Source organism: Paraburkholderia sejongensis, from assembly GCF_020880815.1.
Classification (GTDB): Bacteria; Pseudomonadota; Gammaproteobacteria; order Burkholderiales; family Burkholderiaceae; genus Paraburkholderia; species Paraburkholderia sejongensis.
This window is the reverse complement of sequence record NZ_JAJITD010000027.1, coordinates 1-56868: the sequence shown is the minus strand read 5'-3', so window position 1 is coordinate 56868 and position 56868 is coordinate 1. Positions and strand designations below refer to the sequence as shown.

Sequence of the window (56868 nt, the reverse complement as noted above, 5' to 3'; positions counted from 1 at the left end):
CGCCGAATGCAGCGGACATTCGATCGTCCCGTCGTCCTCGACATATCCTTCTGACATCGAAGCATTTCCATGACTACATCGATCGCCGACCGCATACAGACTGCCGCCGGAGTTCACAACGGCAATCGGCGCCTTCTCGAGCTTGATCGTTTCGCCTTCGCCCAGCGAACCCTTTTTACACACGAAAATACGGACCATGATTAGAAAAGAACACTGAGGTTATGGGAAGCCAGTACCACCTGATCAAGTGCGATCTCGCGGCGGCACACCTGCCAGCCGTCGGCATTAGCACACCTGCGCAAACGGTCGTGGCGCATACCCGCATAGAAGGTTTCGTCGCGTTCCTTCTGCGCCCGGTACAGGAGGTAGTTCAGACGAACGTCGAATTCGTCCTCGTGCTCGCCTTGCTTCACTTGAATATTGGTTACCAGATGGCGAGTTCGCGAGGGCGGCTCTTCGGCCCACGCCATGCCCGTTTCAAGGCGGGCAATGCGGCGCTCGAGTTGATGCCAGGTGTCGTTGAAGATCCATGTGCTCGGCGGCTGGACACTACGGCGGCGGTCCCGGGTCTGTGCATTGGTCACGGTCCGCATCGTATAGCTGATGTCTTCCGAGAGCAGTGCCAGCCAGTCGCGAAAGCGCCAGTCGTCAAGCAGGGCCGCCTCGTGGTACAGGAACTGCGAGATCTCGTGATGCAGCGCGAGGGACACGCATTCATGGCGAATACCGGCGTCGACACTCACTTCATGACCTCCTGCTCGAACTGGCGCGTCCGCTGTTGTACTTCTTCCCATGTGTCCGACATCATCAGATCCGCCCAGCGCCGGTACATGCCTCGGGCCGCGGTTTCGGAAAAGATGTAATTGGTGATGCCAGGAATTCCGTCGTCACGGATGCGTTCGTTGTTCAATCCCATTTCCACGCACAAGCGGGTTTTCTTCGCGCGTTGACCACGCAGCACCTTCTGGATCTCCACCCAGTTCTCCGAATCGTCCTGTTCGAGAAACCCTGCCGGACCGAAGGCGCGGGTTGCGCTTCGCTCGAATGCCGCCTTGACGTCGTCGGACGCATCCTTGTCGGCAATGCAGAAAGCCCACACTTCGACCTGGTTCGGCCCACGCGGATGCCAAACGCGCAGCGTCGCGGTGCCGTTCAGCCAGGACATTGTCGGGAACATATTGTTGTGCCCCGCAAGTCGCAACGCGCGAACTTTGCCCAGACGCTGCTCGGCTTCCGAATAGGTATCCCGGAAGTATTGCGAAACGTCGCCGTCGACCCACACGTTCGCGTCAGGCTGATCAGTGAAGAAGAAGCCGCTGCCATGGCCGTTCTGACCGAACTGGATCGCATCTTTCGCGGTTTCCCAAACGGGCCGGGCGGTCTGACCGCCACCAAGTGCCCTGTCGATACTGTCCGGCTTCGCGCCCAGTACCTGTACAGCGGACGCATGTGAAAAGAGTGCGTGATACTGGTCGCTCGTGAACTGTTCCGCTGGGAACTTCCAGTTGCAGTCGATCACCCACTTATGCACCCCGCCGATGATCTCCGTGCCGCCCTCACGGCGATCAAGCACGCCGTCCAAGTACCACGCGATATCGCCCATGTACTCTTCCAGACCCGGCGCCGTGATATCCCAGTTGCCGAATATCAGCCCCTTGTAGATAGCCATGCGGGGGACTTCCTGCAGACCCAGCTTATGTTTGCACAGGCCGTGCGGATAGGCGCGCTCCTCAAGCGGCACTTCGACGAGCGCTCCATCGACGCCGTACGACCAGCCGTGATAAGGACAGGTAAAAGCGCGGGTATTGCCCGAGTCGGCGAAGCTGACTCTCATAGAGCGATGGCGACACTGATTGAGGAATGCCTTGACCGCCCCGTCTTTCTGACGCACAACGACAACCGGGTCTTCACCCATGTACGTGTTGAAGAAGTCGCCAGCTTTGGGAATCTGGCTTACATGTGCGAGGAACAGCCAACAGCGGCCAAAGACGCGTGCCAGCTCCAGTTCATAGATGGCGGGGTCGGTATAAATCGACGGGCTGATAGTGCCATTGCGCGCATCGATCAGGGCGTCAAAATCCACTGTTACAGCCATTTGTCTTATCTCCTCCTGCTGATTTATCGACTCAATAGCAAAGCCGTTGAGAAATAATCGCAGGAGCCGATCGGCATGTACAATACCGAAATAGTCTCATGTGAGACCATATTGGAAGGGTATCTGCGCATGGAACTCCGACATTTGCGCTACTTCGTCACAGTAGCCGACGAGTTGAATTTCACCCGTGCCGCTTTGCTGTTGCATACCGCGCAACCAGCACTAAGTCAGCGAATTCGAGATCTTGAAAACGAGCTCGGTGTGCAGTTGCTCGAACGCACGAACAGAAAAGTCGAGTTGACCGAAGCCGGCAAGGTCTTTCTCGCCGAGGCGCGAGTCACGTTGGCACAAGCGGGCAGAACCGTCTCGAGAACGCTCGATGCCGCCCGGCGCCGAGACCGTGGGGTAACGATAGGTTTTGTGCCTGCGGCAGAAGCCAGGATCTTCCCGACCATTCTGCACCAGCTAGCTACCGACCTCCCACAATTGAACGTCACGCTGCGCAGCCTGCCGACCGCCGAGCAGGAAGAGGCATTGCTTGCTGACGAAATTGACGTGGCGTTCATGCGCAGACCCGTGCATTCCGCGGAATTGGCTAGCGAAGTGGTATTGACCGAGCCTTTGGTCGTCCTATTGCCGACTGCGCACCCGTTGGCGAAACTCGAACGTATTGCGCCTGAAATGCTCGATGGCGAAGCATTCATCAGCAGCGACCCGCAATTTTCCGGTCAACTCTATTCGGTAGTAGAGGAATACTGCACAAAGCACGCGCTTCATCGCCGGGTCATCCAGGTCGCGTCAAATGTTCTGCTTAATTTGAACCTGGTGCGCATGAATCTCGGCTATGCCTTGCTTCCGGCCTATGTGTCGGCGTTGGCGGGAGAGTCGATCTGTTGCCGGCCGCTGGACCGCGAGCCGCCCTATCTCGATCTCCTGATGGTGCGCCGCGCCAACAATCGGTCAGCGGCCCTAAGCAGATTGCTCGAACTGGTGCGTAACGCCGCGATCGACCGCGATACGGTTGCTTGAGGCACATCGAAATTGGCCCCTATGAATTGCAGCGAATGGCTCTGAAGTCCGGAACCGAATCTGCGTATAGTTCCTGCATCGGCCGCTTGACGGCTTGGCCACTTTATCCAGAAGCCAACAGGCAGGAGATTACGTCGTGAAAAGCACTGAGCTGGTCAGCCGCAAGGACGCCGCCACTCCGCGCGGAGTGGGCGTGATGTGCGAGTTCTACGCGGAGCGCGCCGAGAATGCGGAGTTGTGGGATGTCGAAGGCTGCCGCTTCATCGGCTTCGCCGCGGGCATCGCCGTGTACAACACGGGCCACCGCCATCCGAAGGTCATCGCCGCAGTGCGCGCTCAGCTCGACCGCTGCACGCACACCTGCTACTAGGTGGTGCCGTATGAGTCGTATGTCTCGCTAGCGGAAAAGCTCGCTCAACGCGCGCCGGGTAACTTCGCCAAAAAGGCCACGTTCTTCACAACAGGGGTCGAAGCCGTCGAAAGCGTCGTCAAGATCGCGCGCGCCGCGACGGGCCGCCCTGCCGTTATCGCGTTCGGAGGCGGTTTCCACGGCCGCACGCCGATGAGCATGGCGCTGACCGGCAAGGTCGCGCCATACAAGGGTGGCTTCGGGCCCTTTACGTCGGACGTCTACCACGCGCCGTATCTGAACTCACTGCACCGCGTCACGACCGCCGACGCGCTGAAGGCCGTCGAAACGCTGTTCAAGGCCGACGTCGATCCGAAGCGCGTCGTCGCGATCATTTTTGAACCCGTCGAAGGTGAAAGCGGCTTCTGCGCAGCGCCGACGGACATCGTGTACGGCCTGCGGCAGATCTGCGATCGCCTCGGCATCCTCCTGATTGCCGACGAAGTGCAGACCGGCTTTGCACGTACTGGTAAGCGGTTCGCGATGGAACACCACGGCATTGCGCCAAACCTGCTGACGGTCGCCAAGAGCCTCGCGGGCGGCATGCCGCTGCCGGGCGTGGTGGGCCGCGCGGAGATGATGGACGCGGCGGCTCCCGGCGGCGCTGGGCGGGACGTATGCGGGAAACCCACTGGATGTCGCGGCGGCGCACGCGGTGCTCGACGTAATCGACCATGAAAAGCTTTGCGAGCGCGCCATGAGGCTTGGCGACAAGCTCAAGGACAAACTGAATGCGATGAAGACGGAAGTCCCACAGATTGCAGAAGTCAGCGGTCCCGGCGCGATGAACGCCGTCGTTTTCTGCCTTCCGGGCACGACCGAACCGGACGCCGACTTCACGAAGCGCGTGAAGGCGGCAGCACCGCAACGCCGCTTGATCCTGTTCGTGGGCGGCGTGCACTCGAACGTGGTGCGCTTCCTGTTTCCACTGACCGTGTGGGACAACGTGTTCGACGAAGCGCTTGCGATCATCGAAGAGTCGCTGATGGAGCAGTCGGCGTCGCCGCCTGATCGTCACCCTCCGAAGCCTCACGGGCACCGAAGTGGTGCCCCGCGCGGCGATCTCCCGCTAAACCGGAACAGCCTGCGAAGCATCACCAGTGATGTGGGGGATTACGACCTTACCGCTCTCGCTGCATGCCTGCCGCGCAGCCAATCGAGCGCGAGGAGCAGACAGGTCGAGAACACCACGAGAATTGTTGTGAGCGTCGCAATCGGTGGACTGATGTTCTCGCGAAGGCCCGTGAACATCTGACGCGGCAACGTCGTCTGTCCGGGGCTCGCGAGATACAGCGGAACCACGATTTCACCGAACGACTTCGCGAACGCGAACAACGCACCGGAGATCACGCCCGGTGCGATCACCGACAGCGTGCGGCGGAAGAACGTTGTGACCGGATTCGCACGGAGCGAGAGGCTCGCGCGCACGAGGTTGCAATTGAATCCCTGCAGTGTCGTCGACACCGTCATCACGACGACCGGCACGCCGAGCGCCGCGTGCGCAAGGATCAGCCCGCTGTACGTCTTGGCGAGCCCGGGCGGCGCAAAGAACAGACATATCGCGACGCCCACCACGACGACCGACGCAATCATCGGCAAAATCAGGACCGCCATGAGGATCGCGTTGCCGCGAAAGCTGGCTTTCGTGATGCCGATAGCGGCCAGCGTACCGAGCACCGTCGCGACGAGAGTGGCGGCCAGCCCGATGATGAAGCTGTTCTTCGCGGCCACGCACCAGCTTTCGGACATCACGAGGTGCTGATGCCAGCGCAGCGACCAGCCCGGAATCGGATACAGGAGGAACGTGCTCGACGAGAACGACAGCGGCACGATCGCGGGCACCGGCAGCACGAGGGAGAGCAGCTTGAAGAATCGCGAGGCCACACAGCACGAAGTACCAGACGCGCTCGATGCTCGAGGTATGCGGCGTAAAAAGGGGGGTTGGCGAGTTTTATTGCCGTTTGGCGTTGTCCGTGCGGCTTTTAGCCGAGGCTCAGTTGCGTATGTGTGAAGCGCCCATAGGTGAAGTACAGCACCGTCGTCGCCGTGAGCAACCGCGCGCCGAGCGCGCAAGCCATGCCCCACTTGATCGAGACGTTCGTGCAGTACGCCACGTAGTGGCTGACCATCTGGTCGGCGGAGTCACCCAGCATATCGTCAGTTGCTGCACCTGATGCAGCAGCCATTCTCACTAGCCGGCTCGGGCCGGGCACGAAGCTCCCGAGTTCACGCACACTCGCGAGCGACCTCGGTGTAGCGCGTAGTACGGTGCTGCACGTCTACGATCCGTTGGGCGCGGAGCTACGTCATTCCAAGTACGGGCAGCGGCATCTATGTGGCCGATACGCGGCCCAATTCGTCGGCCGTGGACGTGCGCCCGGACGACATGCGCCGCGCGCCGAACAATCGGGCGGTGCAAACGTTTGTGCGGCGCGACGTGTCGGTGCGCGGCCAGCGACTTATCGACGAGGCCGGGGTGTCGGCCAAACAGCTCGGCGCATTCATGCCGCGCGTGCCCGTGTGATCGAAAGGCCCACATTCGCGCGTGCGGCATGAGGCATGCGTTGCCTCATGCGGGCGAGGCGCCGCACGCATTGCCGACCGGCTGGCCACTTCGTTCCGCAATGCAGGCGTCAACGATGGCCCGCCTGCGTAAGGGAACGCAGAGGGCTGCATTTCGAATAAAAGCGGTCGTTTTCGAACCGATCTGCGACGGCCGTCCAACAGTAAATGCCTGTCGGCGGATTGCCGATCCTCAGTTCGCTACCCATCAGATCCGTTCGATCGACGAGCGGATCACGTAGATCGGCTGATGCGGCAAGAATGAACCGGAACCGCGTCGAGACATCGCGGCGGCTCACGAACCAGCGGAATTTATAGGTGCCAGTGGCGGCACAGTTCACGGCGGACACAGCCAGCCCGAACTGACGACGCTCGAAAGCGTACACACTGGGGAGGCCGTCGAGGCCGTTCCCGTCTATAGACGCGATCCGTACGAAATACGTATCATCCGGCAGATCGTCGAAAACAGCGTGCGCGCTACTCACACGCAGGTCGCGGACCATCTCGAGTTGCCTGGCGTCATGCGAAATCAGGAGGTGGTAACCAACCGCATGCTCATCCGGCTCGACGTCGAAAGTGACCGACTGGCCCTCCTGCAAGCGAGCAGGCCTCACGAGCGACGGCGCCGGCAACAGGTTCACCGGGCTGCCGATCGCGTCATCGGCACGGGTGACGTTGCCGAAGTTCGCGGTCACGAGTTGCGCGGCCGCGTCTAGCGGCATACCGGGCACCGGCGGGACGCTCCGGCCGCGAGGCGTCAGCGGATCGATTCCCACCGCGCCCTCGAACACGGCGACCTTGGTGGTCTGCGCCGCGACATCGTAGCCAACGCTGAAGTGCGTGCCGCGCACACCGGCGATCACCGACGGCGAGTGGATCTGGAACAGATCGCTGCGCCGCGTCGCGTGTGTAACACGGCCCTCCACCTCGCCGTGGCGCAGCCCGAAGATCCAACTCGTCGCGCCGGTAAGCGTGATGTGTCGTAATTTTTCGATGCTGAGTTCGCTCTCCTGCGAGACCACCACGTGCGAACCATCCGGCAGATGAAGCGTTGCGAATCCATTCCGGCCTGTCAATACCCGATCGCCCTCAATGAGCATTTCACCGGTATGCAACGGTAGATTGAAGCCCGTGCGGAACTCACGCTCGACAGGACCGCTCGTCGCGAGCACTCGAGTCGCATCCCAGTCCTGCCGTAAACGGCTGGCGGGCAGATGCAGCACGATGCCTGCCGGCATCCGGCGCGGCGCGGGCACGTGATTGAAATGACCCAGCAACACCCAATCGGCCGGACCGGTCAGGTATCGAGCTGCAATGTCGTACAGCGTGTCGCCGTCCTGCGTGGTGTAGATCGCGTACGCCGGTGTCGTCTTTTCACCGGCCTCGCCCTTCGGGTTCTGCGGCTGTGCGGCCACGCCCCCGCTAGCTGCACAGGCTGCAAGCAGGCAGACAATCGCAAGCCATCCGGCGCCACGGCGACCTCTAATGGTTGCGTCGCCGGGTATGACCTTGTATGCGAGAACCGTCATGGCTCCTCCGCTTCACACGGGCGTCGACTATCAGGTTGTAGAAACTCGCTTCTTCAGTGCGGTTTCCCTCACCTTTGTGAAAGTATTTATTCAGCTATCCACAGCATTATTTCCGGACATCTATAAGCAAGCCATCCTCTCTATCCGAAGACTAGCAACAGATGATTCCGGCGAAAGTTAATTTTTTAAAAATTAACAATCCTCAATAAATTCTGAGTCAAAGTTTCGTTATGCAAATCTCGTCAAACAAAACGGTTTGAGATCGACGGGAGGCTCGTTGCCGCAAATCAGCGCCGCGACGCATTCGCCGACCGCCGGTCCGATGCCGAACCCATGTCCGGAAAAGCCCGATGCGAGATAAAGGCCGGGCACATCGTGGAGCGCTCCGATAACCGGCATCGCGTCGGGCGTGACGTCGATATAGCCGCCCCACGAATGCGCGATTCGTGCGCCATTGAACACCGGAAAGGCTTCTCGCAAACGTGTCCACGCTTGCTCGACGCCCTTCGCATACGGCGGCGGATCGAGCATGCGACAGTGCTCGAACGGCGTCTCGCGATCGGTTGAGAAGCGTCGCGGGATCCTCAATTCATCAAAGAAACGTTCGCTCACGCGTACGCGCACGATCGACCGGTTCTCGATCCATGGCCGAATGAATTTGGTCATCAAGCGGAAGCTGTCCGGCACGAGTTCGGCGAGTGACGCGGAGAACTGTGAGACCGTGTAGCCGCCGTCCGCGCGCTTACGGCACGTGAAATCCTTGCCGTTAATGGACACCCACATGTTCGCGTCGAACGGCGCCGTGCGCAGCACTGATCCGCGCACCTTGAGCTGCGGAAACTCGATGCCGAGGTTGCCACAGAACAGACGCGACCACGCGCCCGCCGCCACCAGAACGCTCCGCGCCTGCACAGGCCCCCTTTCGGTGACGACGGCACTGACGCGGCCCGCACTGCGCTCGATACCGCGCACTGCGCAGTTCTCGACGATGATCGCGCCGGCCTGCCGCGCGAGCGCGGCGATGCCGGCCGTCGCCTTTGTTGGTTCGGCGACACCGCAGCTCGCGCTGTACATCGCGCCTGTCCATGCACGAGCGCTGGCAGGCAGCAGCTTCTGCGCGCCGCGCTTCGTCAGGAACGAGGCCTGCGCGCCATAGACTTTCGCATTTTCGTACCAGCGCGCGTGATCATCCGCATCGCGATCGTTTTCCTGCAGATAGAGCAAGCCGTTCTGGCAATAGCCAACATCGACTTGCTGCTGAAACTCGCTCCAGCGGCGATTCGCAAGTAGTGCGAGCGGCACTTCCGGCAAGTCGCGCGATAGCGTGCGTACCCATCCCCAATTGCGGGACGACTGCTCGCACGCGAGGATGCCTTTCTCGAATAGCGCGGTCGGCACGCCCGCTTTGGCGAGCCAGTAAGCGGTGCTGGCGCCAATGATGCCACCGCCGACGATGGCCACATCCACCGGATCAAATCCCTCTGCCATGTTGTTCCTATCCTGTTATGAGTGCGATAGCGCCGGCATCATGCCGGTTGACCGAGCGCGTCGCGCAGTCGGTACCAACTGATCGCGAGGGCGGCGGCGAACTGGCGCGCGGGATAGAGAGGAAGGCGGCTCACCGGAGTAACCGGAAAATCCAACTGGTCGGCTGGCACGCCATTGATCGCATCGGCAAGCACGCGGCCGAGCGCGGTTGCCATCGCGACACCGCGGCCGCAATAACCGTATGCCGTCCAGATGCTCGGAGCGAGTTGATGGATACGCGGCAAATCGTCGATCGTCATGCCGACGCGACACGCCCACCGATGCTCCCAGCGCACGCCTGCAAGCTGCGGAAACCGCGCGATGGCGGCGGCCCGAAGCTGCTGTTCCGTCGCCCCATCGATGTAATCGGCCGCACGCCCGCGTCCGCCGATGACGAAGCGGCCTTCCGGATCGATCCGGCAGTAATACGTGATCTTGCGCGTCTCGGATATCCCCGCACGTCTCGGCAGCAGCGCTTCTTGCAGCGCCGCGGACAGCGGCTCCGTCGCGATCTGCGCGCTCGCCACGGTCACGTACGAATGGGCCACCGCCGGCCACAGCGTCCCGGTATAAGCATCGGTCGCGATAATGACGCGACGCGCCCGAACGGTGTGACCGCCAACCTTGAGCACCACCGCGTCCCCGGACCTTTCATGGATACCATCGACCGGCGAATGCTCGTACAACGTAACGCCCTGCTCGCCGGCCGCTAGTGCGAGTCCGCGTGCGAACGCGAGCGGATGCAATGCCCCCGCGCGTCGCTCTAGTAAACCGGCGGGCCAGAAGCGCGAGCCGGTTGCATCGAACATCGCGTCGGCGCATAGATACTCGACATCGCCGCCATGTGCGTTGATCTCCCGCACACGCCGTTCGAGATAGCCCACAGAGCCCGCCGAGAACGCTCCCTGAATCCAGCCCGTTCGCGTCGGCGCGCAATTGATCCGCAGAGCGGCTACGAGGTCGAACAGATATTCGGCGTTGCCGTACGCGAAACGCGTCATCTTTGCGGCTACGTCACGACCGAAGCGTTCGATCAACGCGCTCGGCATCGGCTTGAAGCCGGGCACAACCTGCCCGCCGTTGCGCCCAGATGCGCGATTCCCCACCTCAAATGCATCGAACAACGCCACTTGCCGCCCCACTTTCGCGAGATGGTACGCTGCGGATAGACCCGTGAAGCCCGCACCAATCACGGCGACATCGATATCGATGGACTCGCCGAGCGTGCTCGCCGGATTCCACGGCGCGGTTGTGCTCGCCCACAGGGTGCTGGCCGGTTCGAATGGATCGCGTTTCATGACGGCAGCCTCTCAGCGTGGGTAATGCGCTTCAGAAAGTCACGAACCCGTTCGTTCTTGGGGTAAGTCAACACCTCGCGTGACGGCCCTTGTTCCGCGATGCGCCCGCCATCAAGGAACAACGTGCGATCCGAGACGCAGCGCGCGAAGTCCATCTCGTGCGTGACGACCACCATCGTCATGCCTTTGTCCGCGAGCGCACGCATCACGGACAACACTTCGCCGACGAGTTCGGGATCGAGCGCGGAGGTCGGCTCGTCGAAGAGAATAGCCTCTGGTTCCATCGCTAGCGCCCGTGCGATCGCGACGCGCTGCTGCTGTCCACCCGACAGTTGGCGTGGATAGTGTTGCGTCTTCTCCGCGAGACCGACCGATGCGAGCAATTCCTTCGCACGCGCCGTTGCCTGCGCGACGCTCTCCCCCTTTACGTGAACCGGTCCTTCCATTACGTTCTCCAGCGCCGTGCGGTGCGGGAACAGATTGAAGCGCTGAAACACCATCGAGACGCGCTGCCGGATCGCGTTGATCTGCCGGTCTTTCGCGTCGACAGGAAGACCATCGATCGTGATGCGGCCGCCGTCGTATTGCTCCAGACCATTGATGCAGCGCAGAAGCGTCGACTTGCCTGAACCCGAAGGACCGATCAGACACACGACTTCGCCCTTGCGGATTTCCGCATTAATGTCCCGCAGAACACAATGGGTGCCGAATGATTTCCGGATATTCTCTATCTTGATCAATTGCCTTTCCCGAAGCGCCGTTCTAGTCGTCCAATTCCGTACATCATCGGCAAGCTCATCACCAGATAAATCAAGGCAACCAACGTGAAAACCGTTGCGCTCTTGAACGTCGCCGCTGCAATCAGTTTGCTCTGCATCGACAATTCCACGACGGTGATGACCGCCGTTTGCGACGAGTCCTTGAGCATCATCACGACGTTGTTGCCATACGGAGGCAGTGCGATCCGCAGAGCCTGCGGTAAGACCACGCGACGCATCAGCTTCATTCGCGACATACCGATGGATTGCGCGGCTTCGTATTGTCCTGAATCCACCGCGTCGATGCCCGCGCGAAATACTTCGGCCATATATGACGAATACGCGATGCCTAAACCCATCGCGCCCGCTTGAAATGCGGTGAGACTCACGCCGAACTGCGGCATGACGAAGTACATGTAGAAGAGAATCACGATGATCGGCACGCCACGCACAAGGTTCGTCAGCACACGGCTAGCGTGTACGAGGGGAGCGACGCCGCTTACGCGCAGCAACGCCCAGACGAGTCCTAGCAATGTGGCGATCACCAGCGCGGCGGCGGTAATGGCGATCGTCGTCAGTACGCCCTGCATGAGAACGGGCATGAATTCGATCGCATCGTTTATGAATAAATCAAACATCTGCGTATCCAGAGTTGCACAACCGGTTGCGGATTAGTGACTAACGTTCCACTTCTTCAGGATCGCGCTGATGGTACCGTCGGCTTTGAGTTTCGTGATAGCGGCATCGAGTTGCGCGCGACGCGCGTCGTCCCCCTTGCGTACCGCGAGCGCGATGTTCGTGGGCAGCGATGGCTTGTAACTATCGACATAACGCACGCCGCTCCCGCCCTGTGCGCGCACCTGATACGCGATGACGGGGCCGTCGCCGATCGCGGCATCCAAACGATGCAGCGACACGTCGCGCATCAGGTCGGACATGGTCTCGTACATCCTCACTTCCTTAACTCCTGGCGTCGCCTTGAGCGGATCGACGTACAGCGTGCCGATCTGCACGCCGACGGTCTTACCCTTCAGTTCCGCGAGGTTCTTATAGTCGATTTTATCGTCGGCGGGCACGATAAGCCCTTCGCCATATTCGAGGACGATCTGGGTGAAATCGACGACCTGCGCGCGTTGAGCAGTTTTAGCGAACGCCGATGAAATGAGGTCGATCTTGTTCGTTTGCAGCGAGGGCACGAGCGACGCAAACGGGATCGGCGCGATGTCCGTCTTGTAGCCCGCTTCCTTGCCTACCGCTTCCGCGACATCGATCATTGCACCGCGCAGCGTGTTGGTCTTGGGATCGAGGAAGTTGAAAGGCACGGCCGTGGGCGTCGCGCCTACCCGTAAGGGCGCCGGATCTGCATGCGCGATTGACATCGAGGCAACGCACAGGATGCCCGCCATCAAGACACTCAGCTTCTTCAACATGGAACCCCCTTCCTAGGTCGGTCAGCGATGCGGCTTTTGAGTCTGCAATTGTATTGCATAGCGATATTCGTATATCGCACAACAATCATTTATAGCCGTCCATTTACCAAGGGTCAACACGGCGTTTACCTTGATAAGTTGCGGAATTAGCCAAGTTTGCATATGCTGAACGCAGCTCGCTCGACCCAAGGGTGGCCACGTCGTCGCTTTATCTCGGATATTGTGATTCAATATATTCATCCCGCATTGCGCTGCCCTTCACTACCATGCCCCACACCATTCGCGGTCCGCAGCCGGCCAATTCATCGCCGGAGGAGTCGACGCTTTTCGTCCAGTCGCTCGCTACGGGGATCACCGTGCTCAACGCCTTCGACCCCGAAAACCGGGCGCTGAATCTGCCGGAAATCGCGGCAATAGCGGGCATTTCGAAGAGCGCCACCCAGCGCTTCGCGTTCACGCTCGAGGCGCTCGGCCTGCTGGAAAAAGATCCTGCGACGAAGCGCTACTCGCTGTCGTCGCGTACGCTGGAGATCGGATGCAAATATCTCGAATCACATCCGTTGCTAAGTCGGGCGAATCCGTTCCTGCTCGAACTCAATCGCACCTCTGGCGAAACAGTGAACCTTGCCGAGCCATCGGGCACGGACATGATCTACATCGGTCGCTTTCCCAGCCTGATGCGGCTGCTCGTTCACATGCCGGTCGGGCGTCGCATTCCAATTTATTGCTCGTCGGCGGGACGCGCGTATCTATCCGCACTCGACGAAGAACAAGCGCACCAATATCTCGTCGCGTGCGAGCGCGTCAAGTACACACCGAACACGATTACCGACATCAATGCACTGATGGAGGAGTTGCGTTTGTCGCGCGAGCGCGGCTTTGCCTATTGCAACGAGGAGTACTTTCGCGGAGATCTCGCGCTTGCCGTGCCGATCTTCGATTCGGGGCATCGCGTCGTCGCGGCATTGCAGCTGTCTGTGCTCGCGGGTAAGTGGACGCTGAAGCGCGCGCTTACGCGTTTCATCCCGATGATGCAGGAAACCGCGGAACGCATCTCAACGTCCTCGCCCACACCACAAGCACTAGCACCGTTTACAAATATTCCGGGGCGCAAGGTTTGAAAGGGCGTTGCCAACTTGGCGATAGTGATGAAGAATCGCCTGAATACATTGGTATGCCCATCGATCAGCGAAATAGAGCATCGGCTAGGGTCCACCGATACCACGCCGTGAGGCTTCCTTTGAGTTTCGCGCGATGGCACCAGGCCGTCATTCGATGGTGCGGCAATGCGAAGTACTGCCGGATCGGGCCGCAGCTTGAAAGGAAGGCCTGGGTGCGAACCGGATCGCGAAATCCACGCCATGGCGCGTTCACGCCGGCGCGTCGGTTGATGACTGTTCTCTGGGCGGTTGTTCACCCGTGCCGAAGCTTCGAGGAACATGTGCTTGACGCCGGCCAGTTCCGGGATGTCTGTCTTCGCCGCTGGGTAGCTGCGCAATTGGTCTGTGACAATCCGGCTCGGCACCGGTGCTGAATGCAGCACGCGCAGGGAGAAGCGTTTGACTGCACCCTGGTCGCGCTGCTTTTCCACCAGGACGTCCCACTCGGCGTCACGTTCGTCGACCGCACGCCACAGTAGGTAAGGTTTGCCACGCAGGCGGACGAACATTTCGTCAGGATGCCAAGTGGACCCGAGTTCGCGCCGAGTGACCTCGCCCGGCGTGCAAAGGCAGCCCCGAACCGGTCGCACGGGCGGCGAACCGTCTCGTGTGTCGCCCCGCTCAAACAGCAGTTCCGCGACTTCGCGCAGGGTCACGTTGAACCGGAAGTACCACCTCACCGCAAGTCCGATGATCGAGGCCGGGATTCGATGACCGAGATAGAGTGATTTCGTCGTCTCCATTGGGTCATCCTATCCGACCTCGGGTATTATCGTGATAAAGCCCTACGAACCCCGACAGAGACTTTGAATCACCGATGCTAATAGACAAGAGCGAGTTCATAAGGCTGCAAGGCGCCGATCAGGCGTGGGTATCAGCACTGGTGTAGAGCCGTCATGAAGCTGTTGCAAAGTGGTCCATTCCCCGAACTCGCATCTTACCTGCGAGGTAAGCGGGGACTCATAACGCGCCGCTGGCTGCGTGCAGTCAGATTCGATCCGACGATCGAGCTGGCGGGCAAGCTAACAACTGACCAGTTGCTGGACCATCTTCCGTTACTCCACGAGGAAATTTGCGCCGTTTTGTGTGCGCCCCCTGAAGAGACGACGCTTGCGCGTCTTCACAGCGACGCAAGAATGCACGGTCGCGACCGCTGGTTGCACGGGTACCAGCTCGATGAACTGTTTCGGGAGCTCAACCTGCTGCAGCGCTGCGTACAGCAGGCATCAAGGGAATTTTTTACAGATACGCCTACGCCGCGTAGCGTGCAGAGTGCAGCGCATCAACTGATTGAAGCTCTGTTCAGTGTGACTATCCACAGCGCGATCAGACAGCTGCTCGAGGATCAGGACCGGCAGATCGCTGCGACCACTGGTGAGCGGGACAAGGCACTCGCCGCGCAACAAAAGAGCGAGGAGCGGCTCCGGATGGCGGCCTCCGCCGCCGGTTCGGGAATATTTGAGTGGGATATCCCGACGCGCGCGGGCATCTGGGAAAACTCCCGCATGTACGAGATAACAGGGCAGCCGCATTCCGACGGGCCCCTGTCGTGTAGTGCGTTCGTGCGCAAGCTTGTGCATCCCGACGATGCCGAAGCATTAATCACTCAATACATGGACTCGATGCAGCACGGAAGCGACTTTCATGCAACCTTTCGTATCCTGCGCATCGATAACCGTATGCCACGCGTCGTAGAGCTGCACGGCCGGTTCAGGGTGGACCGGGAAGGTTCGATGCGGTCCTTCACCGGCACATTGACCGATATCACCCGACGCACAATAGCCGAAGAGTCGCTTCGCGAGACCGATCGCCGCAAAGATGCCTTTCTGGCCACGTTGGCTCATGAGTTGCGAAACCCCCTGGCGCCGATCCGCAATGCTGCGCGGATTATCAAACAGTTCAGCGCAGTGGTGCCCCCGGAGGTGGAATGGGCACGCCTGATGGTCGAGCGCCAATGCGAACATCTCACCCGTCTGATAGACGACCTGCTGGACGTGTCGCGCATCAGCAGCGGGAAGATCCGCTTGCAGTGCGAGGTATTCGACATCCGCGAGGCTGTGCGCAGCGCGGTGGAAATCAACGCACCAGCAGCAGAGGAGCACCGGGACCATATCCAGGTAACCCTGCCCGGTTCTGCGGTTCTGGTGAACGCAGACCGTGTCAGGCTAACCCAGGTGTTTTCCAACCTTCTGGATAACGCGATCAAGTATTCGAATGACAGCTCGGAGATAGCGATCGAAGTGACCGCCCTCCCGGGCACGGTGCAGGTCGTCGTTCGGGACAACGGGATGGGCATCCCGCTGTCCCAGCTGGCGCGGATGTTCGAGCCGTATGTTCAGCTCGCCCCGGCCGAGGGGCGGGGACGATCGGGGCTGGGCATCGGTCTGTCTGTTGTCGAGAATCTGGTCAAGATGCACGGCGGCCATGTTACCGCTGCAAGCGATGGCGTTGGGCATGGATCGCAGTTCACCGTGTCGTTGCCGGCAGCCGATGCTCCTGCCGAAGTCGTGGCTGCAATGATCGAATTACCGACAGCGCAACCAGTACGCCTACGCGTGTTGATCGTCGACGACAATCAGGATGCAGCGCAATCGCTCGCAATGGTGCTGGATGGGCACGAGGTGCGATGCGCGTTTAATGCGCAGAGTGCTCAGGCAATCGCGCAGAGTTTTCACGCTGATGCAGTCATCCTTGACATTGGCCTGCCCGGAATGAGTGGCTATGAACTGGGCCGGCACCTCCGTACGTTACCCGGAACAGCCCAGGCGCTTTTCGTGACGCTTAGTGGGTTCGGAGCGCCCGAAGACATTTTGCGGTCACGTGAAGCAGGGTTTGCGCGGCACTTTGTGAAGCCGGTCCGGCCCGAAGTGCTGATCGAATTTCTGCGCGATGCGACTGCCAGGTAGACAAACTGAGGCGCAGAACGGAGTGCCCGGGCGCGAGTACTGTTATGGAGGACTAGTGAAACTGACCGACTACACCGATTACACCCTGCGCGTGCTGCTCTACCTCGCCGTGCGAGGCGACGGCACATCGAAGATAAAAGATATTGCACAAGCGTACGGCATCTCGAAAAACCATCTCATGAAAGTTGTCCATCAACTCGGCGCGAGGGGCTGGATCGAAGCCGCGCGAAGGGCGCAATGGCGGAGTGCGTCTCAGCGCACAGACGCTCTCCTTGACCATAGGCGAGATTGTTCGACTGACTGAGAGCGAGCGTACGCTGCTCGCCTGTCTTCAGGAGAGTCAGAGTGAAAAACAGAGTTGTGTGATCACGTTACATTGCCGTCTGCGCGCTATGTTGACTGCTGCTAACAACTCGTTCTTCAATGAACTCGACCGCCATACGGTCGCCGAACTCTCGCAACCGCAAGATGCACTCGCCGAATTGCTTGGAATTGGAGTCTACATTCCAGTGGTAGCCGTCGCGACCGCATTGGAGTCGAAACGGATGACCCCTGACGCATCGACTGAAGCGGGCGTTGATTAGCCCTGGTTCGCGATATCGTCCCTGATCCCGAAGCGATGCTCTCTACAATACTGACGAGCGGGTGACATATGCTCATTTAGGATACCGAATCGAGTTGTTAAACGAGCTAAGATTGAGACGATTTCGCCACTAAAGCTGGGACGCCCGTGACGAACGCACCGTGCTGAATAGAGAAATCCTTTTAAAACAGTTGATTAGCGTAAAAACTGAAGTAAAGTTGAGACACTTGTGCAGACTGCCGTCAGTCACGACATCACGGTTGTCGATCTCGCAGACATGGGCGTGACGTCGTTGCGCCGGAGCGTCGCCAGTTCATACTGGCGCGCAAGCCACCCGATGCGTGCCACTGGGCTCGAACGCTGCATAAGCGTGAAGAAGCGTTTGACGGCGCCCTTGTGCAGTGTATCGGCGGTGCGTGTGCTGGTGATGGCGCAACACGGAGGCGGAGGGAGGCACGATGCATATGTTCGACAAATTGCTGACGCACTTTGCCGAACGTATCGTGCCCAAAAGGGAACCCCTTTGGAAACCCCGGCGGCGCAGCCGCCCGGGCGAGCGCCTGCTGGCGCTCACACGGCCGCTGCTGCGGCCTGATTGCAGAACGCAAACTCAAGGCGCCCTAACGATTGCTAACATTTTCTGCGGCGCGCCTTGCTACAGTCTTCTCGATAGCAGCTGCTTCCCAGTTGCTATCAATAGCCTCGGAGTTGGCTTTTGATGCGCATCGATTTTGCCGATGCGCATTTTTTTTGCCCTACCCCCGTTCCTGCAAGCTATAAGCCGTCGTGATCCGGATGCGGTTCGCGCGCGCAGTCGCGCCCGGGTCGAGCCGCACGGGGCCCCCGCGCAGCAGCGTGGAGAGAGCGGCGTGCCCGGTGCAGCGTACCGAGACGACCCGGTTGGGCAGTGAACAGGTGGCACCGATTGCCGCTCACTGACCTGCGCCCGTGGCCCGTTGCACATCGGCCCTTTGACGAAGAAGCATTCGGTAGTTGGCTGGGCCGCATCGCCAGCCGCTACCTCGCCGGTAAGTCCGTCGCTGGCGGCCAGCACGTACCGTACGATCTTTCGTTGCGCGAGATCAGAGGGCCCACATAGCGGCAAGATGCGAGCAAACGCGGACAGAAGTCGGCGAAACGTCTCACTTTCACGCCAGCGAGGCATCTCGAACGGGGTAAATCGGCTAACCATTTGCGTATCGCTTTGAAGGGCGATCACCGCGTCATCTGTGCCAACCAGGACAATGCTGGGCTGTGTCGCGATAAGGGGCGTATGGCGCGAGAATTCCCATGTGAGTAGGACTGCTTATATCACGAGCGAATAGAATTGCTCGGCTGCAGTTGGGGTACCGTCGTTGCCCCGCATCTGCCCTTTTCGGATCATATGCATTACTTCGACGCCGGACAGGATGATGCGCGCGCACCGGAAACTCTTGAAACCCATCATCGGCTTGACGATACGTTTGACCGCACGATGGTCTTGCTCGATGATGTTCTGCCGGACGTTGATCGGCGTCGGTCGGGCTGCGTTGAGCGCTTCGAGCGCGGCCAGATTGGCGCCGCTCTTGTCCACGGTGACAGTCTCGGGCTCACCGTTCCGCGCAATCGCCTTCTCGAAATACCGGCGTGCAGCGGTCTTGTCACGATGGGCGCGCAGCAGGAAATCGACTGTGTTGCCCTCCTTGTCCACGGCGCGGTACAAGTATTTCCATTGGCCTTTGACCTTGATGTAGGTCTTGTCCATCCTCCAGCTCTTGCCCACCGGGCGCTTGTTCGGGCGGAATGCCTTTTCCAGCGACGGCACGAGCTTGATGACCCAGCGGTGCATGCTCGAGTGATCCACCTCGACTCCACGCTCGGCCATCATCTCCTCGAGATTACGCAGGCTCAAGGAGTACGCCACGTACCACCGAACACACAGCAGGATCACATCCAATGGACAGTGCAATCGCTTCAGTACTTTTCCAATGCCCGCCGGCAGCGCTTTGCGTGCCGTCTTCGTTTTTGCCATCATGCTCTGTCGTACGTTGTGGTTCGACAAATTCTACGCGATCGCGTTAACGCGACAGAACCCAAATATTTGTGTTGGGCTTAGCCTGCGGGGAGAAGGGTGAGCTTCGCATATGGGAAGTGAGCGCCCTTTTCACGCGCATACACCTTATGTACGAGCATACGAGCGGATCGCTATCAAGCCATTGGGATAAGTTTTCTTATCATAAGGTGCAGGTTTGCGCGCTAAACTTCCGTCCATGAAAACGCACCACACTGCCTTCCTCTCGCTTCCCGCCCCGGCTCCCGCTTCTGCTTCCGCGTCTCCTTCCACTGGCCTGCCCGACGCCGACGAACTCGCGGTGCTGCGCGCGTGGTACGCGGGCCTGCCGGTGCGGCAGGCGGTGGCGCGCTACCTGCCCGCGGCGCTCGGCGAGAACCGGTCCGCGCGCGGTGTGCTCGGGAAAATCCGCCGCCAGCTGGTCGCCGTCGCGCAGGCGCTTCACCGCAGCGATCTGGCCGTCCTGCTCGACCATCCGGCCGGTGAACGTGAACAGCACGCGAAGACCATCGCAAACGTGATCGAGGTTCTACGGACCGCCCGGCCGAGCCGCAGATCGCCGACGACATCGCGCAATGGCTGTCGCCCCGTGCGGTGCGCGTGCTGCGCGCGCACGGCATCACCACGCTGGCCGACCTGACCGTGCGGGTCCCGCGCCGGCGTCAATGGCGGAAGGCGGTCCCCGGGCTCGGCGCGGCGAGTGCGCGCGCGATCGAACAGTTCTTTGCCGCCTGGCCCGCGCTCACCGAAAAAGCGCGCGCGCTGGTAGCGGCGAGCCAGCGTGGCGACATCGTGCCGTGGGAAACGCTGAAGTTGCCGCAAAAGGTCGACGGCACCCACGGCACCTTTCGTGCGCCGCTGGCGACCTGCACGCTGGACGCATCGAATGACTACGAAGCGGTGCAGACCAGGCTCGCGCTGCAGGAGTCGCCCGCGACCCGCCGGACCTACCGCAAGGAAGCCGAGCGACTTATCCTTCGGGCGATCGTCGAGCGTGGACGTGCGCTGTCGTCGCTGACCACCGAAGACGCGATCGCATACCGCTCGTTTCTGCGGCGCCCCTCCCCACACGCCCGCTGGATAGGCCCGGTGCGCCCGCGTTCGTCGCCAGAATGGCGGCCGTTCAACGGCAGCCTGTCGGACCGCTCGGTCGCGCACGCGCTGTCCATCCTCGGCGCGCTGTTCCGCTGGCTGATCGGGCAGCGCTATGTGCTCGCCAATCCGTTCGCGGGCGTGAAGGTGCGTGGCGGCAATGGCGCGGCGACGCTCGATGCGTCGCATGCGTTCACCGAGGGCGAATGGGCGCTCGTGCGAACGATCGCCGATGGACTCGAATTTCGCAATGGCCCAGCCTCCCCGTCCGCGTCGTCCAAATGGAGCAAGGCGGCCGCGCAGCGGCTGCGCTTCCTGCTCGATTTCGGCTATGCGACCGGCCTGCGTGCGAGCGAACTGGTCAACGCGACGCTCAGGGACGTGAGAACCGATGCGCGCGACGATCACTGGCTGCGCGTGACCGGCAAGGGCAACAAGCTCGCGACGGTCGCGGTGCCGCCGCTCGCGTGGGACGCGCTGGCACGCTATCTGGCCCAACGGGGACTGCCGGTTTCGGCGGCGCAATGGCGGCCGCAGACACCGGTGATCGGCAGCCTCGAAACCGACAGCGACGCGGCGATCAGCAGCGTGCGGCTGTGGAGTGTGCTCAAGCGGTTTTTTCTGCTGGCGGCGGACGATATCGAGGCGGATCACCCGCCTCTCGCCGCCAAGCTGCGCGATGCCAGCACGCACTGGATGCGCCACACGCACGCGACGCATGCGCTCGGTCGCGGCGCGGAGCTGACGACGGTGAGGGACAATCTGCGGCATGCGTCCGTGTCGACAACGTCGATCTATCTGCACAGTGATGAGGTGAAGCGCGCGCGGCAGATCGGCGAAGCTTTTGGTGCGCGCAAATAGCTCGCTGCGCGCCCACCCGCGCGGCGTGTGATTGCGCGAACCCCGGCTCACTCCACCGGCAAATCGTTTCAGGCATGCAGACAATTGGATACGTGAGTATCCCAGTGTTCAGGACGCGCCCCGTCATGCAAGAATCCGTTGTGCATCTCTCAGAATTGTTCTCTGTTTGCCATGGGAACTTTCGAACTGGAAGCCCTCAGTACTTGCTGACCGCCGCGGCGTGTCCTTCGGCCTCGCACGACCGCATGGCATCGCCGGATGCGTGATCACGGTAAAGGCACTTCAGAAATGCTTCTGGCGTGAGGCCGACGCCGATGACGCCCGTATCCTCAAGGCCCTTCCGCGACGGGTACGGCCGCATCCGCGCCATCGCGGAGCGCAAGCTGCTCGCTCGTCCTACCACCCGCCTTGAGTTGACCACTAATGATTTTGCGCAACAATGAGCCGATGATACGAAGCGTTGCCCCCGTGCGCGTTGGCAGCTCCGCCGCCGACGCGCCTGGCATCGTGCACATCGCGATTAACAGTATCTGTTCTTGATTTCCGATCGCGTGCAGAGTGTTGCGCGAACAGGTGAGCCGATACGGGAGACGTTTTTGAAACTCGAATCCGACCGTCTTGGGACACTCGTCATACGCCGACGCAGCGAGTCGCGCGATGATCGTTGTGAGTGCGGCTTACGACGAGGGCGACGTGTACGATGTCCCGATAATCCGCGCCCAACAAAGGTGCGCGGACGCCGGTCGGGACAAAAGCCGGTTTAGAACACAGCTTGCCAAACCCCGATGGACCCGGCGATATGAGCACGATGCACCTCTCTCTCCCCGATTCGCTGAAAGAATACCTCGACGAACAGGCTAGCGAGTGCGGCTACGGCGCCAGCAGCGAAGGCCGATACCGACTACTTCAAATCGCTGCGGGTTCGCCTAGGTACTTTGCGTAAATGAAAGCGAAGCCCGTCATCCCAACGTGGCAGGCCAAACAGCACGTAGAAGACGGGTTGACCTACCAACTCGTGGACGAAGTTCGGAACAGGCAGCGCTCGGGTTCTTTGAAGAGATTGAACAGGTACCGCTCATCTTTCCACGCACCCCGACATCAGGGCTCCCCGTTACGCGTATGAACGCGAGATACCAGGCTTGCGGTCACGACCGCTCGATCATACCCACATCTGATTTTCTACATTGAGCGGAGGAATTGCGTCGAGGTTTGTGTGTGCTCAACGGCAAACCTGTTATTCCAACGTGGCTGTCGAACGACGACAGCGGGATTGATTAAAAGCAGCTGCGCGACATAAACCTATGCCGATCGGAATAGCGGGCGAGCGTGTACGCTCTCCCGGGCGATCCTAGGACGTGCCTGTGCAATTAACTGCTTGCGAGCATTCCGGCTTGCATGAAACCGTAAAACCGTTTTTCTCGGTATCCATGGGGTAAAGTCCCCGCAGCGCAGTAGCTCCGCCGGGCATGTAACTTCCGCCGTCCCACGCAGCCGCGCCGGTCCGCCCGCTCTTCGCTCAAATCCGACGCCTGGACCGACTGGTTGAAAATATGGAAGGTGGATGCAAAATCGCTCGAGCCGCACAAACACGACGATCAGTTCCGGCACGCACCGGTCGCCCCGCGAACGGCTGGTGGTTGGGGGCGGAACCAAGCGATTGGATGAGTTAATGGCCTCTGCCGCGTTTTCCATTGTTTAAACGCTTGGTCAACGCGGCACAAGCGCATTCAGCACTAGCACGGCAACGGCATCGAGTGCCGCAGCCTTGATAGACAGAGAACCCAGTGGCGCCATCCTTCGGTGACTCGAACGCCGACGATGGCCTTCAGGTACATCCACAGCATGGAGACGGAAAGCACGGCTTTCACTCTCAAGCCGACCTCAACGCCCCACGCTTGCGTCTAATAGAGCAGTACCACAAGTCCGAGAGCGCAATCCGCGCCCCGCGCCGTGGCACGGCCGGACGGTGGCCAGATTAGCTGGATACCGAAGAATTTCATTGCCTGTCTTACAAAACTTGCTGGTTGCAATGGACGCGCTTTTTGCAGTGCGCGTCGTCTGTGTCCTGTTCGCCAGCCATCACTTTTATGCTTTCCTCGTTGTTAGTCCCTGTACTACCCTTTGAACGGGTTCAACACGCGGGCGCCCATTCCGGCGAAATCATCGACGTTCCGCGTCACCACGATAAGGTCGTGAATCAACGCGGTTGCCGCGACCAACTTGTCGAGCGAGTGTTCGGGATGAGGGACGCGCAGGCGTCCCCATAGCTGCCCTATCTCTTCGTCCACCGACAGAACGTTCGACCCAAACTCCCGAAGTACGCCGTCGAGCCAATTTTCAAGGCGTGTTGCCTGAGGCTTGTCGCCACGGTGACGAATGATTTCCACTCCCCGCCGCAGTTCGCCAACGGTGACCACCGAGAGGTACAGATCGGCATCGTCCTGCGCCGCCTTGCGGAAGAATGCCATCACGCCCTTGTCCGCTCGATCCCGCTTCCGTACTTCGCTGATGACGTTGGTATCAACCAAATACATTCGGTGCCTCACCATCACCCACGCGTGCGAAATCGGCATCGGTTCCGACATTCGGAATGCTCATCAACACTTCCGCGAACGTCTTACGCTGCGGAGCGCGCAACGCCTTTGCCAAAATCTCGCGATGTTCGGCTTCCGCACTGCGACCGTGGGCTGCGGCCCGCTCGCGCAGGCTTTGGACAAGTCCATCGTCCACATTTCTCACGAGAAGATTTGCCATGATTCCCCCCACACTTGATTGCTATCAATGATAGCACATCTCAGCGGGAGTGCAAGCATTGATAGCAAATAGGGTGGCGCGCCATCACGCGCTGTCCGCGTCCCGTTTGTCGCGAGGAACTGTAATATGGCTGGGTCGAATTTCCTGAGACGGCGATGTCCGATCCCGCGCTTCCATACCCGTTGCTTGAGCCTCTCGAGCTGACCACCCTCCTGATGCGCCACTACGGCATCCATCGGGGACTTTGGACCCTGCACATCGTGTTCCGCACGAATGGTTTGAGTTTTGTGCCACCTGGAACAGATGCGGCATACCCGGGCGTGGTGACACGCGTCGAAGCTCTTGGCCTGCGGAGGGTCGAGACTGCCGACCCGCTTACTGTCGATGCAGCGGCGGTCAATCCGGAACGGTGACGACCGGTGATCCTTCCTGCAGCGCCTCGGGGTATTACCGCCGGAGGGCGCGGTGGGTGTTCCAAAGCCGACTTGACCGTTAGTTGCAGAAAGGAAGCTTCCGATCTTGTGCTCCGCGCGCGTATCGCGCTGGAGCGCTTGCGCGATGGCGATGCGGACGGAGCCCTGATCGATCTGGTCTGGCAGATAACGCTTGTTGCAGGGTTTGTCGTCAAGGCAGGACACGGAAAACTCGATATTGAGGCTGTCGAAGCCGTCAAGCACGGCCTGCAAGATGTCCTCGTCGAGGCCGATAGCCGTCTCGGCCGCCGTCCGTCGCGACGAGCCGAAAAAAACCCGCTTCGCGCGGGCAGTGCAGGTAGTACAAGCAGATCACTGGGGCGACGCTCGGGGGACGTAGCTCGATACCCATGCTACGCCCGCCGCGAGTCGGTCGAGCCTATCCCGGTTGAGAGGTGCGCACGCCAAGGTTTTGTTCTGGAGAGGGGCATGCAACCCATGGTCCATGCGAGGTTGCGATACCAATGGCAAAGGCCGCGAAGACTCGCGCCGGCCTGATGACGAAGATCGACAGACGGCCTATGATCGCTTCCTCGAGAATTTCGAGAGAGTCCAGCCGCCTACTCCGAGGACGAACAGTACGTAGAGGCACTGCGAGCCAGCCGGATGTTGCCCCCGCGGCGGGTAGTTTCGCGCGGTATCATCGACGCTCTTCATAAAGCATGACTAACGCCAGTGAGCCAGCGATGACCAGCTATGTCCAGGTAAGGGCCTGCCCGAATCCCAACAGCTTCTTTGACGAAATCATTCCCGATGACGGCATCAACGTTGTAAGCGAGTCACCAGCGACGTCTTGACCCACCGCGAGCTTGTCACGCTCCGCGGCGCAGCTGCTCCGCGATTGCCCACGGCATCAATTCGTCGAGCCGGTTAATCGGGTGATCGGGCGATACGGCTGAGCACGAAGCGCAGGTAGGCTTCCGGATCGACGCCGTTGAGTGTGGCGGTACCCACAAGGCTATAAATTGCGGCCGCGCGTTCGCCGCCAGAATCGGCTCCGGCGAAGAGATAGTTCCGCCTTCCGATGGCGACGCCGCGCAGGGCGCGCTCAACCGGCAGGTTATCTATTTCAAGGCAACCGTCATCGCAGTACCGCGTGAACGCCTTCCATCGATTGAGCGCGTAGAGAATCGCCCTGCTCGTGTCGGACTTCTTCGAGAGCGTCTCCAATGTCGCTGTGAGCCAGATGCGGAGTTGATCCAGTAGCGGCCGCGCGTGCTCCTGACGATATGATCGTCGTTGCCCGGGCGTCTTGCCGCGGATGACCTCTTCGATCTGGTAAAGGGCGCCGATGCGTTCGAGTGCTTCGGTATTGAGCGCGTTGGGGCGCGCGGCGTGCAGTTCGTAGAACTGTCGTCTAGCGTGCGCCCAGCATGCGGCTTCGACGACTCGTCCGGTCTCGTAGATGGCCTGATACCCGCCGTAAGCGTCGGCTTGCAGCGTGCCGCTGAACGACTCTAGATGCTGTTGCGGGTGAATGCCTTTGCGATCCGGCGTGTACGCGAACCACACCGCTGGCGGCGTCACGTCGGCCGATGCACGATCATCACGGACATACACCCACAAACGTGCGGTCTTCGTCTTGCCGTTTCCCGGCGCCAGAACCGGAACCGGTGTGTCGTCCGCGTGCACTTTCGATGCGGCCATAACGTGGCGTCGCAGCGCCTCGACCAACGGCTCCAGCAGTTTCGCGCCGTGGCCAACCCATTTCGCCAGCAACGAGCGATCAAGCTCAACGCCCTCACGCGCGTACATGACGGACTGCCGGTACAACGGGATATGGTCGGCGAACTTCGATACGAGCACGTGAGCCAGCAGACCCTGGCCCGCCAGGCCGCGTTCAATCGGTCGGCTAGCCGCAGGCGCCTGCGCAATGTGATCACAGCCGGCGCAGGCAAACTTCGGACGCACGTGACGGATCACGCGGAAGCTTGCCGGCACATACTCGAGTTGCTCGGAGACGTCTTCGCCCAGGCGTTTCATCCGGCCGCCGCACTCTGCGCAGTGCTCAATGGCGTCGGGGAGATGCGTCAGTATCTCGCGTGGCAGATGTTCGGGTAACGGCCTGCGCGGTGCCTGCTCCGGTGCCGCCCGCGGAGTCCTTGGAACCTCGACGGGGGCCGCGCCTTCGTCGGCCTCGAGGTCTTCGAGGCGCAGTTCCAGCTGTTCAATCTGATGATCGAGCTTCTCCGACTTGCGGCCGAACTGCATGCGGCGCAGCTTCGCGATCAACAGGTTCAGATGCTCGATCTCGGCCTTGTCCGTGGCGATGGCCGCATCGCGTGATACAAGCAGATCCTGCATGTGCCCGAGCTGCGCATCGCGTTCGCGCAATAGCGCCTTGAGCGCTTCGATGTCGTCAGGAAGGGTGTCGGCCGGACTCATGCCAACAGTTTACGCGGCGGCGTCGACGTTTACAACGCGGACGTGGGCGTACCCGTGCGCGTGGGCTGCCTCCAGTCGATGCCCTCCAGCAGCATCGACAGCTGGGCGGGGCTGAGCAGAACCGTGCCGCTCGTGGCTTGGGGCCAGACGAAGCGGCCCTTCTCCAGACGCTTCATCAACAGGCACAGGCCATCACCGGTCCACCACAATACCTTGAGCAGATCGCCGCGCTTGCCACGAAAGACGAAGATATGGCCACTGAACGGATCGCGCTCGAGAATCGTCTGGACCTTCTCTGCAAGGCTGTTGAAGCCTGCGCGTATATCCGTGACCCCGGCGGCAAGCCATACACGCGAACCACTGGGCAACCCCACAGCCGTGGGCAACATCAGTACGTTCAACGCGATAGCCCTCTGACGATCTCGATCAATGTGGCCGCGCTGATGCCTGTCAGGCGCACGTGGACTTCGCCGCGTGTGATCTCGAACACACCACAGGTGTCATCGCGTTCCGATGCCACGGTGTCGAGTATGGGCTGGGGCGTCAATCCGACCGGCATCCAGTCGACAACGTGGGTGCTACCCGCAGGCAGGCTCGGTGTGCCGAAGTCGCCGGCGAGATAATGTCGGCGCCATTTGAACAGCAGGTTCGCGTTGATCTCGTGCTCACGCGCAATCAGCGCCGCCGGAGCCCCCGGCTTCAATGTTTCCTCTACGATCTGGCGCTTGCGCTCGACCGAAAAGTTCGTCGCTTGATTCGCTTCGGTCCAGCCGGTATGTCCACGATAGCGTCCACCATTCGATTTGGTGGGCACCAAAGTAGCTAAATGAGCCGGGATATGGAAGACGGTGCTGGGTCCTCGCTTACAATTCCGGGCCGCCACCGCCCTCCTTCACCACCTTCTAGATGCCCGATGTCTTCACGATCTCGCCCGGCTTATGTTGCTCTGCCATATCGCCTCCTTGGTTAAGGACATCCGCACGTAGCAGTTCTTGCACCCGACAACCCCCGCGCCGGCGGCTCCCTTTAGCGCCTGTGCCGGCGCGCTCAATCCATGCCGACGGCTCGCCGCATCGCAGCAGTGATGCCCTGTCGCGCCTGCCAGAAGCCCGGCCAAGGATCGGCTTTGAGTGATCGCTGACGTTCGACGGCGGTTCGCATGGTCCATTCGTCGCCGCGGCTCACCTCCGTTATTTCGTTCCACGACACGGGCATTGAAACACCCATACCGGACCTCGCGCGCACGGAGAACGCCGCGACTGTTGCGCAGATAGTCAATGAAGAGACAGATTGATCCGGTCTGCGCGCGGCGGCCCCGGAGTATTTGTGGCCGGCGCACAGCCTATGCTGTTACCCTTGCACGAAGCCCGCTCCCGATGGCGGGCGTTTCAACGGAGAGAATGGACAAAATGGCGTCAAGCCGGAAGCGCGCAGGCGACAAAAAGATGGCGCGCAAACCGCTCACCAAAACGATGCTGCTGCCGATGAACGCGGCACTGGCGCGCGACTCGTCATTGTCATATCACGTTGCGCTGGACGGCTGGCGCCGCGGCCACGGCAATCGCCGCATAGTCAACGAGCTCACGCGGGCCACTTACATGGCGTGGTTCCTTCAGTCCGCAGGCTATGGCGACGCGCCCAACGAACTCTTCCAAGCCGCAGAGTGCGTCGGGGAGTTAGCGCTGATGCAGGCTCATGAGAGCGGCGAGGAGGAAGGGTGGTCTCTCGACGACGAGTCGGTTTCCATATTCACCGGGATTCTCGCCCTTCACGACGACCAGCTGCGGATCGCCCCGCTGCATCAGTACGAGAACGCGGAGCGGCGCCTGCTGGCTTTCCTGCATGGACCTGAGCGCTCCCCTATCCCAGCGCCAATTGATTGAAGGAGGAAAGTCGTGTGCACCAGTTACGAAGCACCTGGCAAGATCGAATTCGATGCGTTCAGCCTGTTTCCAACGCCGTCATTCGACTACCGTGGCGAGATCTATAAGGATTACGTTGCGCCGATTTTCCGGCGGGTTGACGGCGAGCTATCGACTGACGCTGCGACATTCGGCATGGTCCCGCGCGAGAGAATCCCACCCCGCGTCAAGGTCTTCGACACCATGAACGCGCGCAGCGAAACCGTCGGTCAGAAGCGCAGCTTCAGTGGCGCCTGGAACCGGCTGCAACTCACACTTATCCCTTGCCGCCGATTCTACGAGCCGTCGTATGAGACCGGCAAACCTGTGCGATGGCGCATCGGCCTCGCGGACAACGACGCGTGCGCCATAGCGGGGCCTATGGCGAGCCTGGGACAACCCGGACGGCTCACAGACGTTCTCGATGACCATGCTTACGTTGAATGCCGACGAGCACCCGTTGATGAAGCGGTTCCACAAGCCCGGCGCCGAGAAGCGCGGCGTCGTTGTGCTCCCCCAGTCTGAGCACCTGGACTGGCTTTCGTGCCGGAACACAGAGGAAGCGAGATCTTTTCTGCGACTGTTGCCGGCCGACGCATTGCACGCAGAGCCCTATCCGCTTCCGCCTCGCAAACGGACAGCGGCGGCTTCTGATGATAGTGAGCAACAGTCCTTACTCTAAGCGATGGAACGGTCCATCCGCGCCGACCGGTGGACACAGGTCAATCTGGGTACGTGACTGCCTGAAATGCTTCATGCGCATACTTCTCGAAAAAACCAGGCGCAAGCCCGAACACCACGCGGGCTTTCTTAACAGTGTCAAAGCCTTCCGTAGCGTCGAACAGCGCCCCCGAAATCTCCCCGACAACCCGCGCTTGACACTCGGGCGTAAGGCGCTCGCGACGTCCCTCTTCGACCGCCGCCCGCAGGCTTCCAGCCGCGGTCCCGCCGTCTATGGGGTCGATTTTGCCAGCGTGAAAAACTGTGGCGATGCCATGACTGCGCAATATTCGCGCAAAGTCGCCAAGCAACGAAGGGAGGGCCTGCTCATCCATGATCGTTTCCGTTATTGGATTTGCCCCTGTACCTCCGGACACCGCCTCACACCTGAGTTGATGAATCGGTCCTGCGTCTGAACTCGCGTGGCGAGCGGTACTTCAGCGCGCTGTGAGGATGATGCTCGTTGTAGTGCTCAAACGCGACGGCGAGATTGTGCGCCGCAGTCGCTGCGTCGGGCTTCGGCATGAAGGCGACATAGTCACGCTTCATCGTCTTTACGAAGCTCTCGGCCATTCCGTTACTTTGCGGGCTGCAGACCGGCGTGGTCAATGGCTTTAGCCCGATGGACGACGCGAAGCTTCGAGTCTTGTCCGCCGTGTAGCCCGAGCCGTTATCTGTCAGCCACTCGATTTCAGCCGGCGCCTTCAAGACATTGCCAAATCGATTCTCGACGGCTGCGAGCATCACGTCGCGCACCACATCGCCACTGTGCCCGCCGGTCGTCGCCGCCCAGCTCATCGCTTCACGGTCACAACAGTCCAGAGCGAAGGTCACGCGCAATGGCTCGCCGTTGTCGCAGCGAAACTCGAAGCCATCAGAACACCAGCGCTGGTTGCTCTTCGCTACCGCGACCTTGCCATCGTGCCGACGCTGCGGCCGTGGTGGAGAGGGTCTGCGTTGTAGCAGCAGGCCGTGAACGCGCATTACCCGATATACGCGTTTGGCGTTGACGGAAGCGATGCCTCGACCCTCCCGCTGACGACGCAACATTCCCCAGACCCGGCGATAGCCATAGCTCGGCAAGTCAGTGACGGTCAGACGTATCTCTTCGACCAGCCCGGCATCGTCCGTCTTCCTGGCACTGCGTCCATCCTGCCAGTCGGCTGGACGTGCAAGCCTTGCCGTCACGTTTGAGCGCGCTACACCGAGAACGTCACAGACCTGCTTCACTGCTCGTCCCCCGGCAATGAGGGTGAGCGCGCAATCCATTTTCGCGACTTCGCCACCTCCACCGCCTCACGAAGAATCTCGTTTTCCATGGTCTTTTTACCGAGCAGTCGCTGAAGCTCCCGGATTTGCTTCAGCGCATCGCTCAGCTCCGACGCTGGTACGACTTCCTCGCCGGCACTGACAGCCGACAGGCTGCCGTCCTGATACAGCTTGCGCCAGTGGAACAGCTGGTTCGGATTGACGCCGTGCTGGCGTGCAACCATCGAGACCGACTTGCCCGGCTCGAAACTCTCTCGCACCATCGCCAGCTTCTCATCGGCTGACCATCGCCGCCGGCGCTCCGGCCCCGTCAACACTTCCATCACTTCTTGCTTGTTGTTAGTCAGAAACACAGTCGTATGCCTACCCGCTATTTTAAGTGGGAGACTGTGTCCGGTGATTCAGGGGGCCGCTCCAGTTATTTCTTGTCCAGTGTTATGCCCGCGACCAACTTCACCAAGAAATGCGCAGCATCTGCGCCTCGCAGGCATGCCCAATTTCAGCGTCGCCAGCCGCGATCCCGAACGACTGAATTACCCTGCGGATTCAACCCGTCGATGCAACGGTTTGATGAAATCGCTCAGCCGGTGTATCAAAGTTTATTGTTTTTCGGGGGCGTTCATTGAGCCGCCTTGCCACGGCATTCAGCCTGGCCTGCGAATAGATAGAGAGATCGGTACCTTTTGGGAAGTACTGCCTCAGAAGCCCATTCGTGTTTTCGTTCGAGCCGCGTTGCCAGGGATGCTGCGGATCGCAGAAGTAGACCTTGATGTCGGTAGCCACGGTGAAGCGCTTGTGGTCGGCCATCTCTTTGCCCCGATCCCCAGGTCAGCGATCTGTACAGTTCCTGAGGCAGCTTGCCAGCATGCCTGATGAGAGCGTTGATGACGGTCTCTGTATCCTTGCTGGCAATCCTCACCAGCATCACGTAGCGGGTTTGACGTTCGACGAGAGTCGCAATCTGGCTGTTCGCGTTACCAAACAGCAGATCGCCTTCCCAATGACCCGGTATCGCGCGGTCTTCAGCTGTCGCGGGACGTTCGCTGATCGATACGGCGTCGCAGATTCGCCGTGCTCCTCCGACTTCATGGTGTGATGACGTGAACGACGCATGGCGCGTGTGCGGCGTAAATGCTCCAGCAATTCCTTTTTTAGCGCACCGCGGGCCTGTATATAAAGGCTCCGGTAGATTGTCTCGTGCGACACCTGATAGTCCTTGTTGACCGCGTATGAGTGCTTGAGCCAACCGGCAATCTGTTCTGGCGACCACTGCAACTGAAGTTTGCTCGCCACGACCCGGGCGAGTTCCCGATTCGTGGCGAGCTTACATTCCTTGGGACGACGGGCACGATCCCACGCAAGGGCATCGGCCTGATTCGCCCGATAGCCTTGAGCCCCGCCATTTCGCCTGACTTCCCTGCTGATGGTGGAGGGCGCCCGTCCAAGCCGGTTGGCCACCGAACGAATCGAGTGCCCGGCCGCCAGCGAGCGCGATATCTCCTCGCGCTCGGCCAGCGTCAGTGCCAGTCTGGAGCGACGTCGTGATGCCGGCTGTATTCCGCCTGTCTGCGCCAGAATCCGCTGTATCGATGAGTGATTCCGGTCGAATAGCTGCGCTATATGCTGAAGCGATTCGCCTTTGCGCCAATGCTCCCACATTAGCGCTTTCTGGCTCTCGCTGTAATAGATCCGGGTTCTGTACTTCATCTGCAACACTCCCGCTGCTCACACAGCTTCGATTGTGTTGCATCGACGGGTTGAATCCGCACCTTTTACCAACGAATGAAGCCAGTGCGGCGGGTGCGCTCGGCTCGACCCCGAGCAACTTCAATGCTTCGTCTAATCATTCTATGTCGTTTTCCGTCCTATTTCGAAAGATCGAGCGCTGGCCGAAATACTTCGATTAATCGACCATGTCGATACAAAATCAAGTTGTATGGTATAAAAATAAAGATGTATAGCGTCTATCCAGACCGCGGTTCATCATAGATTCATGGGCCGACTTCTCACGCTGCCCCTAATACGTTTTGCGCACGTCATAGGCGAGACCCAAGGGTGTCGGATTTCACCTACGTCTCGACCTGGCAGGGCTGGCTGTACGTGGCGTTCGTAATCGACGTGTTCGCCCGTCGCATCGTTGGCTGGCGCGTCAGTTCGTCGATGACCACGGACTTTGTTCTGGATGCGCTTAAACAGGCGCTGTATGCTCGCCAACCGGGCGACGACGGGACTTTGATACACCACTCCGATAGAGGGGCGCAATACGTCAGCATTCGATACAGCGAACGTTTGGCCGAGGCGGGTATCGAGCCGTCCGTCGGTAGCCGTGGCGACAGCTACGATAACGCGCTGGCTGAAACGATCAACGGCCTGTACAAGACCGAACTGATCCATCGGCGAGCGCCGTGGAAAACGAGGGAATCCGTCGAACTGGCGACCCTGGAATGGGTGGCTTGGTACAACCATCATCGGCTGATGGAACCGCTCGGCTATATCCCGCCTGCTGAGGCTGAGGCAAACCACTACAGGCAACTCAGAAATGCCGCTGAAGTACCCGCATTAACTTAAACCAACCGGCCTCCCCGATTCCCGGTGCGGTTCAGCCTGAGGTCGGCTGAAAAAAGTGGAAGCCAACGTTTCGTAAAATCGTGAAACGGAGGCATGAATGAATCGAATTCCCAAAGCGGTCTACACGAGAAAGTTTCGTGAGGAGGCGGTCAAGCTGGCATTGACTGAAGGTGTCGGTGTTTCGGAAGCGGCGCGCCGGCTCTCGGTTCCGCTCAAGACACTGGCGAACTGGGTGCGTTCAGCCAGGGCAGGCAAACTACAGAAGGTCGGCAGGGACCAGAAGCCGCTGACCGAACTGGAGGCCGAGCTGGCGCGCGTACAGCGAGAACTGGCGGAAGTGAAAATGGAGCGCGATCTGTTAAAAAAGTTCGCGACGTACTTTGCGAGGGAGTCGCGGTGAAGTACGGCGTGATTGAACAGATGCGACAGGATTATCCGGTGCCACCGATGTGCCGGTTGCTGGGTGTTTCGGTCAGCGGGTATTACGCATGGCGCAAACGCACGCCCTCGAAACGGGCACGGCAGGAAGCACGACTGGAAACGGAGGTTCTTGCTGCCCATTAGCGCACGCGCGAAAGCTTCGGTCCCGAGCGCCTGCAGAAGCATCTTGAGCAGCACGGTGTTTGTGTGGGCGTGCACCGGATAAAACGGTTGCGCAGGAAACTGGGCCTGCGGTGCAGGCAGAAGCGCAAGTTCAAGGCAACCACCAATTCGAAGCATGATTTGCCTGTCGCGCCGAACTTGCTGGACCAGGACTTCTCGGTTGCAGCGCCCGATCAGGCCTGGTGCGGCGACATCACGTACATCGCGACCGACGAGGGCTGGTTGTATCTCGCTGGCCTGAAGGATCTGTACCGCGGCGAAATCGTCGGCTACGCGATGAGCGAGCGCATGACGAAAAATCTGGTCATGCAGGCGCTGTTTCGCGCCGTCTCGATCCGGCGCCCGAAGCCGGGCCTGATTCAGCACACCGACCGCGGCTCGCAATATTGCGCACAGGCATACCAGAAGCTGCTCAGGCAGTTCGGCATGCGCGCGTCGATGAGTCGCCGCGGGAATTGCTACGATAACGCGCCGATCGAATCATTCTGGGGTTCACTCAAGAACGAACTGATCTATCATCAGCGCTTCGCAACGCGCGAGCAGGCCAGGCTCGCCATCGGCGAGTACATCGAAATGTTCTACAACCGGCAGCGCACGCAGGCACGTCTGAACTACCTGTCGCCTGCTGCATTTACGCAGCGATTCTATCCGGATCGTACCGCTGCTTAACGCGTTGGCCTCCACCGATTCCGACCGACCTCACTTCATACGCGTACATGAACTACCTCCAGGTAGTCCAGGTTTTCGTCCGCACCCCCACCGGAGGGCCCCGTGCAGATCCATTGCGTGGCCGCATTGTGCTGTTCCTGATCCTCGAAACTGTCGGCCTATAGGCAGTCGGTTGTTACCGGCTACGAGGGGAAAGGGGTTACATAGGTAATGAGTGTGCCTTCAGTTGTTGAACTGGTCGGCGTGACAGTGCCGCGCCAAGCCTCAACTTAACAAAGCTGCCGCGAAGCCTTTGACCAGCTGCGACGCCCCGCGCCGGTACAACAACGCCACCGCAGTTAAACTATCCATACCGCTAAGCGCCACGAAACGCACGCCGGCTGGCGCGACGGCGCGCATGCTCGCGGGTACGAGCGCAATACCCAGTCCCGCTTCGACCAGATTTAACAGCGTGGTCTTTCGCGAAGTCGCGCGTGCGGCGCGAGGAAAAAAGCCGTTGCGCATGCACAAATCAGCCACCCGATAGCTGAGACCGCCGCGCTCGGCGTGAGGTAGCGAGACGAATAGCTCCTCGCGAAGTTCCACAACGGCGATTTCGGTACGTTCGCTCAGCGGATGCAGCAGGGGCACCGCTAGCATCAACTGCTCCGTATAGAGTTCCTCGACCTGTACGCCGGGAAACCTGATGTGCACCGGCAGGCGCACGAGGCCGATATCGCTCCGCCCTTCTTCAAGGTCTTCGCCCTGATGTTCCGACGACATCTGTGAAATCTCCAGCGACGCCCCGTTATTGTTGGCCAGATAAGTCTGAATTCGCTGCATCAGTGGATTGACCAGCGGTACCGAACTGGAATGCAGCAGACGAATAACGCCCTGCTCGTCGCGATTGGCGTGCCGGGTTTGTACCAATGTTTCATTCAAATTGAATAAAAGACGCTTTGCACCGTCGTAAAATGTTTTGCCTGCTGGCGTTAATTCGAAGCGCCGCGCGCCGCGCGTCAGCAATTGCACTTGAACGGATGCCTCCAGTTCCTTGACCTGCCGGCTCAACGCCGATTGCGCTACGAACAGGCGTTCGGCGGCCAGACTGAAACTGCCTGCCTCGACGATCTCCACAAAGTAGCGCAGTTGTCGCATCGACACCATTGTGTATGCCGTTTTGAGATATTTGATTGCATATTTTATACTGGTCCGATGGGGAGCGCATCGATATATTGATTTGACGCGCGGTTTAGGTTCGATCAAGAACAAGGACGAAGAATTTGTTAATTCATCCCGACCTGACAGTTGACACCGATGGAGCGGATCAAGCTGGCTGTTTTCGAGGCAAGCCGGAGTCAATCGGGTCGCGATGCGACATAAAAATAGAATGCGATTAAAAATCTAAAACAATAAAAACAAATTCTATTAGAGATTCATAATAAGGCAAGGAGCAACGTTGTGCTGAGCAATTTGAGCGCGCTTCATTTATCCATTATATGGTTGGGCGTCGCATTATCTTACGTGGTATTCGGTATCGCGGGTTTTGGCACCGCGCTGGTGGCTAGTCCGTTATTGGCGCAGTTCATGCCGATTTCCCACATTGTGCCGCTGCTGGCATTACTGGATTTTTTCGCCGCCGCGACCAACCTCGCACGCGACGGTCGCAAGGCCGAACTCAGCGAACTCAAACGATTGGTACCGCTGATGATGCTCGGCAGTGGAGTCGGCGCACTGATTCTGCTCTTCACCAAACCGGACGTGTTGCTGCTGTTGCTCGGCGTGTTCGTGATCGCTTATTCCGTCTATTCCTTGAGCGGCTATAAGCCCGTTGGCAAATTAGGACCGATTTTCTCGGTGCCATTCGGGCTTGTTGGAGGCATATTCAGCGCGTTGTTCGGAAGCGGCGGGTTCGTCTACGCAATTTATCTGCAAGGCCGGCTAGACAGCACGGAACGTATTCGCGTCACGCAAACCACCCTGATTGGTCTGTCGACGTTGACGCGGCTGGTTATCTTTCTGGCCGCTGGCGTCTATGGCGACTTTAATCTGCTGCTGCTCGCGGCGCTACTCGCGCCGAGCATGCTGGCAGGCGTGTGGGTCGGCCGTCGTATCACGCTCAAACTGTCGCGCGAACAGTTCGTACGGATCGTGAATATCGTCATTTTTGTTTCCGGCATTTTTCTGCTTGCTCGATATTTTTCGTAAACCGGTCTTGTAGTCCAATTTTCAGCCTTAAGATCTCTGGAGGAGTCCATGAGTAAGAGCTCATCTGCGGCATTGAAACTGGAAATTTCAGAAAAAAATGAGATGTTCACTGCCGCCGATTATCTCGCCAGTATTGACGATGGTCGCGAAGTGTTCATTTACGGCGAAAAAGTGCGCTCGGTGACGGCCCACCCGGCGTTTCGCAATAGCGCGCAATCCATCGCGAGGTTGTATGACGCGTTACACGCGCCCGAATCGAGCGAGGTCATGACGACACTCGACCCGAACGGCTATCGCACGCACCGTTATTTCACGCCTGCGCGTTCTGCGTACGATCTGCTGAAGGCACGTGACGCGATTGCGCACTGGTCGCGTCTGTCGTACGGATTCATGGGACGCACACCAGACTACAAGGCTGGGTTTACCGCCACCCTGCTGTCGGATCCAGACTTCTACGCACCGTTTCACAACAACGCCGTGCACTGGTACAACCAGACTTCGCGCAACGTGATGTTCATGAATCACGTGCTGGTGAATCCGCCGGTGGGCCGCGCGAAAACCATCGACAGCATGCGCGACATTTATCTGCATGTGGAGAAAGAACGCGACGACGGCATCATCGTACGCGGCGCGAAGATGGTCGCGACCAGCGCAGCGATCTCGAACGCAACCTTCGTCGCGCAGAACAGCGCGACGCAGTATGCCGAGAATCGCGAGGAAGACTTCGCACTCTGCTTCATCCTGCCAATGAACGCGCCGAATCTGAAGATCGTTTGTCGCCGTTCGTTCGAAGCGTCGTCGCTGAGCCCGTTCGACAATCCGCTGTCGAGCCGTTTCGACGAAAACGACTCGGTGCTGATTTTCGATGGCGTGTTCGTGCCATGGGAGAACGTGCTTATCTATCGAAACGTATCGAAGGCGCGCAGCTTCTATTCCGCATCGGGCTTTCTGAATCGCTACCCATTGCAGTCCGGGACCCGCCTCGCGGTCAAACTCGACTTCATGTGCGGCGTGCTGATCAAACTGCTCGAATCGAATGGTACCTACGAATTTCGAGGGGTGCGCACGAAGGTCGCGGAGGTGGTCGGCTGGCGAAACGCCATGTGGGCGATGACCGAGTCGATGTGCCTTGCGCCGGAATCGCGTGGTGACGACTCCGTGGTGCCGCGCCTCGAAGCCGCCGCTACGGTACGTTATTTCGGCTCGCAGATCATTTCGCATATCAAACCAATCTTCGACACCATTCTCGGCGGCTCGCCGATCATGCAGGTGGCGAGCTACGCGGATATGAACAATCCCGATTTGCGCCCGCTGATCGACACGTACTTCCAGGGCACCAACTCGAATGCCGAGGAACGGCTCAAACTGGTCAAGCTGCTGTGGGACGCGATTGGCAGTGAGTTCGGCGGCCGTCACGAATTGTATGAACACAACTATGCGGGCAATAACGAACAGGTGCGGCTGGACATGCTCAATCATTCGACCGCCAGTGGCGCGATCGACAAGTGCAAAGCGCTAGTCGACCAGTGTCTCGCCGATTACGGCGTCGAGGGCTGGCGTAATCCCGTTTGGCGGTTCGATGGCGAACGTGAAGCAGATTTGCTCGGCTGACCGGGAGGAGCACAGATCATGATCTATGGCGGCAAATGGAATCGCGACGGCCTCGACTACAAGGCCTTGCGCAATCAATGGCACGTGGTCGCGCGAGCCGACGAACTCGGTGAACACACACCGCTGCCGGTACGTCTGCTTGGCGAGGACCTCGTGCTGTGGCGCGGGCCGACCGGCATCAACGCATGGCAAGACTATTGCGGCCATCGCGGCGCGAAGCTTTCGCTCGGTTGCGTGCGCAATGGCGAGATCGAATGCCCATATCACGGTTGGCGCTATTCCGATCAAGGGCAATGTGTGAAGGTGCCCGCCCATCCGGATCAGGAACCGCCGAAGCATCGGCTCGTCTATCCGCAGCGTGTGACAGAGCGTTATGGTCTCGTGTGGGTGAGCCTTGGTCAACCGGAAGGCGACGTGCCCACGTTCCCCGAGTGGGACGACCCGTCGTTCCGTAAGGTCTACGCCGGGCCGTATCGCTATCGTGCGAACGCACTCCGCTCGATTGAAAACTTTCTGGACGCATCGCATTTTCCATTTGTACATGCGAACCTGAACGGCGACCCGGACAATCCCGATCCAATCGCCGACTACGAAGTGTTCAAAGGTCCGCAAGGACTGAAGACTTCGGAAATTACCGTGTTCCAGCCGTACGGAGATCATCGCGGAATTCCTGTAACGGCGCGCTACACGTATCACGTGTTTCAGCCCACTACCGCGTACTTCACGAAAAAGACCGGCGTCACCGAACGCTTCTGCACGTTCCTGAACGCCACGCCCGCCGATGAAGACGAGACCGTGCTGTACCTGATCGTCGCGATCAACTTCGGCGCAGATCTTACCGAGGCGCAGATCCTCGACCGCCAGGACCGCGTTTTCGAACAGGACCGGCGCATTGTCGAATCGCAGCGGCCTTACCGTTTGCCGCTCGATCTGCGCGAGGAAATGCACGTGCGCAGTGATCGCCTCGCGGTCGAATACCGCCGCTGGCTCAAGACGCTCGGCGAAGCCGCGCACAGCTTCGACACCACCACGATTCCGATTCAGCAGGTCCCGGCCGACTCGTCGAGGAGTACCTCCTATGTTTGATGATTCCGTGGAAAGCGTGCCGCATGCCGCGCTCGATCTGCTCGCCGAGCGCGAATCGAATGCCCGCACCTATGCCCGCTCGATCGACCGCGTGTTGACCAAAGGCGAACTGGCCGTCGTGCACGACAGCGAAGGCCGGCGCTATCTCGACTGCCTCGCCTGCGCCGGCGCGCTGCCGCTTGGCCACAATCATCCGTATGTGATGGAGCGGGTGACGCGCTTTCTCGCGTCGGGACATGTTCTGCAAGGACTCGATATTGCGACGCCGGCGAAGGCCACGTTCGTCGATGAGCTCTATCGGGTCTTGCCGCCGGCCTTCGCCGCGAACGCGAAGCTGCAGTTCTGCGGGCCGAGCGGCGCGGATGCCGTCGAAGCCGTGATCAAACTGTTCAAGACCGCCACTGGCCGGCGTTCGGTGCTGGCGTTTCACGGCGCTTATCACGGAATGACGATGGGCGCGATGAGCCTGATGGGCAACATCGAGCCGAAGCGCGCGGTGGCCGGCCATATGTCGGAGGTGTTCTTCCTGCCTTACCCGAATGCTTACCGCTGTCCGTTCGGTGTGGGCGGCGAGCCCAGTGATACGTTGTCGCTGTCGTATATCGAGCATCTGTTGTCCGATCCTGAGAGCGGCATTACGCCACCCGCGCTGATCATTCTCGAAGCGGTACAGGGCGAAGGCGGCTGCATTCCGGCCAGCGCGGCGTGGCTCAAAGGTCTCGCGGCGCTGGCGATGCGCCACTCGATCCCGCTCGTGATCGACGAAGTGCAAACCGGCTTCGCGCGCACCGGGACCATGTTCGCGCACGAACACGCCGACATCGTGCCCGACGCGATCGTGATGTCAAAGGCGGTTGGCGGCGGTTTTCCGCTGGCCTTGATTGCTTATCACCGGCAATACGACAGTTGGAATCCCGGCGCGCATGCCGGCACCTTTCGTGGCAACCAGATCGCGCTGGTGGCGGGCGCAGCCACGCTGCGCTATCTGCGCGAGAACGACATACCGGCTGCCACCGAGCGCATCGGCGCCAGGCTGCGCGCAGGACTGGAAGCTTTGCAGCAACGCTTCGACTGCATCGGCGACGTACGCGGCCGCGGTCTGATGCTCGGCGTCGAAATCGTCAATCCGCACGGCTTGCGCGACGCACGCGGCCTGCCGCCCGCCGACGGCGCGCTAGCCAAACGCCTCAAGCGCGAGTGCTTGCAACAGGGACTGATTATCGAAGCCGGCGGTCGGCATGGCGCCGTGCTGCGCCTGCTGCCACCGCTCGTGTTGACCGAGCCCCAGGTCGAGGAAATCCTGAAGCTGCTGAACGTGGCGCTCACGGTCTGCACGTCGCCGGTATCGCCCCCGCGGCACGCGGGCAGCCACGCCGCGGAGGCGCTATGAATTCCGTAGACCGTGGCGCAGGACCGCCCATGCTCGACGTGATCGGCATCGGCTTCGGCCCTGCCAACATCGCGCTCGCCATCGCGTTGGAAGAACTGACCGAAGGCCTGAACGTGTTATTCCTTGAAAAGCGCGGTAGCCCGCGCTGGCAGGAAGGCATGTTGCTCGAGGACTCGGACATCCAGAATCACCCGCTGCGCGATCTGGTCACGCCGCGCAATCCGCGCAGCCGCTATTCGTTTACGAACTTCCTGTTCGAAAACAACCGGCTCTTCGAGCATCTGAATCTGGGTTTGTCGTTTCCGTTGCGTATCGAATACGAACAATACGTGCGGTGGGTCGCGGACCTGTTCGCGCATCAGGTCCAGTACGGCGCGAACGCAAACGTCGTCAAACCGCTCGTCGACGCCGATACTGGCGCGCTGCAGGGCTATCGCGTGCTCGATACGACAGGCCGCGAATGGCGGGCGCGTTCGGTGGTGGTCGCGCCTGGCCGCACGCCTAACGTACCGGCGCAGTTCGCGAACGTCGCCCCCGAGCGCGTCGTGCATCTGAACGACTATCTGTTCGCGTTGCAACGCGCGTGCGAGGGCGGGCGTCGACCGCGTGTCGCGGTGGTGGGCGGCAGCCAGAGCGCGGTCGAGATTCTGTTGCATGCGTACGGGCTCGGCACCTGCGAGAAAGTGGTCGGCATCACGCGCAATTTCGGTTTCAGGCAGAAAGACACAAGTCCCTTTTCGGACGAAGTGTATTTTCCGCAATTCGTTCGGACCTTCTTCAACGCCGATCAGAAGACGAAAGATCGTTTGCGCGCCGAACTCGAAGGCACCAATTACTCATCGGCCGATAAGGACGTGCTGGACGCGCTGTACGTGAAGTTGTACGCGAACCGGATCTTGCAGCGTGACTCGCTCGCGGTGCGCACCAACACCGAAGTCAGCCACGCCTGCGCCGACGCATCGGGCGTGCATCTCGCGCTGCGCGACACGACAACCGAGCAGCGCACCACCGAGTCGTTCGATCTGGTCGTGCTCGCCACGGGCTTTCTCGATATCGGCAACGGTCCGAAACGCGAAGCGTATCCGGGTCTGCTGGCCGGTGTGGCGCCGCTGCTTGAACTCACGCGCGGCCATCTGGACGTTTCGATCGACTACCGGGTTCGCTTCGCCGCTCAGCCCGAGGGGGCAGCGCCTTTGTATCTGAACGGCTTGTGCGAGTCGTCGCACGGCATGGGTGACTCCGGCTCGTTCAGTCTGCTGGCGTTGCGCTCGGCGGCGATCGCGATGTCGCTTTGCGAGCGGCTGGCCCCTTCCGCTACTTCCCGCCCCCAGGTTCAGCGTGCCGACCATGACCTCGCTAGCGACACTGTTCGCTGAGCCGGCTTGCTGGGCGCGGGGCGCGCCGTCAGAGGCCAAAGCGGCGGCCGCGCCGGCCGTGGACGGTGAGACATTCGACGTAGCCGTGGTCGGCGCCGGCATCACTGGACTCACCGCGGCGTTCCACGCGGCGCGGCGCGGCTTGCGCGTCGCGGTGCTCGAAGCGGGTGAAGCCGGCGCGGGCGCCTCGGGCCGCAATTCGGGCTTCGTGATTCCGACACTCAGTCGTGTCGGCCCCGACGACGTCGCGCGCGCCTGGGGCGACGCACGCGCGGCCCGTTTCAACGCGCAGCTGAGCGGCGCGGCGACCGCGTTGTTCGAGTTCATCCGCGCCGAAGGCATCGTCTGCGATGCGCGACAAAACGGCTGGCTGCAACCCGACCGGCTTGAACCCTCCGACGGCGTCTGGCAGCACCGTCTGCGAACGCAGCGTCAAGCGGGCGCTGACGCGCGCCTCGTCGAGCGCGACGAATTGCATGCGCTGTGTGGCACAGCGCGCTATCCGGCGGCGTTGTGTCTGACCGAAGGCGGCCAGATCGACCCGCTCGCCTTCACGCGCGGACTGGCCGCCGCGTTCACGCGGCTCGGCGGTACCGTGTTAAACGGCTGCCGTCTGCTCGCGCCGGCAGCCGAGCAGACCAAAGTTCTGGTTGGACTCGACACCTCGCTCGGCATGGTATTCGCGCGCCGCGTCATCATGGCGACCAACGCGAATGGACATGACGGGGCCCGCAATCTCACCGCCGCGACCTTGCCGTTCGCCTTGGTGCTGGCCGCCTACGATCTGCCGGTGTGCGGCGCGGACCACGTGCTGCGCACCCATCAGCCGTTCTCCGACGTGGGCCGCGACATGGCCTTCTTCCGCCGACTGCAGGGCAACCGCCTTCTCACAGGCATGTTTCCGACCAGCACGCGCCTTTCGCGCGAAGCGATCGACGCCGAATTGCAGCGCCGTATCGGCCACGTATTCGGCGTCGAAACCACCGGGCTCACCGATCTCTGGGCCGGTCGCGTCGGCGTGACGCCGCGCGGTCTGCCGCAACTATTGCAATTCGGGCCCAATGTGTTCGGCTGGACCGGCTGCAACGGACGTGGCATTGCGCTCTCGTTCGTGATGGGCCATTGGCTCGCGGACCTCGTCGCCGATGCACCGATCGAGTCCATTCCCGTGCCGCTGCAAGCGCTCAAGGCAGCACGCGCGCCGCAACTCGGCGTGTGGTTCGCGCGCCGGTTGATCGCCGCCGAACGTCGTCGGCGCGAGCGGCATGAACGCCGCGGCGCGACGCCGGCATGCACCGTACTTCACTACCCGCTCGACTAATTCCACATTGAACCGTCCGACAACGCCATGATGCAGACCGACGAATACATCGTGCCCCCTGCGGCACAGGTGCCGTTCCACTACGATGCGTTCCGCTTTAACGATCCGGAGCGGATCGACGCGATCGTCGACAGCTTTCCACTCGCGCTTTTCATCAGCACCGACGGTCCGCGGCCCCTTGCGAGTCACGTGCCGCTATTGCGCATGTCCGGCTCGCGAAACCTGTTCGGTCACGTGGATGCCGCGAATCCGCAGTTCGCTGGTCTGCGCCGCATTCATGCTCATATCGTGTTCATGGGACCGGACAGCTACATTCCACCGGAAGCCTATGTGACGCGTCAATTGCCGACATGGAACTATGTGTCGGTGCATATGAGCGGCGTCGTCGAGATCATCAACGATTTACCGCGCAAGCTCGAGGTGCTTCGCGAAACGGCTGCGTTTCTGCAACCGGACGACGCCCCCTATCAGTTCGACGCACAGGACGAACGCGTGAAGCGCTTTGCGCCGCACATTCTCGCGTTGCGCGTCACGGTCGAGCATGAGGAGGCGCGTATCAAGCTGTCGCAGGACAAGGGGCCTTCCGATCAGCACGCCGCGCTCGATCATCTGTTGGCGAATCGCGCGCGCAGCCCGCGGCCGCTGCTCGAAACGTTCTTGCAGCCTCTGGACGCTAGCACCGATGATTGATGAAGCTCAGGTTGTCGGCGCGCTCGCCGCGCGCGCGATCGTGCCGGATGCTCAACAGCGCCATGCGATCGCCGCGCTGGTCGCCCTGCTCGGCACCCGTGTGCGGCGCAAATGGCGAGTCCGGGCGCAAGCGGCGCGTGGCATGCAAGGCGTCTATTGCCACGGTCTGCCGGGGCGCGGCAAGAGCCTTGTGGTCGATACCGTATTTGAACTGGCCGATTGCGTAAAACGGCGCGTGCATTTTCACGAATTCCTACGCGAAATGAACCGGCGCTTGGTCGAGCAGGAGCGCTGCGACGACCGGCTTGGCGAAGTGTCGAGGCAGTGGCTCGCGGATGTCGATTTGCTGTGCTTCGACGAATTCCATGTTCACGATATCGCCGACGCATTCCTGATCGGCCGCTTTCTCGACATCGCGCTCGAGCTGGGCACGCGCGTCGTGTTGACTTCGAACTATGCTCCGCAAAGTTTGCTGCCGAATCCGGAATTTCACGCGCGCCTCCAGCCAACTATCGAACGCATCGAGCGGCACTTCACGGTGATCCATTTCGATAGCGCGCGTGACTATCGCTTCTCCGGCGAACGCGCTGAGCAGCCGCGCTTCCTTGCGCCCCTCGACGCCGCGACTAGCGAAGCATTGCGCCGCCTGTTCGTCCACTACGAAGCCGAAGCTAGCTTGCGACCGGCGACACGCTCTGCGGCTGGCCGAGCGCTGAGACTGCGCGCGGCCGGCTCGGTCCTCGCGTGGATGGATTTCGACGAGCTGTGCGTGGCGAGCCGCTCGCATCTGGACTATCTGGAGATCGCTGAGCGCTGGCAGGGGGTGATCGTCGACCGTGTGATTACGCAGTGGCTCACCGAGCCGCGGACCCTGCAGCGCTTCGTGTGGCTGATCGATATTTTCTATGACCGCAAGCGTGCGCTGTTCATCGCATCGGACCGACCTATCGCGCAGGCGCTCGACGGCCTCGAAGGCGCGCACGATCTGTCGCGCACGCTTAGCCGGCTTGCCGATATGCAATCTCGCAACTATCCAAATTCGCTCGACGACGCCGAGCTTTCTTCCAGGGTGGCGACATGCCAATCGTGAAAATAGAAGAACGCAGTCCACACACCGCAGAGGAAAAAGCCCGGCTCGTTGGCGTGGTGTTCGATGCATTGAAGGCGATACTCGGTGTGAGCGAGGAAGAATTGCAGGCCCGTTATCAGGGCTTTGCGGCCGAGGATTTTTTTCCGCCACTGGCCGCGGGAAATTACGTGTCGATCGAGATCACGTTGTTCGTCGGGCGTTCGCTCGATGCAAAACGGAGCCTCTATCGTCGCATCGCGTCCGACGTCGCGAGGTTGCGCGGCATCGATCCGTCAGAGGTTCTGGTACTGCTGCGCGAAGAACCGTTTGACAACTGGGGAATGCACGGCGGCAAGGCGGCCACGGACCTGAAGTTCGACTACGCGATTGCGATATGAACCCGAAGAGCCTGCATAGATCCTTTGTGCGTCATGAAGAGGCAGTGGCACTGCGGAGCCGCGGCGTTGGTCGACGGCTGTCAGTACGGAAATCTCACCCCGAGCCAACCGCGAAGGGCGCGTGGTCGCCATCGGCGCCTTGGCGCTCCTCCCGACACCGACGCGCCCGTGGAGAGCGGGGAAACCTGGCTACGGCTGCACCGGCCGACGCCGTACGTCTGATTTGATCGCACAGCGTGCCCGGACTGGTTGCGCGCGACGGTGTTCAGCGCGTTGATGAGCTGAAGTCTGTCAGGGTGGACTTTGCCGCAAGGTTGGTAATCGCTGCCCACTGTCTGTTCCGCTCTTTCCAAATGTTGCATTGAATGATTGCCACGACCGCCTCCGAGGTTTCACAGGAAAACGTCTGGGACGTTGTCGCGCATGTGCAGGAGTCGACAATCAACAGTTTCCCTCTGACGCTTGCCTCTCACTTTGGTGAACTCATGAGCTTCATTGAACAAGACGATCTGGTCCGGCAGATCGAAGCGGCTGCGCGTAAGCTCCGTGGGTCGACGACAATTGCACGCATTGGCGGGTGCAGCGTGTTCGTGACATTGGGCATGAGCGTGCGATGGTGCGGTGTGAGCGGCAGCCTCGCACAGATGGTCCAAATGGGCATACGACGGGAAGCCGGCGACTTGCCGATCGAGATCCATTACGACATCGTACCGGGCAGTTGTATCGAATTGCGCATCGTGCTGAGCGACGGCGAGGCAAACGACCGCGCACTGCTCAAGATGCTCAATCCGTCGGACTCGATCGTCGACTGGGTGGTGGAGACAGCGCCTTTATGGGACCCGGGAGTGAATCGGCTGTTGGGTCTTGGGATCGGAGGCAATCCCGAAAGGGCGATGCAGATGGCGCGTGTCGCGTTGTTCGAGCCCCACGATATTGCCTGCATTATCGCACGCGGCCCAAATGATTGGCGCGAACGTCTACGCGTTGAGACGATGAAGGAGTGCGCGCGCGTGGGTTATGCGGTCAAGGATGTGCTGATCGTTGGGGCGCCGACCCATGCTGGGACTAAACCGGTCGCGCTGATGTGCAGCCTGCCGTTCGCGAGCCGCGTTGCGCATATCGTGTTGAATGGCAACCCGCGAAACGCGTCCCGCGCATAAGCGTGGTTTTTGGCACCGACGGGTTATTTGACAGCGATGGCGCACGGCGTCGTTCACTAGAGGACCCGAATGGCAGGGGCGCGTTTGCGCCGCAGTCCTCCAGGATGACGCCGTGAGCTGCTGCTATGGAATGTGGTCGCGCAGCTGATATCCACCGCTCTTGTGAAGCCGTCTGATAGCACTGCGCATCTCGATACGACGACGTTGCGAGCTATAGGGCAGCCGTTGGTCACACAGAAGCCATCACTGTGAGCAACGCCGTGCGAAACTCGCCCATCTCTGCAGCGGTGCCAATGGAGACCCGCAGGTACTCCGGCGGACCGGCCTCGCGAATCAGAACGCCGTGGCGGAGAAGTCCGTTCCATACACAGTGGCGATCCGCAAATTTGCCGAACATTACAAAGTTTGCGTCCGAATTCGCCACTGCGAGGCCCTGGCTACGTAGCCAGCTAACGGTTGCATCGCGCTCAGCTTTAATCGCTTCTACTTGCGACAGCATCTCCTCGCGGGCGACGCTGCCTGCGTGAAAATGGACAGGTGATACAGCAACCGAACGAGCTTCAGGGCTTCGATGGTCGCAGGCGCACAAGCGCAATACCCCGACGCGGCCGCCCGCGAATTTGAATGCTTTGCTTGGCGTGCGGGTAACAACAAGCCGAGGGTGGTCGGGCAGCAGCTCCACCGCCACGGTCGTGCCTGCGTTGATGGTGCAAAACTATTTCGGGATTGATACCGCCTCGGTCGACGATCTTCGCGAGTGGGCAACCGTCATGTTCTGGTATCTGTTCGTCGATCTGCAGGGCGATCCGGACCCCGAGAAGAAAGCCCTCGACTGCGCGGCCAGGTGCCTGGCTGCCATCGACGAGGTCATTGCCAGGACGGAAGCCGATCCTGATGGTCCCGTCACCGTGCTGAAGCGGGCGATTGCGCTTCGCGATGCCGGCGCCGGGGGATTCGAGGGGGCCGGCAGCCACGGCAGCGGATTACCCAGGCGCTTTGGCAGCATGGCTTCCCACTTTTTACGCTCGGCGGCGATTTCCTGCCATGCCGCGCTGCCTTCCATATCGTCCGCGGCCATCAGCAGCCGGTCGTGCCCAGACGTCGCCTGAACCTGCACGGGCTGGGTGTAGACCCAGCCGTACCGGTGCTCGAACACGACCGGGATGATCCGGTGCATCAGGACCGCGAGGGCGGCAACCGTGACCTGCCCCTGCAAACAGGGCCAAGCGGAGTCTAGTAAAGTTCGTTTTCGGAGAAGAAGACGAACATGAAGAAGAGTTTTACGGAACAGCAAATCATTGGGTTTCTGAAGGAAGCCAAGGCCGGTATGCCGGTCAAGGAACTGTGCAGGAAGCACGGGTTCAGTGACGCGTCGTTCTATACGTGGCGCGCGAAGTTTGCCGGCATGGAGGTGTCAGACGCCCGCCGGCTGAAGGACCTGGAGGCCGAGAACGCGCGGCTGAAGAAATTGCTGGCCGAGGCAATGCTCGACATGGAAGCGTTGAAGGTTGTCGTCAAGGGAAAGCCCTGAGCCCGCAAGCCAAGCGCGAAGCAGTGGTGGCGATTCGGGAGAAGGTCAACATCTCGGAGCGCCGCGCCTGCCGGCTTGTCGGGCTTTCTCGCAGCGTGCTGCATTACGACGCGAAGCCGGACCACGAGAACGAGGTGCTGGCGGCGCGTCTGGTTGAACTGGCGCACGAGCGTCGCCGCTTCGGCTACCGTCGACTGCATGCCCTGGTGGAGCGCGAAGGCACGCACGCCAATCACAAACGGGTGTATCGCCTGTATCGTGAGGCGGGGCTGACTGTGCGGCGCCGTCGCAAGCGCCACGGCGTCATGATCGAACGCGAGCAACTGGCCTTGCAGAACGCACCCAACGCGGTCTGGTCAATCGACTTCGTGATGGATACGCTTGCCAATGGGCGGCGCCTGAAGTGCCTGACAATCGTCGACGATTTCACGAAAGAGGCCGTCGACATCGTCGTCGACCACGGCATCTCAGGCTTGTACGTCGCTCGCGCATTGGACCGTGCCGCCCGTTTCCGGGGCTATCCCAAAGCGGTGCGAACAGACCAGGGACCCGAATTCACGAGCCGCGCGCTCGACCAGTGGGCGTATGCGAGTGGCGTCACCCTGAAGTTGATTCAGGCCGGCAAGCCGACGCAGAATGCGTACATCGAATCGTTCAACGGCAAATTCCGCGACGAATGCCTAAACGACCACTGGTTCACGACGCTCGCCCACGCTCGCGCTGTTATCGCGGCATGGCGCCAGGACTATAACGAGCAGAGGCCGCACAGCGCACTGAATTACCTCTCGCCATCAGAGTTTGCGGCGAAACATCGGGCAACAGCGGAAGCTCCTGCCGCATTCCAGGAGCTGGTTTAAAGCGACTTTGCTAGAGCGTGTTAGGCACTTTTGTTAAGGGCTGCAAAGTGGACAAGCATAAGCACGGAGAATACGACGAAGTGCAAACCAGCCAGGGTTTCGGGCAATCGCTCGTAGTCTCTGGCCAGTCGGCGGAAGCGGTTGAGCCATCCGAAGATGCGCTCGACCACCCAGCGGCGCGGCAACAGCACGAAGCCCTTTTTCGCCTCCGACAGCTTGATTACCTGAAGCTCGATTCCTTCGTCCAGTGCCGCCTGCGCGGGATCTTCGCCGGTGTATCCCTGATTGGCGAACGCCACCTTGACCGTCTGGCCCGTGGCCTGCTGAACCTGACGCGCCAGTTCTCCGACCTGCGCGCGCTCCTGTTCGTTGGCCGGCGTAACATACACGGCAATCAATTGCCCCAAGGTATCAACCGCCATCTGGACCTTGCTACCGCGTTTTCGTTTGTAGCCGTCGTAACCGGCGCGAGGTCCACTCTCGCAGGTCGATTGCAGGGTCCGTGCGTCGAGAATGACAGCGCTGGGTTGACCACGACGCTCGTGCGCGATCCGGATGATCGAACGCAGGTCATTCACCATGGCCTCGAAACAGCCGGCCTGAATCCAGCGTTGCGTCTGCTGGTAGACCAGTTCCCAAGGTGGAAAGTCGTTGGGCAACAAACGCCACGGTGCACCCGCGCGTACGATCCAGCGCAGCGCGTTGAACATCTCGCGCAGTTCGTAGCGACGCTGCGGTGCGTCCTTGTTCATCAAGGTCAGGTACGGAGCGGCGAAATACCACTCTTCATCCGATACATCCGTTGGGTATGACCTGCGTTTTTTCATCTCGCCAGGATACCAGGTCCGACAAAAAGTGCCTAACACCCTCTAGAAGCCCATTGGCCCTACTGAAGGGGGCAGGTCAGCGCAACCGCGGAACCATTGCTCGGTTGGTCCCGAACCTTGTGTATATTTGATAACGTAGGTCAAAGTTTCTTTCTCCGTTGGGTCCGGCGTCCGGCCGGTGCGGGCCGCTCGCGCGGCACTTTTCAGCGCCGCGCATGGCGGCTTATATTCCGAGGAGTTCGCCGTCTTTGAGATATCACCGGGTAGGATGAACCATCTTGGTCTTGCTCTCGCCATCACCGTCAATCCAGTCAATTCGAACTGTCAGCTTGGATGGACTGCTCATGTGAACCGAGGCGATAAGCTCGACAGACTGATACCTTTCCAATGTTTCCAAAGGAAATTTTTCATCGACATCTCTCTGTGAAACCAACTCGTTTCCCTCTGGAAACGAGATCATGACGTTTCGAGCGACAGCGGGACCTTGGTTGTAGATCTTGAGCCGATAGTTGCCACTTCCTACTCTCGAGAAAGCGGCACCGGGATTGGCCCGTTTAGCCTCAGCCCGTTCCGTCGACTCTTTGTCCGCGAGCAAAGCATTCAGCTGTCGCTGGCTCTCGATCAGTTCTTCCTGCTTCCTGTTGAACTTCACAGTTTTCCACGTCGAATAGCAGGACAGCACCAGTGCGAGTATCGCAGCACAACCGCTCAGATCAAGGGTCATTGAAAGAAACCTATTTGATGGTAATGCTTTTGCTACCTTTAAATGCGTCCTTTAGCGTCTTCCTCAACTCGTCGCTGAGATCTTGAGCCGCTTGTCTTCCTATTTCTTTGACGTGTGCCTCAATGTTTTCACTATTTTCTTCGCGCAATTCGGCACGAGTCATGCTCCGACCACACGAAGCACACGTGGCCATCGCCGAATCGTCCTCAGAAGGCCCCTCAAATGAGAAATGGGTTCCCGCGCATGTCGGACATTGCATCGCGATCACGCGGTTATATTTTGAACTGTCCATCTTCGATACCTCGCGCGGTAGGTTGGTGTAACGTTAGCGGCTTGCAATTTTCCGAGTCATCTTGCGCGGCCGGCCACGGCGAAGACCATCCGTCGTATTAGCAAGAGAATGTGTAAAAGGAGAAAGCTAGCGATCAGCACGCCGAGCCCTGTCGAGATCCCCATAGTGATCGCGGGCCGCAAACCGAGCTGTTCGCAAGAAGGCGGTGAAAGGGGCACTCGCGAATCAGAGCCAATCGCAGCGCGAAGTTCGTCGGTTGTCATTTCCCACGGCTTCTTCCCGCGCGAGCGAGTCAATGCCGACTGGCTAGCAGTCCATTGCTCGTGTGCGTGTTGACACGATGCATCGATGGAAGCTGTGGCCCCATGTTCATCCATTGCCGACCAACCTCCAACAAGTGCGCCGGCCGAAACGCTCGCCGCGATGATTAGTTTCTTGCCCGCTTTCAATCGTTCCCCCGTTTTTTTCCGTCATTCAGTAGGTGCAACCAGCGGACCGACGAAACGCGCTCCATCGTGCGTCCATGTTTGATGGCTGCCATTAGTGAAGCGCACAAAGTCCTCGCCGTCGCGCTTCTCGCAGATCGTCGGCGCCTTGCCGGGGGCTACATACCAGTACGCGCCTGGTGAAAGGGTCTTCGGTTCGTTCATAGTGGCGCTTTCCGATCGATTAAGCGACAGCTTGCTTTTGGATGGAGTGTGTCGTGTCAAGGCCGCGCAGGTTCGTATGCTCAGTGACGGTGTACCTAGCGATCACCTTGCCCTCAGGGGTGAGCTCCTCATACTCGTCAATCTCGGTCTGTCCCATCGTCCCTTTCGTGCGCGAGCCCACGTGACGCAACTCATTGCCAGGCGCGACGCCCAGCTCATCTTTCAGGTTCATAGTTTGTTTTCCGATCGGTTAGCGGGCTCTTGTGTAGGCGAGCACCTGGTTGACAAATTTTGAGCGCCGGCCACTCACCTGTAATTTCTCGCCAACGGCTGTCGCTTCCTGTTCTGACCTGGCTACGCAAAACTGAAATTGATCAAGCGGATCGCCGACGTTGACAATGGTCAAGCCGTAGCAGGTGTGCTTGCCCTTTTCGATGTATTTCCCCGCTACTTCATACCTTGCAACGTACGATACACCGATGACCTGATTCATCACGTTGGCGAACGCTCCTGTTGCGAACATAACAAGAACTGCTGCTGCGATTGCTCCTGTAGCCCACGACTCGCCAACTCCCATCTGACGTTCCTGCGATGCATAGCGTGGTTTGTACCAGGAGCCAACCAGTGCCTTCCGGATTCGCCACGCGATGACGATCGCAGCCGGTATCCCGACCGGTGCGACCCAACGCCAATAATCATGACAAATCCGAACTGCTGGACCATCAAACGTCGAAATCCAGGCGAGTAGGATACTAACCGCGACAACGAGTGAGAAGACACCGTAGGCGCTGCGGCCGGTCGATCCGAATACGTAGTCGCGCGCCGGTGCCCTTTTGAGGGGGTCTCGTTTCTCGTTTGTCATACCGGACACTTCCAATTTTCCTATGCCTTGAAGCGCAACGCTCGGCCCGCCTCACGCATCCGCTTGGCCGCATCGCGCGGCGTGTCGGATACCTCTGTCCAGTCGTGATGCCACCACTCGATCACCGCCGCCGCATCGCCCAACGAGCGCGCGGCGATTACGTCGCGAACTTCGTCAGCAACCTCGTCCCACCATGCCGAGCTTTCACCGTCACTTGCGCGCGGATCGATTGCGTGGCGATAGATCTCCTTGGCAGTGTCGAGCGTGATTTGCATCGCGTTTTCCTATGCCTGGTGTACGTCGAATTGCGCTGCTGCGTACGAAGCATTGCAGCTCCAAATTTCAATGCCGTCGCGATGGAAAAAAGCCCAGCCGTCTTTCACTGTCATCCTCGCTTTCGGGTACACCAGGCTATGTCCGTTCACAGCCGCGGAAATGACGTTGCGCTCGCGACACAAAGCCCAATATTCCCCGTCGGCAAGGGGCGCTGTCTTCACGATGCGGTTTTCCGTCATGAGCTTAAAAGTCAGCTGAGGTCAAAAGGTATCGCCCTGCGTCGACACGCTGCGGCAACTTCGCCATCGCGACCGCCTCAATTGCCGCACGGTTTGCTTCGAATGTCGCAACCAAGTCGGAACCGTAAGCGGTCGTTGCGCCGAAGTGGTCCTGAAGCGCTTCGGTAGACACTTCCCGCGTTAGTGCTTCGCCATCTACAAGCGCCTGGAACGCAACGGTCGTGTTTTCTGTATAGATCGCCGGTTTCGCTGGAAACTGAATCTTCATCAAAGGTTCCTCACGTTTTCCGTTTGGTTACACGTCGCTACGTGTTTGTCCCTGTGCTGCGCATTCAGCGCAGACGCCGAAATCGCTAAGCCCCGGAGCGCGCACGCGCAGATACTTTTCACCCGGCTTAATGAGGCGACCGCAGCCCACGTGCCATACGCTGCGTTGACACACGCGCTCCACACGGGCGGTCGTCATCTTTGGCTGCTCGGTCGATTTCATCGTTTTTCCCTATTCTGCAAAGACTTCCTGCAAGGTTCGCAGGGTATCCAACAACGTCTTATCGGCCACTACGCCCTCTTTCTTGACCAGGCGCACCTTGTCTACGGCGCGAATCTGGTCCAGGAGGATCAAGCCCTGTTTGCGCTTGAACGTCACCGGAATCCGAAACGGTGCAGGACGCCCCTTGGAAGTCATCGGCGCGACGATGACTGTGCGCAAGTGGTCGTGCATTTCGGGAGGCGAAACGACCACACAGGGGCGCGTCTTTTGAATCTCGCTACCAAGCGTCGGATCGAGCGCGACCAACCAGACTTCCCCGCGCATCACCATGCAAGCTCCGCGTCATCGGCGTTCGAAAACTCGCCCATGACCAGCGCATCGTCGCCGCTCTCGGCCAGAGCCTTGCTTGCTTCCGCCCAACCCTCACGGGCTCTGTGCTTTGGGCGTCGCAGAACAATCGCGTCGTCCTCGACCTCCATTTCCACTTCGCTCTCCAGCCCGAGTTGCGCAAGGACGGGCTTCGGAATCAGCACGCCCTGCGAATTCCCCATTCTGCGAATCGTCGTTCTCATGACACACCTCCAAAGTAATAACAATGTTACACCGCGTGGTCGCAACAGTCAACACAATGTTATTACAGTGGGTGTCCCTTGTCCCGCCTGCCGCGCAGGGCCGCGATGGCGTGGTCAGGTGGCTCTCATAACACCTCGCAAAACATCTGTCGGAGCCTTTTATCGGACACGTCAGATACGGCAAAACGTGGTCAAGTTCCGTTTTTATAAGTGGCGGATATCACAACTTACGTCGGGCCGGGCGCAGCGGATATGACTCTCATATTTGATACCGGATCTAAGCGAGGATTTTGCGGATGGCAGACGCGAACCCGGCCGGGAACACCACCTGACCGCTATCCGTCAGTACACGGCCTAGCTTGTCGATCGTCCAAGCCCAATGGTCCATGGTCTTGTCGGATATCGCCGTCGCGAGGGCCTTCTTTTCCTGCGCGGTCAGCTCCACGCCACTGGCCACAACTGAAGGCCGTTCCTGCGGCGCATCGCCCAGAACGAGGACTGCATTCTGGGCAGCGATGTGTCGGGCCGCGAGCAGCTGGGCACGCGTTGATTCAAGATCTGCAACGAGCAGATTGATGCGGGTGCGCAGGACGGGATCTGAGATACCCTCCAGCACCCCCTCCGCTGCAGATGCCTTGGCAGGGGAGCCCTTTTTCTTCCGGCCTCCCGCATTCTCCGCATACGCTGCGATGAGGGCTCGATACTTCTCGCCAGTCTTGTTCCGAATCGCAGGGGCACCTGGGCCGCCGCGATCACTCGACAGCCGGCCAATCGTGGCGACAGAGTAGTCGGTGCTACCGCGATCCTCCTGCTCCTGGCATATCGCGAAAATCAGGCGCAGAGAAGCTTCAGTGCGCGCGTGTACGTTCCGGCATAGCCCTTCGAGAAACTTGGTCGGTTCAGTCTTCGTCACCGCCATGCCCTCATCCTGAGTTCGAGAAGTTTGGCAGGCGTGGCCTTGTTAGTCGGAAGCAAACGATCAACCTCGTCGAGCATTCCCAACTCGTCGAGGAGGAGGCGTCCTTCGATCAGGGCATTCGCCTCAGCGCGCCCGACGCGGGCCATCAACAGCTCAACGAACTGGTTGCCCACGGCAAGCGCTTCTGCCTCCGACAGTGAAGCAAACACCGCCGATCGACCGTTACGGGATAGCAGCGCATCGAGCAGTCGGCCGCGCCGAAGATTGGCCACTAGGACGTTCTCGTTGGGGTACACGTTGGCTCGTTGGCAAACCGCGTCATACAGCTCGAACTCGGTGCATTCGGAAAGTGCGGCGCGCAAATCCGTGAGGCCACCGGTGAGCACCAGATCAAGCTTCTTCGTGTCATCCTTATCCGAGGTGGACATTGCGGCTTTGCACCGGTCAATGAGCCGGTAAATTGCGTGCCAGGTGTGGGCGATGGAATCGACCTCGTCCAGTACGCGATCGCGTCGGTCATAGGCGATTCCTATCTGGCTGGACTCATCGTGCGAGCGGCCCTCGAATGTTGCCTCTTCCAGCTTGTAAATTTCGTCCTCGGCCGCGCGTAGTCGCTCCGCTGCCGTGCTCAGCGACACGCCAACAGAATTGAACCGGGCCACCAGCCCAGCAAGGAAGGCCGGCCCAGTGATGAAGAAGCGGCATCGAGCACAATTTTTGGCACCACCAGGAACAGGCCCATGAACTCTCTTGCTCTCGGGTGATGGTGGGCCGCCCCGACAGCAACGACTGCCGCCCACAGGACAAATGCCGATATCACCGACAACCCACGAGGCAGGCTCGCTTTGTTCAAGCGCGGTGTTTGCTGCAGAGTCGTTCGAGATTACCAAGGGGCTGGCATTTCGTATCTCCTCGTCCTGGAGGAACTTCAGGAAATTGCCGGCCTCGGCCTGCTGCACACGTTGCTGGGCCTCCGCGAGGACGGCGGTTACATGCGCAGCCCCGGGCTTGTTGTAATACAGGGTCATGAGGATCGTTGCATGACCGGCCACGCATTTTGAGAGGATCTGGATCGGAACACCGCCCTCTGTGGCATACGCGGTAATCAGCGAAACCCGAAGAGTATGGAGATCGTACTTTGACCGACCATTTCCGCTTCCGATGTACGGAGTCACGAACCGGATCGGCTCGCCATTCGCCAACCTGTTCCCCGGCTTCGTTGATGCGCCGTTTGGCGTTAATCGCAAACTTGCGACCCTTGCCAGCAAGGACTAGGCAAGTTGACGGCGCGAGTCCGCGATAACGCTCTGCTGTTAGCTCGGTCCCCATGCCGCGTGCAATGCGATGGTTCAGATAGCACTCCAACGCCGAAACCGTTTTCGGGTGCGTGAGATAGACGCATCGCTTCTCCCATGTAGCCACAGTGATGCGCTTGTCCGATCGGCTTGAAAATATTAGGTTTGTTGTCCGTGACGTGGATCGGCATCACAATCGCTTCGAGCGGTCTGCCTACGCGCATAAGCAGGCCGATGGCGCCCTACAAAAGGGTCGGCCGAGAATCCAACATGCGAAGCTACGCAGATAGAACGTAAGCAGTCGAACAGTACCGTCGCGGATGACGTTGACGCGCGAGAGGATCGGCTGCTAGCGAATAGGATCGATGTGTGAGGCGGCGGGCAGCAGAGGGGCGACTTTCCAGGGTAGCAGTTC

52 protein-coding genes and 11 pseudogenes (1 of these 63 only partly in view) are annotated in these 56868 nt (G+C 60.1%); 26 read left to right on the top strand and 37 right to left on the bottom strand.

Translation table 11 applies throughout. The annotated features are described in order from the left end of the window. The 3 genes in view from hcaC to hcaE are tightly spaced (at most 2 nt apart) and all read right to left on the bottom strand, a layout consistent with a single transcriptional unit that may run on beyond the window. Positions 1-198 carry the 5' portion of a 3-phenylpropionate/cinnamic acid dioxygenase ferredoxin subunit gene (gene hcaC, locus LJ656_RS32920; RefSeq protein ID WP_230513624.1) on the bottom strand. It extends 120 nt beyond the left edge of the window, so only the first 198 of its 318 coding nucleotides appear in the window; its start codon is at positions 196-198; its stop codon lies off the left edge, out of view. A gap of 2 nt (positions 199-200) precedes the next feature. After that, positions 201-743 (bottom strand): 3-phenylpropionate/cinnamic acid dioxygenase subunit beta, encoded by a 543-nt coding sequence (gene hcaF, locus LJ656_RS32915; RefSeq protein WP_230513623.1) that lies wholly within the window; start codon positions 741-743, stop codon positions 201-203. Beyond that, positions 740-2095, bottom strand: coding sequence for a 3-phenylpropionate/cinnamic acid dioxygenase subunit alpha (gene hcaE / locus LJ656_RS32910; protein ID WP_230513622.1), 1356 nt, complete (start codon positions 2093-2095; stop codon positions 740-742). The genes hcaF and hcaE overlap by 4 nt, the downstream gene beginning before the upstream one ends. 75 nt (positions 2096-2170) lie before the next feature. On the opposite strand from hcaE, the gene LJ656_RS32905 reads away from it, so the two are divergent. Together LJ656_RS32905 and gabT are read left to right on the top strand one after the other, a co-directional pair. Beyond that, the gene (locus LJ656_RS32905; protein ID WP_230513621.1) at positions 2171-3124 is read left to right on the top strand and encodes a LysR substrate-binding domain-containing protein; all 954 of its coding nucleotides are present in this window, start codon (positions 2171-2173) and stop codon (positions 3122-3124) included. A 196-nt stretch (positions 3125-3320) separates the two neighbouring features. Beyond that, positions 3321-4539, top strand: a pseudogene (gabT, locus tag LJ656_RS32900) (4-aminobutyrate--2-oxoglutarate transaminase); the annotation flags it as partial. Between the two features lie 107 nt (positions 4540-4646). On the opposite strand, the pseudogene LJ656_RS32895 reads toward gabT, so the two are convergent. Continuing rightward, a pseudogene (locus tag LJ656_RS32895) lies at positions 4647-5445 on the bottom strand (ABC transporter permease). 70 nt (positions 5446-5515) lie between these two features. Next, positions 5516-5683: pseudogene (locus LJ656_RS32890) on the bottom strand (ABC transporter permease); the annotation flags it as partial. Here LJ656_RS32890 and LJ656_RS35190 point away from each other — a divergent pair. Further along, positions 5674-6051, top strand: a pseudogene (locus tag LJ656_RS35190) (GntR family transcriptional regulator); the annotation flags it as partial. The pseudogenes LJ656_RS32890 and LJ656_RS35190 sit on opposite strands and share 10 nt — an antisense overlap. A 115-nt stretch (positions 6052-6166) precedes the next feature. Here LJ656_RS35190 and LJ656_RS32880 read toward each other — a convergent pair. The 6 genes from LJ656_RS32880 to LJ656_RS32855 form a co-directional block, all read right to left on the bottom strand. After that, a complete protein-coding gene (locus LJ656_RS32880; RefSeq protein WP_230513619.1) occupies positions 6167-7624 on the bottom strand; it encodes a FecR family protein in 1458 nt (485 codons plus the stop codon). A 228-nt stretch (positions 7625-7852) separates the two neighbouring features. After that, on the bottom strand, positions 7853-9112 hold the full coding sequence (locus tag LJ656_RS32875; RefSeq protein ID WP_230513618.1) for an NAD(P)/FAD-dependent oxidoreductase: 1260 nt from the start codon (positions 9110-9112) through the stop codon (positions 7853-7855). A 38-nt stretch (positions 9113-9150) separates the two neighbouring features. After that, on the bottom strand, positions 9151-10449 hold the full coding sequence (locus LJ656_RS32870; RefSeq protein WP_230513617.1) for an NAD(P)/FAD-dependent oxidoreductase: 1299 nt from the start codon (positions 10447-10449) through the stop codon (positions 9151-9153). Next, entirely contained in the window at positions 10446-11189 is a 744-nt protein-coding gene (locus LJ656_RS32865; RefSeq protein ID WP_230513616.1) for an amino acid ABC transporter ATP-binding protein, read from the bottom strand. The genes LJ656_RS32870 and LJ656_RS32865 overlap by 4 nt, the downstream gene beginning before the upstream one ends. After that, complete coding sequence (locus tag LJ656_RS32860; protein WP_230513615.1) at positions 11186-11845, bottom strand: amino acid ABC transporter permease; 660 nt, start codon at positions 11843-11845, stop codon at positions 11186-11188. Before LJ656_RS32860 ends, LJ656_RS32865 begins: the two co-directional genes overlap by 4 nt. A 33-nt stretch (positions 11846-11878) precedes the next feature. Continuing rightward, a complete protein-coding gene (locus LJ656_RS32855) occupies positions 11879-12637 on the bottom strand; it encodes a substrate-binding periplasmic protein (RefSeq protein WP_230513614.1) in 759 nt (252 codons plus the stop codon). 266 nt (positions 12638-12903) lie between these two features. On the opposite strand from LJ656_RS32855, the gene LJ656_RS32850 reads away from it, so the two are divergent. Further along, positions 12904-13758, top strand: a complete 855-nt coding sequence (locus LJ656_RS32850) for an IclR family transcriptional regulator (RefSeq protein ID WP_230513613.1) — start codon at positions 12904-12906, stop codon at positions 13756-13758. 64 nt (positions 13759-13822) lie between these two features. On the opposite strand, the pseudogene LJ656_RS32845 reads toward LJ656_RS32850, so the two are convergent. Next, positions 13823-14540: pseudogene (locus LJ656_RS32845) on the bottom strand (IS6 family transposase). 153 nt (positions 14541-14693) lie between these two features. Between LJ656_RS32845 and LJ656_RS32840 the strand changes: the two are divergent. Together LJ656_RS32840 and LJ656_RS32835 are read left to right on the top strand one after the other, a co-directional pair. Then, on the top strand, positions 14694-16703 hold the full coding sequence (locus LJ656_RS32840; RefSeq protein WP_230513612.1) for an ATP-binding response regulator: 2010 nt from the start codon (positions 14694-14696) through the stop codon (positions 16701-16703). A gap of 55 nt (positions 16704-16758) precedes the next feature. After that, positions 16759-17287, top strand: a pseudogene (locus LJ656_RS32835) (RrF2 family transcriptional regulator). Positions 17288-17941: 654 nt separating this feature from the next. Here the strand turns inward: LJ656_RS32835 and LJ656_RS32830 are convergent. Together LJ656_RS32830 and LJ656_RS32825 are read right to left on the bottom strand one after the other, a co-directional pair. After that, entirely contained in the window at positions 17942-18526 is a 585-nt protein-coding gene (locus LJ656_RS32830) for a TniB family NTP-binding protein (RefSeq protein ID WP_268998871.1), read from the bottom strand. A gap of 66 nt (positions 18527-18592) precedes the next feature. Further along, entirely contained in the window at positions 18593-19297 is a 705-nt protein-coding gene (locus LJ656_RS32825; protein WP_230513637.1) for an IS6 family transposase, read from the bottom strand. A 238-nt stretch (positions 19298-19535) separates the two neighbouring features. On the opposite strand from LJ656_RS32825, the pseudogene LJ656_RS32820 reads away from it, so the two are divergent. After that, positions 19536-21289 (top strand): annotated as a pseudogene (locus tag LJ656_RS32820) (phage integrase family protein). 166 nt (positions 21290-21455) lie between these two features. After that, a pseudogene (locus LJ656_RS32815) lies at positions 21456-21732 on the top strand (DUF1488 family protein). 1671 nt (positions 21733-23403) lie between these two features. Here the strand turns inward: LJ656_RS32815 and LJ656_RS32810 are convergent. After that, a complete protein-coding gene (locus LJ656_RS32810; protein ID WP_230513610.1) occupies positions 23404-23823 on the bottom strand; it encodes a type II toxin-antitoxin system VapC family toxin in 420 nt (139 codons plus the stop codon). Continuing rightward, a complete protein-coding gene (locus tag LJ656_RS32805) occupies positions 23810-24043 on the bottom strand; it encodes a FitA-like ribbon-helix-helix domain-containing protein (RefSeq protein ID WP_230513609.1) in 234 nt (77 codons plus the stop codon). The genes LJ656_RS32810 and LJ656_RS32805 overlap by 14 nt, the downstream gene beginning before the upstream one ends. Positions 24044-24198: 155 nt before the next feature. Here LJ656_RS32805 and LJ656_RS32800 point away from each other — a divergent pair, with 155 nt between their 5' ends. Then, positions 24199-24456, top strand: a complete 258-nt coding sequence (locus LJ656_RS32800; RefSeq protein ID WP_230513608.1) for a hypothetical protein — start codon at positions 24199-24201, stop codon at positions 24454-24456. Between the two features lie 872 nt (positions 24457-25328). Here the strand turns inward: LJ656_RS32800 and tnpC are convergent. The 4 genes and pseudogenes from tnpC to LJ656_RS35020 form a co-directional block, all read right to left on the bottom strand. Then, positions 25329-26901 (bottom strand): annotated as a pseudogene (gene tnpC, locus LJ656_RS32795) (IS66 family transposase). Positions 26902-26930: 29 nt separating this feature from the next. Next, complete coding sequence (gene tnpB / locus LJ656_RS32790; protein ID WP_345778601.1) at positions 26931-27302, bottom strand: IS66 family insertion sequence element accessory protein TnpB; 372 nt, start codon at positions 27300-27302, stop codon at positions 26931-26933. Continuing rightward, the gene (locus LJ656_RS32785; protein ID WP_230513607.1) at positions 27299-27715 is read right to left on the bottom strand and encodes a transposase; all 417 of its coding nucleotides are present in this window, start codon (positions 27713-27715) and stop codon (positions 27299-27301) included. The genes tnpB and LJ656_RS32785 overlap by 4 nt, the downstream gene beginning before the upstream one ends. Positions 27716-27948: 233 nt before the next feature. Continuing rightward, positions 27949-28116 carry a hypothetical protein gene (locus tag LJ656_RS35020; protein WP_329958922.1) on the bottom strand — a complete coding sequence of 56 codons (168 nt, stop codon included), beginning with the start codon at positions 28114-28116 and terminating at the stop codon, positions 27949-27951. Positions 28117-28301: 185 nt separating this feature from the next. On the opposite strand from LJ656_RS35020, the gene LJ656_RS32780 reads away from it, so the two are divergent. From LJ656_RS32780 to LJ656_RS35010, 3 genes are read left to right on the top strand one after another with little or no spacing between them, the layout of a single operon-like run. After that, complete coding sequence (locus LJ656_RS32780; protein ID WP_230513606.1) at positions 28302-28784, top strand: hypothetical protein; 483 nt, start codon at positions 28302-28304, stop codon at positions 28782-28784. Between the two features lie 12 nt (positions 28785-28796). Next, positions 28797-29327, top strand: a complete 531-nt coding sequence (locus LJ656_RS35015; protein ID WP_329958920.1) for an SOS response-associated peptidase family protein — start codon at positions 28797-28799, stop codon at positions 29325-29327. Then, the gene (locus tag LJ656_RS35010) at positions 29227-29484 is read left to right on the top strand and encodes an SOS response-associated peptidase family protein (RefSeq protein WP_329958919.1); all 258 of its coding nucleotides are present in this window, start codon (positions 29227-29229) and stop codon (positions 29482-29484) included. Before LJ656_RS35015 ends, LJ656_RS35010 begins: the two co-directional genes overlap by 101 nt. Before the next feature lie 40 nt (positions 29485-29524). On the opposite strand, the gene LJ656_RS32770 is transcribed toward LJ656_RS35010, so the two are convergent. The 3 genes and pseudogenes from LJ656_RS32770 to LJ656_RS32760 all read right to left on the bottom strand — a co-directional run bounded on the left by LJ656_RS32770 (position 29525) and on the right by LJ656_RS32760 (position 32498). Beyond that, positions 29525-29857 carry a hypothetical protein gene (locus LJ656_RS32770; protein ID WP_230513605.1) on the bottom strand — a complete coding sequence of 111 codons (333 nt, stop codon included), beginning with the start codon at positions 29855-29857 and terminating at the stop codon, positions 29525-29527. Between the two features lie 46 nt (positions 29858-29903). Further along, a protein-coding gene (locus LJ656_RS32765) for an IS3 family transposase (protein ID WP_230513604.1) occupies positions 29904-31114 on the bottom strand; the annotation gives its coding sequence in 2 pieces (ribosomal slippage) (positions 29904-30808 and positions 30808-31114; 1212 coding nt in all). A 223-nt stretch (positions 31115-31337) separates the two neighbouring features. Then, positions 31338-32498, bottom strand: a pseudogene (locus LJ656_RS32760) (IS30 family transposase). 282 nt (positions 32499-32780) lie between these two features. Between LJ656_RS32760 and LJ656_RS32755 the strand changes: the two are divergent. Together LJ656_RS32755 and LJ656_RS32750 are read left to right on the top strand one after the other, a co-directional pair. Continuing rightward, positions 32781-33359, top strand: coding sequence for an IS3 family transposase (locus LJ656_RS32755; RefSeq protein ID WP_329958921.1), 579 nt, complete (start codon positions 32781-32783; stop codon positions 33357-33359). A gap of 97 nt (positions 33360-33456) precedes the next feature. Beyond that, positions 33457-34631: pseudogene (locus LJ656_RS32750) on the top strand (IS3 family transposase). Positions 34632-34895: 264 nt separating this feature from the next. On the opposite strand, the gene LJ656_RS32745 reads toward LJ656_RS32750, so the two are convergent. Then, complete coding sequence (locus LJ656_RS32745) at positions 34896-35777, bottom strand: LysR family transcriptional regulator (protein ID WP_230513603.1); 882 nt, start codon at positions 35775-35777, stop codon at positions 34896-34898. A gap of 294 nt (positions 35778-36071) precedes the next feature. Here LJ656_RS32745 and LJ656_RS32740 point away from each other — a divergent pair, with 294 nt between their 5' ends. The 10 genes from LJ656_RS32740 to LJ656_RS32695 all read left to right on the top strand — a co-directional run bounded on the left by LJ656_RS32740 (position 36072) and on the right by LJ656_RS32695 (position 46919). Beyond that, positions 36072-36818 carry a sulfite exporter TauE/SafE family protein gene (locus tag LJ656_RS32740; RefSeq protein ID WP_230513602.1) on the top strand — a complete coding sequence of 249 codons (747 nt, stop codon included), beginning with the start codon at positions 36072-36074 and terminating at the stop codon, positions 36816-36818. Positions 36819-36920: 102 nt separating this feature from the next. Then, entirely contained in the window at positions 36921-38429 is a 1509-nt protein-coding gene (locus LJ656_RS32735; protein WP_230513601.1) for a 4-hydroxyphenylacetate 3-hydroxylase family protein, read from the top strand. A gap of 18 nt (positions 38430-38447) precedes the next feature. Next, a complete protein-coding gene (locus tag LJ656_RS32730) occupies positions 38448-39515 on the top strand; it encodes an aromatic ring-hydroxylating dioxygenase subunit alpha (protein ID WP_230513600.1) in 1068 nt (355 codons plus the stop codon). Beyond that, positions 39508-40905 (top strand): diaminobutyrate--2-oxoglutarate transaminase family protein, encoded by a 1398-nt coding sequence (locus tag LJ656_RS32725; protein WP_230513599.1) that lies wholly within the window; start codon positions 39508-39510, stop codon positions 40903-40905. The genes LJ656_RS32730 and LJ656_RS32725 overlap by 8 nt, the downstream gene beginning before the upstream one ends. A 29-nt stretch (positions 40906-40934) precedes the next feature. Continuing rightward, on the top strand, positions 40935-42281 hold the full coding sequence (locus LJ656_RS32720; protein WP_230513598.1) for a SidA/IucD/PvdA family monooxygenase: 1347 nt from the start codon (positions 40935-40937) through the stop codon (positions 42279-42281). Positions 42282-42339: 58 nt separating this feature from the next. Then, positions 42340-43602 (top strand): NAD(P)/FAD-dependent oxidoreductase, encoded by a 1263-nt coding sequence (locus tag LJ656_RS32715; protein ID WP_230513597.1) that lies wholly within the window; start codon positions 42340-42342, stop codon positions 43600-43602. Between the two features lie 27 nt (positions 43603-43629). Further along, complete coding sequence (locus tag LJ656_RS32710) at positions 43630-44292, top strand: FMN-binding negative transcriptional regulator (RefSeq protein ID WP_230513596.1); 663 nt, start codon at positions 43630-43632, stop codon at positions 44290-44292. Then, entirely contained in the window at positions 44285-45382 is a 1098-nt protein-coding gene (zapE, locus tag LJ656_RS32705) for a cell division protein ZapE (protein ID WP_230513595.1), read from the top strand. The genes LJ656_RS32710 and zapE overlap by 8 nt, the downstream gene beginning before the upstream one ends. Then, positions 45370-45759, top strand: coding sequence for a tautomerase family protein (locus LJ656_RS32700; protein WP_230513594.1), 390 nt, complete (start codon positions 45370-45372; stop codon positions 45757-45759). The genes zapE and LJ656_RS32700 overlap by 13 nt, the downstream gene beginning before the upstream one ends. Positions 45760-46124: 365 nt before the next feature. Then, complete coding sequence (locus LJ656_RS32695; protein WP_230513593.1) at positions 46125-46919, top strand: fumarate hydratase; 795 nt, start codon at positions 46125-46127, stop codon at positions 46917-46919. Positions 46920-47148: 229 nt separating this feature from the next. Here the strand turns inward: LJ656_RS32695 and LJ656_RS32690 are convergent, their stop codons facing one another. Further along, positions 47149-47601 carry an aminotransferase class I/II-fold pyridoxal phosphate-dependent enzyme gene (locus tag LJ656_RS32690; RefSeq protein WP_230513592.1) on the bottom strand — a complete coding sequence of 151 codons (453 nt, stop codon included), beginning with the start codon at positions 47599-47601 and terminating at the stop codon, positions 47149-47151. 19 nt (positions 47602-47620) lie between these two features. Here LJ656_RS32690 and LJ656_RS32685 point away from each other — a divergent pair, with 19 nt between their 5' ends. Together LJ656_RS32685 and LJ656_RS32680 are read left to right on the top strand one after the other, a co-directional pair. Further along, a complete protein-coding gene (locus LJ656_RS32685; RefSeq protein ID WP_230513591.1) occupies positions 47621-48028 on the top strand; it encodes a hypothetical protein in 408 nt (135 codons plus the stop codon). 158 nt (positions 48029-48186) lie between these two features. After that, a protein-coding gene (locus LJ656_RS32680) for an IS3 family transposase (RefSeq protein ID WP_230513590.1) occupies positions 48187-49307 on the top strand; the annotation gives its coding sequence in 2 pieces (ribosomal slippage) (positions 48187-48445 and positions 48445-49307; 1122 coding nt in all). 20 nt (positions 49308-49327) lie between these two features. On the opposite strand, the gene LJ656_RS32675 is transcribed toward LJ656_RS32680, so the two are convergent. The 12 genes from LJ656_RS32675 to LJ656_RS32620 form a co-directional block, all read right to left on the bottom strand. Continuing rightward, entirely contained in the window at positions 49328-50134 is an 807-nt protein-coding gene (locus LJ656_RS32675) for an IS5 family transposase (RefSeq protein ID WP_230513589.1), read from the bottom strand. Positions 50135-50390: 256 nt separating this feature from the next. Beyond that, positions 50391-50858 (bottom strand): hypothetical protein, encoded by a 468-nt coding sequence (locus LJ656_RS32670; RefSeq protein ID WP_230513588.1) that lies wholly within the window; start codon positions 50856-50858, stop codon positions 50391-50393. 10 nt (positions 50859-50868) lie between these two features. Then, positions 50869-51117, bottom strand: coding sequence for an ECs_2282 family putative zinc-binding protein (locus tag LJ656_RS35185; RefSeq protein WP_425606062.1), 249 nt, complete (start codon positions 51115-51117; stop codon positions 50869-50871). Between the two features lie 503 nt (positions 51118-51620). Next, entirely contained in the window at positions 51621-51800 is a 180-nt protein-coding gene (locus LJ656_RS32665) for a hypothetical protein (protein WP_230513587.1), read from the bottom strand. A gap of 19 nt (positions 51801-51819) precedes the next feature. Beyond that, positions 51820-52032 carry a hypothetical protein gene (locus LJ656_RS32660; protein WP_230513586.1) on the bottom strand — a complete coding sequence of 71 codons (213 nt, stop codon included), beginning with the start codon at positions 52030-52032 and terminating at the stop codon, positions 51820-51822. Between the two features lie 18 nt (positions 52033-52050). Next, positions 52051-52662, bottom strand: coding sequence for a hypothetical protein (locus LJ656_RS32655; protein ID WP_230513585.1), 612 nt, complete (start codon positions 52660-52662; stop codon positions 52051-52053). 20 nt (positions 52663-52682) lie between these two features. Continuing rightward, positions 52683-52937 carry a hypothetical protein gene (locus LJ656_RS32650; protein ID WP_230513584.1) on the bottom strand — a complete coding sequence of 85 codons (255 nt, stop codon included), beginning with the start codon at positions 52935-52937 and terminating at the stop codon, positions 52683-52685. A 244-nt stretch (positions 52938-53181) separates the two neighbouring features. After that, positions 53182-53445, bottom strand: coding sequence for a DUF1488 family protein (locus LJ656_RS32640; RefSeq protein WP_230513582.1), 264 nt, complete (start codon positions 53443-53445; stop codon positions 53182-53184). Positions 53446-53676: 231 nt separating this feature from the next. Further along, complete coding sequence (locus tag LJ656_RS32635) at positions 53677-53997, bottom strand: type II toxin-antitoxin system PemK/MazF family toxin (RefSeq protein WP_069264977.1); 321 nt, start codon at positions 53995-53997, stop codon at positions 53677-53679. Beyond that, positions 53991-54239: an AbrB/MazE/SpoVT family DNA-binding domain-containing protein gene (locus LJ656_RS32630; RefSeq protein ID WP_230513581.1), complete on the bottom strand. Its 249-nt coding sequence runs from the start codon at positions 54237-54239 to the stop codon at positions 53991-53993. Before LJ656_RS32630 ends, LJ656_RS32635 begins: the two co-directional genes overlap by 7 nt. A 277-nt stretch (positions 54240-54516) precedes the next feature. Further along, on the bottom strand, positions 54517-55158 hold the full coding sequence (gmtX, locus tag LJ656_RS32625; protein ID WP_230513580.1) for a gamma-mobile-trio protein GmtX: 642 nt from the start codon (positions 55156-55158) through the stop codon (positions 54517-54519). Next, positions 55149-56333 carry a hypothetical protein gene (locus LJ656_RS32620; RefSeq protein ID WP_230513579.1) on the bottom strand — a complete coding sequence of 395 codons (1185 nt, stop codon included), beginning with the start codon at positions 56331-56333 and terminating at the stop codon, positions 55149-55151. Before LJ656_RS32620 ends, gmtX begins: the two co-directional genes overlap by 10 nt. Positions 56334-56868 lie beyond the last annotated feature (535 nt).

Bases quoted from the DNA above. Each gene is read 5' to 3' on its own strand.
- hcaE (WP_230513622.1), bottom strand. From the start codon at position 2,095: ATGGCTGTAACAGTGGATTTTGACGCCCTGATCGATGCGCGCAATGGC.
- LJ656_RS32905 (WP_230513621.1), top strand. From the start codon at position 2,171: ATGTACAATACCGAAATAGTCTCATGTGAGACCATATTGGAAGGGTAT.
- LJ656_RS32880 (WP_230513619.1), bottom strand. From the start codon at position 7,624: ATGACGGTTCTCGCATACAAGGTCATACCCGGCGACGCAACCATTAGA.
- LJ656_RS32875 (WP_230513618.1), bottom strand. From the start codon at position 9,112: ATGGCAGAGGGATTTGATCCGGTGGATGTGGCCATCGTCGGCGGTGGC.
- LJ656_RS32870 (WP_230513617.1), bottom strand. From the start codon at position 10,449: ATGAAACGCGATCCATTCGAACCGGCCAGCACCCTGTGGGCGAGCACA.
- LJ656_RS32860 (WP_230513615.1), bottom strand. From the start codon at position 11,845: ATGTTTGATTTATTCATAAACGATGCGATCGAATTCATGCCCGTTCTC.
- LJ656_RS32855 (WP_230513614.1), bottom strand. From the start codon at position 12,637: ATGTTGAAGAAGCTGAGTGTCTTGATGGCGGGCATCCTGTGCGTTGCC.
- LJ656_RS32850 (WP_230513613.1), top strand. From the start codon at position 12,904: ATGCCCCACACCATTCGCGGTCCGCAGCCGGCCAATTCATCGCCGGAG.
- LJ656_RS32840 (WP_230513612.1), top strand. From the start codon at position 14,694: ATGAAGCTGTTGCAAAGTGGTCCATTCCCCGAACTCGCATCTTACCTG.
- LJ656_RS32825 (WP_230513637.1), bottom strand. From the start codon at position 19,297: ATGGCAAAAACGAAGACGGCACGCAAAGCGCTGCCGGCGGGCATTGGA.
- LJ656_RS32810 (WP_230513610.1), bottom strand. From the start codon at position 23,823: ATGTATTTGGTTGATACCAACGTCATCAGCGAAGTACGGAAGCGGGAT.
- LJ656_RS32805 (WP_230513609.1), bottom strand. From the start codon at position 24,043: ATGGCAAATCTTCTCGTGAGAAATGTGGACGATGGACTTGTCCAAAGC.
- LJ656_RS32800 (WP_230513608.1), top strand. From the start codon at position 24,199: ATGTCCGATCCCGCGCTTCCATACCCGTTGCTTGAGCCTCTCGAGCTG.
- LJ656_RS35020 (WP_329958922.1), bottom strand. From the start codon at position 28,116: ATGCCCGTGTCGTGGAACGAAATAACGGAGGTGAGCCGCGGCGACGAA.
- LJ656_RS32780 (WP_230513606.1), top strand. From the start codon at position 28,302: ATGGACAAAATGGCGTCAAGCCGGAAGCGCGCAGGCGACAAAAAGATG.
- LJ656_RS35010 (WP_329958919.1), top strand. From the start codon at position 29,227: ATGACCATGCTTACGTTGAATGCCGACGAGCACCCGTTGATGAAGCGG.
- LJ656_RS32770 (WP_230513605.1), bottom strand. From the start codon at position 29,857: ATGGATGAGCAGGCCCTCCCTTCGTTGCTTGGCGACTTTGCGCGAATA.
- LJ656_RS32745 (WP_230513603.1), bottom strand. From the start codon at position 35,777: ATGGTGTCGATGCGACAACTGCGCTACTTTGTGGAGATCGTCGAGGCA.
- LJ656_RS32735 (WP_230513601.1), top strand. From the start codon at position 36,921: ATGTTCACTGCCGCCGATTATCTCGCCAGTATTGACGATGGTCGCGAA.
- LJ656_RS32730 (WP_230513600.1), top strand. From the start codon at position 38,448: ATGATCTATGGCGGCAAATGGAATCGCGACGGCCTCGACTACAAGGCC.
- LJ656_RS32725 (WP_230513599.1), top strand. From the start codon at position 39,508: ATGTTTGATGATTCCGTGGAAAGCGTGCCGCATGCCGCGCTCGATCTG.
- LJ656_RS32720 (WP_230513598.1), top strand. From the start codon at position 40,935: ATGCTCGACGTGATCGGCATCGGCTTCGGCCCTGCCAACATCGCGCTC.
- LJ656_RS32710 (WP_230513596.1), top strand. From the start codon at position 43,630: ATGATGCAGACCGACGAATACATCGTGCCCCCTGCGGCACAGGTGCCG.
- zapE (WP_230513595.1), top strand. From the start codon at position 44,285: ATGATTGATGAAGCTCAGGTTGTCGGCGCGCTCGCCGCGCGCGCGATC.
- LJ656_RS32700 (WP_230513594.1), top strand. From the start codon at position 45,370: ATGCCAATCGTGAAAATAGAAGAACGCAGTCCACACACCGCAGAGGAA.
- LJ656_RS32695 (WP_230513593.1), top strand. From the start codon at position 46,125: ATGATTGCCACGACCGCCTCCGAGGTTTCACAGGAAAACGTCTGGGAC.
- LJ656_RS32675 (WP_230513589.1), bottom strand. From the start codon at position 50,134: ATGAAAAAACGCAGGTCATACCCAACGGATGTATCGGATGAAGAGTGG.
- LJ656_RS32670 (WP_230513588.1), bottom strand. From the start codon at position 50,858: ATGACCCTTGATCTGAGCGGTTGTGCTGCGATACTCGCACTGGTGCTG.
- LJ656_RS35185 (WP_425606062.1), bottom strand. From the start codon at position 51,117: ATGCAATGTCCGACATGCGCGGGAACCCATTTCTCATTTGAGGGGCCT.
- LJ656_RS32665 (WP_230513587.1), bottom strand. From the start codon at position 51,800: ATGAACGAACCGAAGACCCTTTCACCAGGCGCGTACTGGTATGTAGCC.
- LJ656_RS32660 (WP_230513586.1), bottom strand. From the start codon at position 52,032: ATGAACCTGAAAGATGAGCTGGGCGTCGCGCCTGGCAATGAGTTGCGT.
- LJ656_RS32655 (WP_230513585.1), bottom strand. From the start codon at position 52,662: ATGACAAACGAGAAACGAGACCCCCTCAAAAGGGCACCGGCGCGCGAC.
- LJ656_RS32650 (WP_230513584.1), bottom strand. From the start codon at position 52,937: ATGCAAATCACGCTCGACACTGCCAAGGAGATCTATCGCCACGCAATC.
- LJ656_RS32640 (WP_230513582.1), bottom strand. From the start codon at position 53,445: ATGAAGATTCAGTTTCCAGCGAAACCGGCGATCTATACAGAAAACACG.
- LJ656_RS32635 (WP_069264977.1), bottom strand. From the start codon at position 53,997: ATGGTGATGCGCGGGGAAGTCTGGTTGGTCGCGCTCGATCCGACGCTT.
- LJ656_RS32630 (WP_230513581.1), bottom strand. From the start codon at position 54,239: ATGAGAACGACGATTCGCAGAATGGGGAATTCGCAGGGCGTGCTGATT.
- gmtX (WP_230513580.1), bottom strand. From the start codon at position 55,158: ATGGCGGTGACGAAGACTGAACCGACCAAGTTTCTCGAAGGGCTATGC.